Source organism: Streptomyces catenulae (assembly GCF_000718015.1).
Classification (GTDB): domain Bacteria; phylum Actinomycetota; class Actinomycetes; order Streptomycetales; family Streptomycetaceae; genus Streptomyces; species Streptomyces catenulae.
In genome coordinates, this window is the sequence record NZ_JODY01000004.1 from 172,140 (window position 1) to 228,452 (window position 56,313).

Below are 56,313 nucleotides of genomic sequence, written 5' to 3' on the forward strand. Positions count from 1 at the left end.
GCCCCTGGAGCCGTTCGCATTCCGGACGACGGCCGTGCTCCGTCCGGGCGACACCGGCCCGCGGATCGCGGTAGCGTCACAGCCGAACCCTGTGCTGCGCCGTGCCACCGCCGCTCCCCTCGGGAGCGACCGGCGGGACGCCCGGAGCGGCGCAGCGGCCCGCACATCAGCTCAACACGTATCAGCTCAATCCAGCTTGTGCCACCTTGGAGGTGAGGGTGTCCCAGATCGCAGGCGAGCCCGGGACCCAGGACTTCGTGGAAGTCCGGCTGCCCGCTGCGGGTGCCTACCTTTCCGTGCTGCGTACGGCCACCGCCGGACTCGCAGCCCGCTTGGACTTCACCCTCGACGAGATCGAGGACCTGCGCATCGCGGTGGACGAGGCGTGCGCGATCCTGCTCCAGCAGGCCGTCCCCGGCTCCGTGCTGAGCTGCGTCTTCCGTCTCATCGACGACGCGCTGCAGGTGACCGTCTCGGCGCCGACCACCGACGGCCGCGCACCCGAGCGCGACACCTTCGCCTGGACGGTGCTCTCCGCACTGGCCGGCAAGGTCGACTCCACCGTCGCCGAGGACCGTACGGTCACCATCAGCCTCTACAAGGAGCGCGGCGCCGGTCCCGGACCGTCATGACCGAACAGGGGGCCCCGTGAAAGATCTCGAACGCGGCGCGGGGATCGCGCCGGGTGCGACCATCCCGGACCAGCAGGCCCGGCCGCACCCGACGGGCGCGGACGACCCCGGCGGCCGGCCGGACGCAGCGGAGCAGGCAGAGCGGGCGGACCACATGGACGACAGCGAGCAGCAGGGCGCGCGGGCGCAGCACACGCCGCGCCCGTCCCAGGAGACCCCGGAGGAGCCCCAGGGCGCTCCGGAGCCCCCGCACGCCCACGAACCGGCGCACGCCCACGATCCGCACGACCGCAGCGGCGCCCGGGCGATGTTCTACGAGCTGCGCAAGCTCCCCGACGGCTCCCCGGAGCGCGCGGAGCTGCGCAACACCCTGGTGCGGATGCACCTCCCGCTGGTCGAGCACCTGGCCCGCAGATTCCGCAACCGCGGCGAGCCCCTGGACGACCTCACCCAGGTCGCGACCATCGGTCTGATCAAGTCGGTCGACCGCTTCGACCCGGACCGCGGCGTGGAGTTCTCCACGTACGCGACGCCCACCGTCGTCGGCGAGATCAAGCGGCACTTCCGGGACAAGGGCTGGGCGGTCCGGGTGCCGCGCCGCCTCCAGGAGCTGCGGCTGTCGCTGACGACGGCGACCGCAGAGCTGTCCCAGCGGCACGGCCGGGCGCCGACGGTCCACGAGTTGGCGGAGCATCTGTCGCTCTCCGAGGAGGAGGTCCTGGAGGGCCTGGAGTCGGCGAACGCCTACTCCACCCTCTCCCTCGACGTCCCGGACACCGACGACGAGTCCCCCGCGGTGGCCGACACGCTCGGCGCGGAGGACGAGGCGCTGGAGGGCGTGGAGTACCGCGAGTCGCTCAAGCCGCTGCTGGAGGATCTGCCGCCGCGCGAGAAGAAGATCCTGCTGCTGCGGTTCTTCGGCAACATGACCCAGTCGCAGATCGCCCAGGAGGTCGGCATCTCCCAGATGCACGTCTCCCGGCTGCTGGCCCGCACCCTGGCCCAGCTCCGCGACCGTCTCCTCGTGGAGGAGTGAGCGTCGAGGAGTGAGCGTCGAGGAGTGAGCGTCCGGCCGTGACGGCGCAAGGGGCGGGATCCGCGTGGATCCCGCCCCTTGCGCCGTTCCGGTCCGCTACTCCCGCGGCCCGATGCCGAGCGCCACCGTGGCCGTCGGGTTGACCAGCAACGCGAGGACCGCGAAGGCGGCGACCGCCAGCGCGACGCCCGCGGCGATCAGCGCGCCACCGGAGCTGATCAGCGTCCAGGCGACCGGCAGCGCCACGATCTGGGTGATCATCGAGGGGCCGCGGCTCCAGCGGCGGAGCAGCCACAGCCCGCGGGCGGCGGCCAGCGGCAACGCCGCCAGCGCGAGCACGGTCACCGCGCCCGTCACGGCCTGTTGCGGGCTGTCGGGCGAGCCGGTGAGGCCCTCGATCAACAGGGAGATGCCGAGGGCCGCCAGCGCGACGCCCTCGACGGCGGTGAGCACCGCGGCGGCGCTCAGCCGGGCCGGGCGCGGTCCGGGCCGCTCGGGGGCCGCGGGCGCGGCGGCGGCCTGGCGTGCGGACTTCTTCTGCTGCTTACTGCTCACCCCAGCAGGGTAGCGCCGCCCCGCCGTCCACCGGCCGCCCCCGGGCCGCCGTACGGGACCGGCGCCGCGCCCCGGGCGCCGGGGCGCCGTCCGGGGAGGTGCGTCGCAGGGCCGGTACCAGCAGGTAGGTACGCTGGCGGTCATGCGCGCGCTTCTCGTGGTCAATCCCGCTGCCACCACCACCAGTGCCCGCACCCGTGACGTACTGGCCCACGCGCTCGCCAGCGACCTCGATCTGACGGTCGCCGAGACCCGGTACCGCGGCCACGCCCGCGATCTCGCCCGGCAGGCGGCCGAGGACGGCCGGACCGAGCTGGTGGTGGCGCTCGGCGGCGACGGCACGGTCAACGAGGTCGTCAACGGTCTGCTGACGCACGGACCCGATCCGGAGTCCCACCCCCGGCTGGCCGTGGTGCCCGGCGGCTCCACCAACGTCTTCGCCCGCGCCCTCGGCCTGCCGAACGACGTCGTGGAGGCCACCGGCGCCCTGTTGGACGCGCTGCGGGACGGCAGTGAGCGCACGGTCGGTCTGGGGCACGCGGCGGGCACCCGGGGCAGCGAGGACGAGGGCGTCCCGGGGCGCTGGTTCACCTTCTGCGCCGGGTTCGGCTTCGACGCCGGGGTGGTCGGCCGCGTCGAACAGCAGCGCGAGCGCGGTAAGCGTTCGACGCACAGCCTCTACGTCCGGCAGGTCGTCCGGCAGTTCCTGGGCGACCAGAACCGCCGGGAGGGCACCATCACACTGGAGCGCCCGGCCCCCGACGGCGGCGCACCGGAGGTCACCGAGGGGCTGGTGATGTCGATAATCTGCAACACCTCTCCCTGGAGCTACCTGGGCAATCGCCCGCTCTACCCGCTCCCGGACGCCTCCTTCGACACCGCGCTGGACGTCTTCGCACTGAGCCGCCTCTCCCCCGCCGCGGTGACGCGTTACGCGACCCAGTTGCTGACCTCGACGCCCGAGCGCGGACCCCACGGCAAGCACGCACTGTCACTCCATGACCTGACGGCCTTCACCTTGCATTCACAGGCGCCACTGCCCTTTCAGATGGACGGAGACCACCTCGGACTGCGTACGAGTGTGACGTTCACAGGCGTACGCCGTGCACTGCGTGTGATTGTGTGAGCAGTAGAGCCTAAAGTCCTTTCACTCGAACGTTTAGGCTGACTTCCACCCCCTAGAAGTACGGCTGTGACCTAGGCGACACCAAGGAATCAAAAAAAAGTTTCCGGTAGGGGTTGTATCCGTCGCCGAGGTTTGCGAGTCTCTTCATGGCGATCGGGACGGCCACTTCACCGGCCCCCTTGAGAGCCCGAATCCCCTCCTCATTCCACAGGACCGCACCAGTTTGTCGACTGGCATTCGGCCCTTCCCCTGCGGAGGGATTCGTGAAAGCGTTCACATTCACAAGCAACGTTCCCGTTATACGAGGAGATGGAGCAGCCATGGACTGGCGTCACCGCGCCGTTTGCCGCGAAGAAGACCCCGAGCTCTTCTTCCCCATCGGCAACACCGGTCCTGCGCTCCTGCAGATCGAGGAAGCCAAGGCCGTCTGCCGCCGCTGCCCCGTCATGGAGCAGTGCCTGCAGTGGGCGCTCGAGTCCGGCCAGGACTCCGGCGTCTGGGGTGGTCTGAGTGAGGACGAGCGCCGCGCAATGAAGCGCCGTGCAGCTCGCAACCGGGCGCGCAACGCCAGCGCCTGACACAGACTCCCCGTGGCCCCCGAGCCGCAGCGCGCAGTACCCCCGATGCGCAGAAGAACGTGAGCTTTGAGCCCCGGACCATCCGATGGTCCGGGGCTCAGTGCTGTGCGGACCACCGCCGCGCCACTCCCCCGGTGGCCGCGGCGCCCGCCCGGCTCAGCTCTTCTCGGGCCGCACCGGTACGTCGAGGAGCACCCGCGTACCGCCCTCGGCGCCGCGCACCATGTCGAACGCGCCGCCCAACTCCCCCTCCACCAGGGTCCGTACGATCTGGAGCCCCAGATTTCCGGCGCTGTGCGGGTCGAAGCCCTCGGGCAGCCCGCGACCGTTGTCCTGGACGGTGACCAGCAGCCGCGGCTCCGTGCGGCTGCCGCCGCGGACCGCGCCGACCTCGACCGTGCCCTGTTCGCCCTCGTCGAAGGCGTGTTCCAGGGCGTTCTGGAGGATCTCGGTCAGCACCATCGACAGCGGGGTGGCGACCTCGGCGTCGAGGATGCCGAAACGGCCGGTGCGGCGGGTGGTGACCTTGCCGGGGGAGATCTCGGCGACCATCGCGAGGACCCGGTCGGCGATCTCGTCGAACTGGACGCGTTCGTCGAGGTTCTGCGAGAGCGTCTCGTGGACGATGGCGATCGAGCCGACCCGGCGCACCGCCTCGTCCAGTGCCTCGCGGCCCTTGGCGGAGTCCATCCGGCGGGACTGGAGGCGCAGCAGCGCGGCGACGGTCTGGAGGTTGTTCTTCACCCGGTGGTGGATCTCCCGGATGGTGGCGTCCTTGGTGATCAATTCCCGTTCACGGCGGCGGAGTTCGGTGACGTCGCGGAGCAGCACCAGCGAACCGCTGTGGGTGCCCTTGGGCTTGAGCGGGATCGCCCGGAGCTGGATCACCCCCTCCTCGCCCTCCACCTCGAACTCCCTGGGCGCCCAGCCGCTGGCCAGCTTGACCAGCGCCTCGTCGACCGGGCCGCGGGCGGGTGCCAGTTCGGCGGTGGTGCGGCCGAGGTGGTGGCCCACCAGGTCGGCGGCGAGGCCGAGGCGGTGGTAGGCGGAGAGGGCGTTGGGGCTGGCGTACTGGACGACGCCGTCCGCGTCGAGCCTGATCAGACCGTCACCGGCGCGCGGCGAGGCGTCCATGTCGACCTGCTGGGCCGGGAACGGAAACGTTCCGGCGGCGATCATCTGGGCGAGGTCGGAGGCGCTCTGGAGGTAGGTCAGCTCCAGGCGGCTGGGGGTGCGGACGGTGAGGAGGTTGGTGTTGCGGGCGATCACGCCCAGCACCCGGCCCTCGCGGCGTACCGGGATGGACTCGACGCGGACCGGCACCTCCTCGCGCCACTCCGGGTCGCCCTCGCGGACGATCCGGCCCTCGTCCAGCGCGGAGTCGAGCATCGGGCGGCGGCCCCGGGGGACGAGGTGGCCGACCATGTCGTCCTGGTAGGAGGTGGGCCCGGTGTTCGGCCGCATCTGGGCCACCGACACATAGCGGGTGCCGTCGAGGGTGGGCACCCAGAGCACCAGATCGGCGAAGGACAGATCGGACAGCAGCTGCCATTCCGAGACGAGCAGGTGCAGCCACTCGAGGTCGGAGTCGCTCAGAGCGGTGTGCTGGCGTACGAGATCGTTCATGGAGGGCACGTCAGCGAGCCTACCGGCGTACGGTGTCCCTGTTCTTCCCGTGTTCTCCGTACGGAGGCCGTCCCGTGGGGCGGCCGTACCGTGGGCGGCGCGGCGCGGATCTTTTGCCCTGCATGGGCATGGACAGATCAGAATGGTCTAGTCCACAATGTTTTCCGTTACCGACTTCCGCTCTCCCCGCACAGGAGGGCGGATCGAGGCCGGCGCGTTCTCTGCCCTGACTACGCGGCGGTCTCCGATCGACCGGCTCCCCGGCGGGCGCCACCCCTACCGCACTCGGGGTGCCCGACCGCCCCGCGGAACCGGCCGATGTAGCTCCGGGCTGCGGTGCCGGACAGGTTGAGGGTCCTGTCCCGGCGCCGCGGCCCGCGGGTGTTTCCGGGGCCGATGCGTTGTTCGCGGGCCGGGCCGGATCTTGCGTTGATGGCCCGTTGACGGCCAGTTGATTCCGCGCGCCCATGCTGGAAGCGCGCCACCGACCTCCCCGCTCGGCCGCCCGTCCGCTTCCCCCCGGGCGGCCGCCCGGGTGCGTCGCCGGGCCGGCCCGTTCCCCGTCGGGCAGGGTCCGGCGGCGCGCCCCTTTTCCGGGTCCGCGCATTCCCCGCGCCCCTTTTTCCGGCACCGGCCGCCGCTCCCCCATTTCCCTTTCCCCGTAAGGGAATTACGGAATTCCGGGCACCCGGGGCCGAACGGCGGACAAACGGAGCGTGGAAGATTCGGCACGGAGAGTGGAAATGCGGGGGCGGGTGGGAATTCGGGGCCGAATCCGGGTGGGAAGACGGCTTCCGGGAACCGGGCCGGGGGACGTCCACTCTGATAGATTGGTCTATACCACCAGACTCCCATTCTTCAGAACGGCAGGCCACGCGTGGAAGTTGTCATCGTTCCGGACGCCCCCGCAGGCGGCAGGCTCATCGCCGACGCCCTCGCCGCGCTGGTGCGCCGCAAGCCCGACGCGCTGCTCGGCGTCGCCACCGGCTCGACCCCGCTGCCCATCTACGAAGCGCTCGCCGCGCAGGTCGCGTCCGGCGCGGTGGACGCCTCGCGGGTCCGCGTCTGTCAGCTCGACGAGTACGTCGGACTGCCCGCCGGGCACCCCGAGTCGTACCGTTCGGTGGTGCTGCGCCAGGTCGTCGAGCCGCTCGGCATCGACAAGGGGTCCTTCCTGGGGCCCGACGGCGCGGCCGAGGACATCCCGGCGGCCTGTGCGGCGTACGACGAGGCGCTGCGGGCGGCCGGTGGGGTGGACCTCCAGATCCTCGGGATCGGCACGGACGGTCACATCGGTTTCAACGAACCGTGCTCCTCGCTCGCCTCGCGCACCCGTATCAAGACGCTGACGCAGCAGACCCGTGAGGACAACGCGCGGTTCTTCGACAGCCTCGACGAGGTGCCGCACCACGTCATCACGCAGGGCATCGGCACGATCCTGGAGGCCCGGCACCTGGTGCTGCTGGCGACCGGCGCGGGCAAGGCGCGCGCCGTGGCGCAGGCGGTCGAGGGCCCGGTCGCCGCGGTGGTGCCCGCCTCGGCGCTCCAGCTGCACCCGCACGCCACGGTCGTCGTCGACGAGGCCGCCGCGTCGGAGCTGAAGCTCGCGGACTACTTCCGGGCGACGTACGCGGCGAAGCCGGAGTGGCAGGGCCTGTAAGCGGCGCGGACACGGCGACGGCCGGGGCGCTCCCCCCACGCGGGAGCGTCCCGGCCGCCGGTCTGTGGGGGCGCGGTCAGCCGTCGGCCGTGCCCGTCAGTGCCTCGGCGGCGGCGCGGGCGCAGACCCGGGCGGCGCCGTGGGTGGCGAGGTGGAGCGCGCCGCACGGCTCCGCCTGCGGGACGCCCATCTCGACGACGACGGTGTCGGGGCGGGCCGCGACCAGTGCGGTGAGCGCCCCGGCCATCCAGGGGTGACGGTGCGCGTCGCGGACCACGGCGACCACGCGGCGCCGTCCGGCCTCGGTGAGCACCGCGGCGGCCAGCCGGTCGGTGCCCTCGGCGGTGGCCCGCTCGGCGCCGTACGCGGTCGTGGTGGTGCCGGGCAGCAGCCGGGTCAGTTCGGCGGCGACGCCCCAGGGGGTCTCGTCGCCGACCGCGATGTTGGCGACCGGCGTGAACGCGGCGACGTGCACCGGTCCGTCGAGCGGGGTGAACGGCTCCCGGGCGGTGCGGCGCAGGGCGCGGCGGGCGGCGCGCAGCCCGGGTGCGGGTGCGGCCCCCTCCGCCGCGCCCGCACCCGGAGCCGGTGCGGGCGGGGCCGCCGCGCCGCGGGCCCACTCCGCCAGTGCGCGGACCCGGGCGGCGGCGTCCGCCAGCCGCTCCTCGGGGAGGTCGCCGTCGTGGACCGCGCGGACCAGGGCGTCGCGCAGCCGGAGCACGGTGGCCTCGTCGGAGAGTCCGCCGCCCACGCAGAGCGCGTCGGCACCGGCGGCGAGCGCCAGGACGCTGCCGCGTTCGATGCCGTAGGCGGCGGAGATGGCGCGCATCTCGATGCCGTCGGTGACGATCAGCCCGTCGAAGCCGAGGCCGCCCTCGGACGCGGGGGCGCGCAGCAGTCCGTGCAGGGCGGCCGGGCTGAGGGTGGCCGGGCGTTCCGGGTCCAGGGCGGGCAGCAGGATGTGGGCGCTCATGACGGCCCGGGTGCCCGCGGCGACGGCGGCGCGGAACGGCACCAGTTCGCGCTCGCGCAGCGTCGTGAGGTCCACGCCGACGCGGGGCAGGTCGTGGTGGGAGTCGACGGCGGTGTCGCCGTGGCCGGGGAAGTGCTTGGTGCAGGCGGCGACCCCGGCGGACTGGAGGCCGTCGATCCAGGCGGCGGTGTGCCGGGCGACCAGCGCCGGGGTGGCGCCGAAGGAGCGGACGCCGATGACCGGGTTGCCCGGGTCGGAGTTGACGTCCGCGCAGGGCGCCCAGTTGAGGTTGATGCCGCAGGCGGCGAGGCGACCGCCCAGGTCGTGGGCGACGGCGCGGGTGAGGTCCGGGTCGTCGACGGCGCCGAGCGCGAGGTTGCCCGGGTAGGAGGAGCCGGTGCGGACCTCCAGGCGGGTGACGTCGCCGCCCTCCTCGTCCACGGCGACCAGGACGTCGCCGCGTACGGCGCGCAACTGTGCGGTGAGGGCGGCGAGTTGCTCCGGGCTTACGACGTTGCGGCCGAAGACGGCGACGGCGGCGAGGCCCTCGTCGAGGCGGCGCAGCACCCAGTCGGGGGCGGTGGTGCCGCGGAAGCCGGGCTGGAGGACGGCGAGCGCGTCGCGGGTGAGGGCGTCGGTGGCCGGGCGGGTGCGGGTGGTGCTCATGGGGTCCGGGTCATCCCTTCACGGCGCCGGAGGTGAGCCCGCCGACGGCCTTGCGCTGGAGGAAGAGGAAGAGGACCAGGATCGGTACGGCGAAGATCGACGCGGCGGCCATGGTGGCGCCCCAGTCGTCGCCGAACTGGCTCTGGAACTGCGACAGCCACAGCGGCAGGGTCCCCTTGGCCGGTTCCTTGTTGAGCACCAGGACGAGCGGGAACTCGTTCCAGGCGGTGATGAAGCCGAAGAGCGAGGTGGCCATCAGACCGGGGGCGAGCAGCGGGAAGACGACCTTGGTGAACGCCTGGCGGCGCGAGCAGCCGTCGACCATCGCGGACTCCTCCAGCTCCTTGGGCACGGCGGCGACGTAGCCGCGGAGCGTGAGGAGGGTGAAGGGCAGCACCATCAGCATGTAGAAGGCGGTCAGCGGGACGAGGCTGTTCAGCATGTCGGCGTCGCGGACGATCATGTAGATCGAGATGACCATGACCTCCCAGGGCGCCATCTGCGCGACCATGAAGACCAGCAGCGTCGCCTTGCGGCCCTTGAACCGCATCCGGGTCAGCGCGAAGGCGCCGCAGAGCGCGATGAGCAGCGAGAGACCGACGGCGACGGCAGTGACGAGCACGGAGTTGCCCGCCAGCGTCCAGAAGTCGGGGGCGCCGACCGCGGTCGCGAAGTGCTGGAGGGTGCCGTGCAGCGGGAACCACACGGGGACGTCGCTGATGATGTCGCCGGTCGGCTTGAACGCCGTGTTGAACATCCAGTAGACGGGGAAGACGAAGCCGATGGCGAGGACGATCGCCGTCGCGTTGGGCCAGATCCGGCCGGCGAGCGAGCGCTTCACAGCTCGTCCTCCTCTTGCTTGAGCGTCAGTCGCAGGTAGTACGCGGTCACGGCGAGCAGCACGGCGATGGTGAGCAGGGAGATCGCGGCGCCCATGCCGAAGTGGAGGTTGCCGACGCCCTCGGTGAACGCGTAGATCGGCAGGGTCTCGGTGAGCCGGTCCGGGCCGCCCTTGTTGATGGCGAAGATCTGCGGGAACGCCTTGAAGACCCAGATGACCTCCAGGAACGTCGTGGCGAGGAAGAACGGCTTGAGGAAGGGGAAGGTCACGGTGGTGAAGACCTTCCAGGTCCCGGCGCCGTCCATCCGGGCCGCCTCGTACAGCTCCTTGGGGATGGTCGTGGTCGCGGCGTAGAGGTTGAGCGCCACGAACGGCAGGGACTGCCAGACGATCAGCAGGGTGATGACGAAGAAGGTGGAGAGCTGGGTGCCGACCCAGTCGTAGTGGGCCATGGAGTGCCAGCCGAGCTGGTCCAGGACCCAGTTGACGACGCCGTAGCGGGAGTCGAAGAGCCACTGGAAGACGGTGGTGGCGGCGATGACGGGCATCGCCCAGGCCAGCACCAGCGCGACGGAGAGCGCCAGCCGCATCTTCTTGCCGAGGCGGGCGAGGAGCAGGCCGATCAGGACGCCCAGCGTCATGATCAGGGTGACGTTGACGGCGGTGAAGACGAGGGTGCGGAGGGTGACCCGCCAGAACTCCTCGCCGCCCAGGATCTCCCCGAAGTTGCCGGTGCCGTTCCAGACCGTCAGGTGCTGGATCAGCTCCTTCATGTTCAGGGTCTGGAAGGAGAGCAGGATGTTGCGGACCATCGGCCAGCCGAGGAAGACGGCGGTGGCCAGCAGCGCGGGGAGCAGCAGCAGGTAGGGCGTGGCTCTGCCGGTACGGGTCCGCCGGGTGCCGGTGGCGCGGCCGGACGGCGGCGCACCGCCTTTGCCGATGCGCGGCGCCCTCTTGTCCACCGCGTCGTCGAGCTGCACTGCCATGGCCGTTCGCTCCCCTTCGTACCGATTCACGCGCGTTGCGGTGCCTGCGTACGGGCCGGGCGGCCGGGCCGTACGGCGGGACCGGGTGTGCCGTCAACGAAGGGGCGCCCCCTGCCGGGCGGCGCCCCTCCGGCGGCCGGTGCCCTACTTCTGGGCGAGCCGCTTGTTGATCTCCGGCTCGACGGCCTTGGCGGCGTCGTCGGCGGTCTTACCGCTCAGCACGGCGGTCATGTAGTTCTTGATCGGGTTCGGGACGTTCTCGACGGCCGCCCACTCCGGGATGAGCGGGGTGGTGCCGCCGGACTTCGCGGCCGCGGGGGCCGCCGCCTCGGCCGCCGGGTTGCCCTTGGTGGCGCTCGCCAGGTCGGGGGACTTGGGGCTCCAGCCGACCTCCTTGACCATCTGCGCGTCGTTCTTCTTCGACAGCGCGACCTTGAGGAACTCCTTGGCGAGGTCCTGCTTGGTGCTGCCGCCGGCGACCGCGAAGTTGGAGCCGCCGAGGAAGACGCCCTCGGGCTTGTCGGCGGTCTCACCGGGGATGGTGAAGAAGCCGATGTCGTTCTTGATGTCCGGGTTGGCCTTGACGGCGGTGGCCGCCTCGTAGCCCATGGCGATGATGGCGCCGGTCTTGCCCTTGGCGAAGACCTCGGCCTGCTGCGGCGTCGCCTCGTCCTTGTTCTTGGGGGCGTCGCTGAAGGACTGGTAGGTCTTGTAGATGTCCATCGCCTTGGCGACCTTGGGGTCGGCGAGGTTGGAGACCCACTTGCCGCCGCTCTTCTTGACCAGGTCCGCGCCGGTGCCGATGGTCAGACCGTCGAAGAAGTACCAGTTCTGGCCGGGCAGATAGAGCGGTTCGGCGTCGGTCTTCTTCTTGATCGTGTCGAACGCCTTGAACAGCTCGGTGCGCGTCTTCGGCAGATCCTTGATCCCGGCCTTCGCCCAGATCTTCTTGTTGTACATCACGACGCGGTTACCGGCGTACCACGGGAGCGCGTACTGCTTCCCGTCGGCCATCGCCGCCTTGTTGAAGGAGTCGCTCCAGTCGGCGCCGATCTGCTTCTTGAGGTCACCGAGGTCGAGCAGGGCGCCGGCCTTGGCGTAGGCGGCGGTCTGGGTGTTGCCGATCTCGACGACGTCGGGCGGGCTGTCCTCGGACAGCGCGGTGGTCAGCTTCTGCTGGATGCCGTCCCACTGCTGGACCTTGAAGTCGACGGTGGCGCCGGTCTTCTGGTGGAATTCCTTGGAGACCTGGGCCGTCCACTGTGACGGGTTGGACCCCGACATCACCCACACGGTCAGCTTCTGGCCCTTGAAGCCGTCCGCACCGTTACCGCTGCCGTCGCTGGACCCACAGGCAGCGACACTCATCAGCATTCCCGCGACCGCGGTCGCTGCTATGAGTCCACGCTTCATTGCGCTCTCCCCTAGAGGCCGGGTGTGGTCTTTAATGGTTTAGACCAGTGCCCGCAGCTTGGCCTAGACCTTTTGGGGTGTCAAGGGTGTATAAGAGTCGCTGTCGGCTCCGTTACCGGACCGACATCTGCCGGGTGCGGGCCCGCGGAAGGGCCCGGCGACCACGCCCGTGCCACGATGTGAGGCGCAAGGTACGGAGGTGCCGGTGACGGCAGCACGACAGAGGGCGGAAAGGCGGGTCATGCAGACCGACGGGGGCAGCGCGGAGAACGGCACCACGGCCACACGCAGCGCCCGCGTACCCAAGTATTACCGTCTCAAAAGGCACTTGCTGGAGATCACCGAAACCCTCCCGCCGGGCACCCCGGTACCGCCGGAGCGGGCGCTCGCCGCGGAGTTCGACACCTCCCGCACCACGGTCCGCCAGGCGCTCCAGGAGCTGGTGGTCGAGGGGCGGCTGGAGCGCATCCAGGGCAAGGGCACCTTCGTCGCCAAGCCGAAGGTCTCCCAGGCGCTGCAACTGACCTCGTACACCGAGGACATGCGCGCCCAGGGGCTGGAGCCCACCTCGCAGCTGCTGGACATCGGGTACGTCACCGCCGACGACCGACTGGCCGGGCTGCTGGACATCGTCGCCGGGGGCCGGGTGCTGCGCATCGAGCGGCTGCGGCTGGCCAGCGGCGAGCCGATGGCCATCGAGATCACCCACCTCTCCGCCAAGCGCTTCCCCGCGCTGCGCCGCAACCTCGTCAAGTACACCTCGCTCTACACCGCGTTGGCCGAGGTGTACGACGTGCGGCCGGCCGAGGCGGAGGAGACCATCGAGACCTCGCTGGCCACCCCGCGCGAGGCGGGGCTGCTGGGCGCGGACGTCGGTCTGCCCATGCTGATGCTCTCCCGCCATTCGCGCGATGCGCAGGGCCGTCCGGTGGAGTGGGTCCGCTCGGTCTACCGGGGTGACCGCTACAAGTTCGTGGCCCGGTTGAGCCGTCCGGTGGAGTGACGCCCGCGGTGTGACGCACCGGCGCACGGCGGTCTCCCGCACGCCCCCGAGGGGTGTGCCGGTGGCCGCCGTTGCCGTACCGATATGCGGACACCTAGTGACGGCTGACGCGGCCCTGCCATAGATTTCCAGCCCATCGCAGGAGATCGCCAGGGACGGAGCGGCCATGCCGGAGCACGACGGAACACCCCCTTCCAGACAGGTCGTCACACCGACGCGCGTGGTGGCCGGACTCTGCCTGATCGCCCCGTTCGTGGCGATGCTCTGGGTGGGCTCGTACGCGAAGATCGAGCCGACGCTCATCGGCATCCCGTTCTTCTACTGGTACCAGATGCTGTGGGTGCTGATCTCCACGGCGCTGACGATGATCGCGTACAAGCTGGTCCAGCGGGAGAACCGCGCCCGTGAGGGCGGTGCGGCCAAGTGACGCTCCCCTCCTCGGCGCTCGCCGCGTCCGGCACCGACGGTGTCAACGGCGTCGCCCTCACGGTCTTCATCCTCTTCTTCGTCGCCGTCACCGTCATGGGCTTCCTCGCGGCCCGCTGGCGCAAGGCCGAACAGTCGGCCAACCTCGACGAATGGGGGCTGGGCGGCCGCAGCTTCGGCACCTGGGTGACATGGTTCCTGCTCGGCGGCGACCTCTACACCGCGTACACCTTCGTGGCCGTCCCCGCGGCGATCTACGCGGCGGGCGCCTCCGGCTTCTTCGCGGTGCCGTACACGATCCTCGTCTACCCGCTGATCTTCACCTTCCTGCCCCGCCTGTGGTCCGTCTCGCACAGACACGGCTACGTCACCACCTCGGACTTCGTGCGCGGACGGTTCGGCTCGAAGGGTCTGTCGCTGGCCGTCGCGCTGACCGGCATCCTGGCGACGATGCCGTACATCGCCCTGCAACTCGTCGGTATCCAGGCGGTTCTGGACGTGATGGGTGTCGGCGGCGGCGAGAACACCAACTGGTTCGTCAAGGACCTGCCGCTGCTGATCGCGTTCGCGGTGCTCGCCGCGTACACCTACTCCTCGGGGCTGCGCGCCCCGGCGCTGATCGCGTTCGTCAAGGACGGGCTGATCTACCTGGTCATCGCCGTCGCGATCATCTACATCCCGATCAAGCTCGGCGGGTTCGACGCGATCTTCCACGAGGCGGGCAAGGCGTTCGCCGAACCGGGCCCGACCGGCAAACCCCGCGGTGAGCTGGCCAGCGGCCCCACCAACCAGTGGGCGTACGCCACCTTGGCGCTCGGCTCGGCGCTGGCGCTGTTCATGTATCCGCACTCGATCACCGCGACGCTCTCCTCCCGCAGCCGCAACGTGATCCGCCGCAACACCACCATCCTGCCGCTGTACTCGCTGATGCTGGGCTTCCTCGCGCTGCTCGGCTTCATGGCGATCAAGGCGGGCACGGAGACCCACGGCAACGCCCAACTCGCCATCCCGCAGCTCTTCGAGGACATGTTCCCGAGCTGGTTCTCGGGCGTGGCGTTCGCCGCCATCGGCATCGGCGCGCTGGTGCCCGCCGCGATCATGTCCATCGCCGCGGCCAACCTCTTCACCCGCAACGTCTACAAGGACTTCCTGAAGCCCGCCGCCACGCCCGAGCAGGAGCACAAGGTCGCCAAGCTGGTGTCGCTGCTGGTGAAGGTCGGCGCGCTGGTCTTCGTCCTCACCATGGACAAGACCGTGGCGATCAACTTCCAGCTGCTCGGCGGCATCTGGATCCTGCAGACCATGCCCGCGCTGGTCGGCGGCCTGTTCACCCGCTGGTTCCACCGCTGGGCGCTGCTGGCCGGCTGGGCGGTCGGCATGATCTACGGCACGCTCGCCGCCTACGGCGTGGCGAGCCCGACGCAGGCCCACTTCGGCGGCTCCAACGCGGAGATCCCCGGCATCGGCCAGATCGGCTACATCGGCCTGACCGCGTTCGTGCTGAACGTCGTGGTGACGCTCGTCCTCACCGTCGCCCTGCGCGCCCTGAAGGCCCCCGAGGGCGCCGACGAGACCAGCCCCGGCGACTACACCGCGGACGTCGGCGACAAGGGCGTCACACCGGATCTGCCGCCCGCCACGGCGGACGTCCCGGCGGGCCACTGACCCCCCGGACACGCCCGGCCCCCGACAGGCCGCCGCTTCCCACGAGGGAGGCGGCGGCCCGTCGGTTCGAGGCAGGCCGGGTCAGCTCACCCAGTCCTTGAGCGGCTCGGTCTCCAGCGTGATGTTCACCGGATCCGGCAGCCGGAGCGCCTTACCGAACGGGACGGTGTGAACGTCTTCGTAGCGGGAGCCGTCCGGCTCGCTGAAGAGGGTCACCTCGCAGGTCTCGCGGTCGATCAGCAGGCAGAGGGGGATACCGGACTCGGCATAGGCCCGGGGCTTCTCCACCCGGTCACGGCGGTCGGTGTCGGAGTCGTGGGAGGTGACCTCGACGACCATCAGCACGGACTCGGGGTCGGCCCACTCGCCCTGTCCCACGAACGCCTCGCTGGCTGCGAGGGAACCGTCCGGGCGGGCGCGCCCGCTGCGGTACGTCTCCACCTTCAGGCCCTGATCCGGGTTGAGCCACAGCTCCGGCCGATGCTGCATGCAGATGCGTGTCAGCCACTGGATGATCCGTCCGTGGTCCCCATCCGGCACGGCCTTGCTCCTGATCTTCCCGCTGATGAGTTCCAGCCGTGCGCCTTCTTCCGCCCTGTCGATTATCCGGGCGGCTTCCTCGAAGTAGTCGGTGAGCGTGCCGTGCGGCCGGTCGATGAGCGCGGTCACGGGAACCTCCTCGTGCGTCGCCAAGCCCTGCGGGGACTGCGATACCGACGATATCCGAGACCACTGACAGCCACCGACCGCTCACCACGCCGCACTAGATATGGGGGTGCACGCGAGAGCCCACCACCACATGTATGCTCGTCCTCGCTGTCGCCGCAGGGGAATCCGGTGTGAGTCCGGAACTGTCCCGCAACGGTGTACGAGGGCGCAGATATCCACAGATATCGCCTGACCGGCGTGCGCCTCGTGAGTCCGAAGACCTGCCGATGGTACGTCCGCGCCGCCCTGGTCCGGACGTCGAGATGTCCGGGCCCCGAGGGATGGGTCGGTGGACGCCGCGCGGGCCGCCGCGCGCCCGAGCGCCCTGTGCCGCCGGGCGCCGCCGCCCGCCGCCGCGTCCGTCGCGCCTCCCTCCGGCCCCCGCCGAGTGAGGGAGAGCACCACGTGACCACCGCGCCACCGCAGTCCGCGACCGACGCCGAGGCCGCAGCGCTTGAGACGGCCACGTTCCCCGCCGGCGTCCCCGGCCAGGACCCGCCCGGCACCGCCCTGCTGCGCACCCTGACCGAGCTGACCGCCGACCTGACCGCCACCGACCCGGGCAAGGTCGCCGCCGCCGCGCTCCGCGGCCGCCACCCCGGCTCCGACGAGGCCGGGCTGCGGGAGCTGGCGATCGACGCCGCCGCCGGTCTGATCGGCGACGAGCCGCAGTACTCCAAGCTCGCCGCCCGGCTGCTCACCCTCGCCATCGCCGAGGAGGCCGCGGGCGAGGGCGCCACATCGTTCTCCGCGTCGGTCGCCACCGGTCACCGCGAGGGCCTGATCGCCGACTCCACCGCCGCGTTCGTCGCCACCCACGCCGCGGAGCTGGACGCCCTCGTCACCCGGGCGCTGGCCGACGGCGCCGACGACCGGTTCGGCTACTTCGGGCTGCGCACCGTGCACTCCCGCTACCTGCTGCGCCACCCCACCACCCGGCAGGTCATCGAGACCCCGCAGCACTTCCTGCTCCGGGTCGCCTGCGGTCTGGCCGAGGACGACTCGGCGCGGGCGCTGGCCGACGTCGCCGAGCTGTACCGCCTGACCAGCTCGCTGTCGTACCTGCCCTCCTCCCCCACGCTCTTCAACTCCGGCACCCGCCACCCGCAGATGTCCTCCTGCTATCTGCTGGACTCGCCGCTGGACGAGCTGGACTCGATCTACGACCGCTACCACCAGGTCGCCCGGCTCTCCAAGCACGCCGGTGGCATCGGCCTCTCGTACTCCCGTATCCGGGCCCGCGGTTCGCTGATCCGCGGCACCAACGGGCACTCCAACGGCATCGTGCCGTTCCTGCGGACGCTGGACGCCTCCGTCGCCGCGGTCAACCAGGGCGGTCGGCGCAAGGGCGCCGCCTGTGTCTACCTGGAGACCTGGCACGCGGACATCGAGGAGTTCCTGGAGCTGCGCGACAACACCGGCGAGGAGGCGCGGCGTACCCACAACCTGAACATCGCGCACTGGATCCCCGACGAGTTCATGCGCCGCGTCGAGGCGGACGCCGACTGGTCGCTGTTCTCCCCCGCGGACGCGCCGCAGCTGGTCGACCTGTGGGGCGACGAGTTCGACGCCGCGTACCGCAAGGCGGAGGCCGAGGGCCGGGCCGTCAAGCAGGTCCCGGCGCGGGTGCTGTACTCCCGGATGATGCGGACGCTGGCGCAGACCGGCAACGGCTGGATGACCTTCAAGGACCACGCCAACCGCACCGCCAACCAGACCGCCGAGCCCGGCAAGGTCGTCCACTCCTCCAACCTCTGCACGGAGATCCTGGAGGTCACCGACGACGGCGAGACCGCGGTCTGCAACCTCGGTTCGGTCAACCTCGCGGCCCACCTCGGCGACACCGCCACCGGCTGGGAGGACGCGATGGACTGGGAGCGGCTGGACGCCACCGTGCGCACCGCCGTCACCTTCCTCGACCGCGTGGTGGACATCAACTTCTACCCGACCGAGCAGGCGGCGGCCTCCAACTCCCGCTGGCGCCCGGTGGGCCTGGGCCTGATGGGTCTCCAGGACGTCTTCTTCCGGCTGCGGCTGCCGTTCGACTCGCCCGAGGCGCGCGCGCTCTCCACCCGGATCTCCGAGCGGATCATGCTCGCCGCGTACGAGGCGTCCGCGGACCTCGCCGAGCGGCACGGCCCGCACCAGGCGTGGTCGGCGACCCGTACCGCCCGCGGGGTGCTCCACCCCGACCACTACCCGGACGCCGAGCCGCGGTGGGCGGACCGCTGGGCCGCGCTGCGCGCCCGTGTCGCCGAGACCGGTATGCGCAACTCGCTGCTGCTGGCGATCGCCCCGACCGCGACGATCGCCTCCATCGCGGGCGTCTACGAATGCATCGAGCCGCAGGTCTCCAACCTCTTCAAGCGCGAGACCCTCTCGGGCGAGTTCCTCCAGGTCAACGCGTACCTGATCGAGGAGTTGAAGGAGCTGGGGCTGTGGGACGCCCGCACCCGTGACGCGCTGCGCGAGGCCAACGGCTCCATCCAGGACGTCGCGTGGATCCCCGAGGAGACCCGTGCGCTGTACCGCACCGCCTGGGAGATTCCGCAGCGTTCGCTGATCGACATGGCCGCGGCCCGTACGCCCTACCTCGACCAGAGCCAGTCGCTGAACCTCTTCATGGCGTCGCCGACCATCGGCAAGCTCAGCTCGATGTACGCCTACGCCTGGAAGCGCGGCATCAAGACCACGTACTACCTGCGCTCGCGTCCGGCGACCCGGATCGCGCAGTCCGCCCGCGCGGCCGTCCCCGCGCAGCTGCCGGTGGCCGACTCCGAAGCGGTCGCCTGCTCCCTGGAAAACCCCGAGTCCTGCGAGGCCTGCCAGTAATGTCCACCGTCCCCGAAACCAACGCCGCCGCGGCCCACACCGCCACCACCGGCGCGAAGAACCTCCTCGACCCGGGCTTCGAGCTGACCCTGCGGCCCATGCGGTACCCGGACTTCTACGACCGCTACCGCGACGCGATCAAGAACACCTGGACCGTCGAGGAGGTCGACCTCCACTCGGACGTCGCCGACCTCGCCAAGATGTCCCCGGGTGAGCAGCACCTGATCGGCCGTCTGGTGGCGTTCTTCGCCACCGGTGACTCGATCGTCGCCAACAACCTGGTGCTGACGCTCTACAAGCACATCAACTCCCCCGAGGCGCGGCTCTACCTGAGCCGTCAGCTCTTCGAGGAGGCCGTGCACGTCCAGTTCTATCTGACGCTGCTCGACACCTACCTGCCCGACCCGGACGACCGCGCCGCCGCGTTCGCCGCCGTCGAGAACATCCCGTCCATCCGGGAGAAGGCGGAGTTCTGCTTCAAGTGGATGGACTCCGTCGAGTCCATCGACCGCCTGGAGACCAAGGCCGACCGCCGCCGGTTCCTCCTCAACCTCATCTGCTTCGCCGCCTGCATCGAGGGCCTGTTCTTCTACGGCGCGTTCGCCTACGTGTACTGGTTCCGCTCCCGCGGCCTGCTGCACGGCCTGGCGACCGGCACCAACTGGGTGTTCCGCGACGAGACGATGCACATGGACTTCGCGTTCTCGGTCGTCGACACCGTCCGCAACGAGGAGCCGGAGCTCTTCGACGCGGAGCTGGAGCAGCAGGTCACCGCGATGCTGAAGGAGGCCGTCGAGGCCGAGCTGCAGTTCGCGCACGACCTGTGCGGTGACGGCCTGCCGGGCATGAACACCGCGTCGATGCGCGAGTACCTCCAGTGCGTCGCCGACCAGCGCCTCCAGCGGCTGGGCTTCGCCCCGGTCTTCGGCTCGGAGAATCCGTTCTCCTTCATGGAGCTGCAGAACGTCCAGGAGCTGACGAACTTCTTCGAGCGCCGGGCGTCGGCCTACCAGGTCGCCGTCGAGGGTTCGGTCTCGTTCGACGACGACTTCTGATCCGGTAGCGGATATACGGCGAGCGGCCCGTGGACGGGGATTTCCGTCCACGGGCCGCTCGTCGTACGGGGGCGGTGCGCCCGTCAGTCGTTGGCGACGACGGGGTAGCGCGGCTCCTGCTCGGCCATCTGCTTCAGCGCGCCCTTCCGCTCCCGCTTGGAGAGGCGGTCGATGTAGAGGTAGCCGTAGAGGTGGTCGGTCTCGTGCTGGAGGCAGCGCGCGAAGTAGCCGGTGCCCTCGACGGAGATCGGGTTGCCCTGCGCGTCCCGGCCGCGGACGACGGCGTAGTCGGGGCGGGCCAGCTCGGCGTAGGCGCCGGGCACCGACAGGCAGCCCTCGTTGGAGTCGTCCAGCACCCGGCGGGCGGCCGGGAGTTCGTCGAGGACGGGGTTGCAGACCGCGCCGACGTGGCGGACGCCGTTGTCGTCCGGGCAGTCGTAGACGAAGACCTTGAGGTCCACACCGATCTGGTTGGCGGCCAGGCCCACGCCCTCGGCGGTGCGCTGGCTGGCGAACATGTCGTCGATCAGCTGCGCCAGTTCGTCGCCGAACTCCGTGACGTCCTGGCACTCCTTGTGGAGCACGGGGTTGCCGACAACCGTGATCGGCCGGGACGTGCCCCGCTCACGGTGGGCGCGCTCCCGCTCCGCCGCGTCCGTCGTGTCGTCGACGAACTCGTCCACGCGCTGCTCACCGTCTTGATCAAACACAGGCTGCTGGGCCATCTCCGCCGTACGCCTTCCTTGGAACCCTGATTAGTCGGCCTCCAGCCTAATCCGCCGACAGCGGGATCCGGGCGCCGTGGCCGTCCGGGTGCCTCCGCTGCCGCCACAGACCGGCGAGGGCCACGGCCACGGTGAGCGCCAGCGCCAGCACGGCGTCGGTACGGGATTCCGGCAGGACGATCATCACCGCGTACAGCGCGAGGAGGGCGAGGAGCGTCGCCCAGGTGAGCGCCGGGAAGAGCCAGACGGCGGTGCCGGGGAGCGGGCGGCGCCCCTCGGCGCGGTCGTGGCGGCCGAGGACCAGATGTGCCGCGGCGATGCCGATCCAGGTGACGTAGACGGTGTCGCCGGTGACGTCGACGAGCCGGCCGAAGGCGGTCGTGGGGTGGAAGACCTGGAGGAGCAGGCAGAGCGCGGCGAGCGAGGCGGTGAACAGGATGGCGGTGTGCGGGGCGCCGCGCCGGGAGATACGGGCGAAGAGGGACGGGGCGTCGCGGTCCCTGGCCAGCGCGAAGAGCATCCGGGAGCTGGCGTAGACCTGGGAGTTCATGGTGGAGAGCATCGCGGCGAAGAGCACGATGTTCAGCACGGTGGACGCGTGGTGCAGTCCGAGGTGGGTGAGGGTGGCGGCGAACGGGCTCTGCCCCACGGCCGCGTCGTCCCAGGGCAGGAGCAGGACGACCACGGCCAGCGAGCCGAGGTAGAAGACGGTGACCCGCCACAGGATGGTGCGGGTGCTCTTGCGGATCGCGGCGGCGGCGTCCTGGGCCTCACCGGCGGCGATGGTGACGATCTCGGTGCCGGAGAAGGAGAACATGGCGCTCGACGTGGCGATGACGACACCGCCGAGCCCCATGGGCAGGAGACCGCCGTGGCCCAGGAGGTTCCCGGTACCGGGCGCGGGGGTGCCCGGCAGCAGCCCGGCGACCGCGACGATGCCGACGCCGATGAAGAGCGCGATCACCGCGACCTTGACCCACACGACCCAGAACTCCATCTCGCCGTAGGCGCGTACGGAGGCGAGGTTGACCGCGACCACCACGCCGACCAGCACCAGGGCCACCGGCCAGACCGGGAGCGCCGGGAGCCAGCCGTGCACGACCTGCGCGGCGGCGATGGCGTCGATGCACAGCCCCAGGGGCCAGCCGACCCAGTAGATCCAGCCGCTCGTGAACCCGGCCCAGCGGCCGAAGGCCAACCGGCCGTAGACGGCGAAGGCGCCGGTGTCGGGGCGGGTCACGGACATCTCGGCGAGCATCCGCATGATGAGGATGACGATCCCGGCCGTGAGGGCGTACGCGATCAGCACGCCCGGTCCGGCCTGCCGGATGCTCACCCCCGAGCCGACGAAGAGGCCCGCGCCCACTGCGCCGCCGATGCTGATCATGGTCATATGGCGGCTGAGGAGGCCCTGTGCCAGCCGCGCGGTCGGCTCGCCCGCCGCGGGGTCCGCGTCCGCGACCGGACCGGCCGCGTCCCCGCCGCCCCGCGGGGTGCCGTTCCCCGCTCTCGTGTCGGTGCCGCTCACGGCCGCGACCCGGCTTCCCGCTCGGCGTGCACCCGGTCCAGCAGCGCGCGGAACAGCGGCAACCGCAGCTCGTCGGCGGGGACGAACGCCTCGGGGTGCCACTGGACGCCGACGGTCCAGGCCGCACCGGCGGGCGACTCGACGGCTTCGACGCATCCGTCGTCGGCGCGGGCGGTCACCCGCAGCCCGTCGCCCACCCGGTCCACCGCCTGGTGGTGACCGGACGCCACCGGTATCCGATCGCGTCCGAACACCTCGGCCAGCGCGCCGTCCGCGGAGAGCGCGACCTCGTGGACGCCCCACTCCTCGCCGGGCGCCGCGTCGTGTGCGACGGCGGTCCTCGGCAGGTCGAGGTGGAGGGTTCCGCCGCACAGGATGTTGAGCAGCTGCATACCGCGGCAGATGCCGAGCAGCGGCCGACCCTGCGCCAGGGCGTACCGGAGGACGGAGGCGTCCAGCCGGTCCTGTGCGGGGTTGACGTCGTACAGCGCCGGGTGGGCCGGATCGGCACCGTACAGGGCCGGGTCGACGTCGCCGCCGCCGGGGACCACGAAGCCGCGGCAGTCGGCGAGCGGTGCCTCCGGTGCGCCGCCGTCGGAGTCCGGCCGCAGCAGGACGGGTTCGGCCCCGGCCGCCCGGATCAGGTCGACGACATCGTCGAAGATACGGTTCGCCTCACCGATGCGGTGGTCCGCGCCCGGCGCACCGGCATCGCTGAGACGGACGGGTATCCCGATGCGGGGTGCCGGGTGCGGGGTGGGGCTCATGTTTTCTCCTGCCATCGCGGCTTGCGGATGAGATGCGAAATCTAGAAGATAGATTTCATGGATGACAAGGGTTGGACGCATCACATCTCGCCGGTGCGGTCGGCCGGAGCCGCGGAGGCCATCGCCCGTCGGCTCGGCGAGCTGATCGGCGCCCGGATCCTCGTCGGCGGCGACCGCCTGCCCCCGGAGAAGCGCCTCGCCGAGCTGTTCGGGGTCGCCGTCATGACCGTCCGTCACTCGGTGGCGGTGCTCCGGGAGGACGGCCTGATCGAGACCCGGCGCGGCCGCGGGGCCGGCACCTACGTCGTCGCCGACGTCCTCTCCCGGATCGGCGAGCTGACCGCCCTGCATCCGTACACCCTCGCCGACGTCGAGGAGTTGACGGCCTGGCGGATCGCGGTGTCCGGCGAGGCGTCCGCCCGAGCCGCCGACCGGGCCTCCGAGGCGGGGCTGGCCAGGATGCGCGAGCTGGAGTCCGCCGCCGACGCGGCGGTCGCCGAACCGGAGGAGTACCGCACGGCGGACGCCGGGCTCCACCTCCACATCGCCGAACTCTCCGGCTCCCGCAGGCTGCTCGAGGCCGAGCAGGGCATCCAGCACGAACTGACCCGGCTGTTGGCCGGGCACCCCGGCGGCACCGGGGCCCGGAGCATGCCCGACCAGCTGCACCGCGCCCTCGCGGCGGCGATCGAGGGCGGTGATCCGGCGCTGGCCCGCGCGCAGTTCACGGTCCACGCCGAGGCCACGGCGGACCTGCTGCTCCCCTTCGTCCAGCAGCCGACCGGGACCGCCGCCTCACACTGAGGCCGCCCAACGCACCGCGGCGGGCCGACCGCCCGGGCTCCGCGGGGTCACACGGCGGTCAGCAGACCTCTTCCAGATCGCGCCACTCACGGGTGTCCGGGCTGTCCGCGACCCAGCCGTCCAGCAGCCCGCGCACCAGGGCGGCGGGCGCCGCTATGCCGCACTCCCGCTCGGGCACCCAGAGCGATCCGGAGCCCGCGGTGCGGTGGCCGAGCGGCCCGGGGTGGCCGGGCTCGCTGTGGTCGTGCGGATCGAGGTGCTCACCGTCGCCCTCGTCGCTGGGCATGCTCGACTCCGAGCACGTACGGCACAGCAGCCGCACCGACGACGACCAGTCCTCGGCGGCGAACCCGGCGTCCGCCGCCAGCCGCTCCAGCGCGTCCCGGTCCGCCTCGGTGGCCGCCTCCAGCAGCACCACCCAGGTGGGCACCGGCGAGGGCGCCCACAGCTCGATCTCGTCGAAGACCGGGTACGAGGGCCCGGCGGCGGTGGTCCGCTCGCCGTGCGGGACGCCGTCGTGCAACACCACCTCGCCCCAGCGCCGCCCGGAGGACGGCAGCGGGATGGAGAGCACCTCGATCCGCGCCGGGTCGAGCCGACGGCCCCAAACGACCTCCGCCTCCCCCTCGGGCGACAGCCGCACGGCGGCGCTGCCCAGCGCCATCCCGGACGGCTCGCTCTGGGTGGCGCCGCTGCCGGGGACCTTCAGGCCGTACGCCTGCCAGGCGCGGCGGGCCAGCGGCCAGTCCTGGAGGGCGGTGGCGGCGATGCCGACGTTCCACCAGTCGGGCGCGCCCGGAGAGCGGTCGAGCAGGGCCACCGCGCGCAGCCCCGCGGCCCTGGCCTGCTCCCAGTCGTGCCGGAATTTGTGCAGCAGGGCGAGGTTGAACCAGGACTCCGAGAGCCAGGGCTCCATGTCGGCGGCGCGCGTCAGGAGCGCGCCCGCGTCGTCGTAACGGCCGTCGCCGATCAGCGTGAAAGCCCGGTCGGTCGCCTGCCGCCACGAGGCGGAGGGCCGGTGCCGTACCTTGCCGAAGATCCTCACGATTCCCGCCTGCTGGTTGCTCGATGACGCTGGAGGTGGTGTCCCGAGCGGCGCCCGGTGCCACCCGGGGGCCCACTGGCAACCTGCCACGGAACGCCGTCCGCCTCAGCGGAGGTGCCGGGGCCCCTGCGGCTCCCTTGCTCTGCGTGCTCCCCCTGAATCCCCTCGACGGGGCTTCCTTCGCATCCAACCATGCCCATCTCGGCGGGCGCTCATTACCCATGGGTTCCCCCCTGCGTTCACCAGGGGCGGAACTCTGGGGAAGGCTGGGGCGCGGGCCTCACCCGGTGCGGCCACCGCGGGCCAGGACCCGCGCCAGCGCCGCCACGACCTCCGGCGCGAACTCCCGCCCGCCCGCCAGCCGCTCCAGCACCCACGGCGCCCCGCCCGGGACGCCCGCCCGCCCCGCCCAGTCGTCGTAGGCGTTGACGGTCCGCACGATGCGCGCGGTGACCGGCTGTTCACGGTACGGGTCGGCCTGCCGCTCGACGATCACGGCGACCTCGGCGGGGACGCCGGTCTGCCGGACGACGGCGCCGCCGAGCCGGGCGATCCGGCGCTGCTCGGCGGGCGGCAACGGCGCGGTCGCGCCCGACGGCACCGGGTCGACGAGCGAGAGCTGCCCGATGTCGTGCATCAGCGCCGCGTACTCCAGGAGGTCCAGCTCCGGCTCGCGCAGCCCCAGCTCCCCGCCGACCGCCCGGCTGAGGGCGGCGACCCGGCGGGCGTGGCCGGGCGGGGTGTACCCGGCGATCTCGGTGGCGCGGGCCAGGGAGGCGATGGTCTGGCGGCGGGTGGCCCGGACCGCGGCGAAGCGGCGCAGCGCGCACTGGGTCAGCAGCAGCGGCAGCGCGAACACCGGCAGCGCCCACAGCCCGGCGACCGCCGTGGCCAGCGCGGTGACCACGCCGGTGGCGCCGACCGCCGCCCCGATCCCGCCGGACGCCCGCACCTCACGGCGGAGCAGCGTCCCGTACGGGCGTCCGGTGCGGGCCCGGTCGAACGCGGCGGTGAGGGCCGCGTCGCCCAGCGCGGTGAGCGCCAGCAGCCCGAGCAGTACCAGGAGCGGTACGTGGCCCCGGCCCGCCCAGGAGGCGAGCGGCCCGGCGGCGTACAGGGGCTGGACGCAGAGCGCGGCGCAGCCGCAGGTCAGCAGGTGCCGCGCCAGCCGATCGGCGGCCGGTCCACGGCCCGGCCCCGACACCGTCCCCACCAGGCCCGCGACGCCGACCACCACGACGGTCTGCGCCGGGCCGTGCGGGGCGGGCACCCCGGCGACCTCGCCGAGCAGGGCGTACGCCAGCGCGCCCGCCGCCGCCAGGGGCGCGCGGTCGTGCTCCCCGGGCGCCCCGGCGGGCCGCTGCCGGGCCAGCTCCCCCACGGCGATCAGCGTCCCGAAGGCCAGCGCGACCCCGGGCTGTGCGATCCCGGACCGCAGGGTGTGGACGAGCGCCCACAGGGCCAGGGCACCCGCCGCACCCCGGATCGCCACGGCGAGGGCTGCGCCCGGGGCGGGCCGGTCCGTTCGCCCCGGGGTGTCCTCGGGGTGTGCCTCCCCCGGGGACGGCAGGGTGTCCGGACCGGCCGCCGGGCCGCTCACACGTCACCGGGCCGGGCGGAGTGGTGCCGGGCGCGGCCGCCGCGCGGTGCGGCGTGACGGCCGCGCGGGGCGCCCGGACCGCCGCGGCGCGCACCGGGCGCGGGCAGTTGCGGGCCCGGGGGCGGGCCGCCCGAGGGGCACGGCAGATCGGGGGCGGTCCCGGGCGGCGGGGTCGGTTCCGGGTGCCAGCCGTGCCGTTCCAGGGCGGCGGCCAGCGCCCGCACCATCTGCGGGTCGAACTGCTTCCCGGCGCATTTGCGCAGCTCGGCGACTGCGGCCGGAACGGGGCGGGCGCGGCGGTAGGAGCGGGTGGAGGTCATCGCGTCGAAGGCGTCGGCGACGGCCACCACCCGGGCGCACTCGGGGATCTGCGCGCCCTTGAGGCCGTGCGGGTAGCCGCGGCCGTCGAGCCGCTCGTGGTGGTGGAGGATCGCGTCCCGCGCCTCCCCGAGGAAGCCGATGCCGCGGACGATCTCGTGGCCGTACTCGGGGTGGAGTTCGATCAGGGAGCGTTCCTGAGGGGTGAGCGGGCCCTCCTTGCGGAGCAGCCGGGTGGGGACGCCGAGCTTGCCGACGTCGTGCAGGGTCCCGGCGATCCGCAGCACCTCCGTACGGTCCTCGGGCAGCCCCAGCTCCCGGGCGATCATCATCGAGGCGCGGCCGACGCGTTCGCCGTGGCCGCGGGTGTAGCGGTCCTTGAGGTCGACGGCCTGGACCAGCGCGCGGACGGTGGCCCGGTGGGCGGCGCGCTCCCGGTGGTACTGGGCGAAGACCCAGCACGAGAGGTACATCGGCGGCAGCACCAGCAGCGCCGCCGACGGGCCGTACGCGCTGCGCCAGAGCACCGCCGTCATCAGTCCGGCCGGGCCGTGCACCAGATACGGGCCGAGGGAGCCGCGCAGCAGACCGCGCCAGGCGGTGCGCGGCGGCGCGCCCTCGGCGGTGACCCGCACCGCGCCGTCGAGGGCGGCGAGAACGGCGCAGAGGAGGGTCGCGGCGGCGAGGGCGGGCAGCAGCACCCAGGGCAGGTGCGGGGCGGTCAGCGGCCGGGGCCCGGCGGCGGTGTCGAAGAGGAGGGCGGCGGCCCAGCAGGCGAGGGCGAGTCCGGCGGCGTGCCAGAGGCGGCGGGCGGTGCGCGCGGGCTCCTCGGCCGGGGCGAGCAGCGCGCCCGGGACGGCGGTCAGCGCGGCCAGCGGCGGCGGCAGCAGGAACACCCCGGCGAGCAGGACGGGCAGTGCGGTGAGGAACGGTGCGGTGCCGGGCGGGACCCGGATGCCCGGCAGCGGGCGGTGGCGCACGGTCTCGCAGCCCGCGTGGAGGACGGCGAGGGCGGCGGCATCCGCCCAGGGGGCGCCGGGTCCGAGCCGGGCGGCCGGGGCGGCGCAGACCACCGCGGCCAGGACGGTCCCTGTGATGCAGCCGCGCGCGGCCGGTGGCAGTGCCCGCATCGCGCCCTCCTCCCCGAATCCACGGCCCGGCTCCGCGCAGCGTCGTACGCGGTGTGGGGGGTGCGGCGAGGATAGAGGGGGCCGGGCGGACACGTCGGCGCATCAGGGGCCGAGGGCGGAGAAAAGCCCCGCCACTCATCCCTTCGGGTGATACGCGGCGTTAGTCGGCGCGCGCGGCCTCGGTACGTGCATCGGCGGATTCCGCCGCTTCGGCGGGGGACGCGGCGGCGTCGGTGCCGTCCGCGTCCCGGGCGCCGGTGGAGTCGTCGTTCCGGGCCGCGTCGTGACGGGCCTGGTCGAGCACGCTGACCTCGGGGACGGTCTCCCCGGCCCGGATCAGATCGATCCGGCCCATGACCTTGGAGCGCAGATCGCTGGGGACGTCGTCATGGCCGCAGCAGCGCTTGACGAGCTTCTTGACGGCCTGCTCCAGGCCGTACTTCTCCAGGCACGGCGAGCACTCGTCGATGTGCACCTGGAACTTCTCGCACTCCCCCTCCGGCATCTCACGGTCGAGATACTCGTAGAGGTGGTCGAGCACCTCGGAGCATTCCTTGTCGTGCGGCTCTCCGCAGCTCATGATCCCGAGCCTTTCCGGTCGTGCGGCTGCGGTGCCTGCGTGGCAGCCCCTGCCCCGGCCGGGACCAGCCCGCGCTCCCGGGCGTAGTCCTCCAGCATGCCGCGCAGTTGGCGCCGGCCGCGGTGCAGACGGGACATCACCGTGCCGATGGGTGTCCCCATGATGTCCGCGATCTCCTTGTACGCAAAGCCCTCCACGTCCGCGAGATAGACCGCGATGCGGAATTCCTCCGGAATGGCCTGGAGTGCGGCCTTCACATCGGAGTCGGGGAGGTGGTCGAGCGCCTGCGACTCGGCGGAGCGCAGTCCGGTGGACATGTGCGACTCGGCGCGCGCCAGCTGCCAGTCCTCGATCTCCTCCGCCGCGCTGCGCTGCGGCTCACGCTGCTTCTTGCGGTAGGAGTTGATGAAGGTGTTGGTCAGGATGCGGTAGAGCCACGCCTTGAGGTTGGTGCCTTCCCGGAACTGATGGAAGGACGCGTACGCCTTGGCATACGTCTCCTGCACCAGGTCCTCCGCGTCGGCCGGATTGCGCGTCATGCGCAGCGCGGCGGAGTACATCTGGTCCAGGAAGGTGAGGGCGTCGCGCTCGAAGCGTGCGTTGCGCTCGGCGGGGCTCTCCTTCCGGTCCGCGGAGTGCTCCTGTGCCGCGCCGTCGGTCCCTGCGTCGGTACCGGTGACCGGACCCACCTCCTCCAACACCGTGACGGACCCGGATGCGGATCCACTCGATTCGGAGAATAGACGACGATCCCGGACCGCCGCCGCTCCAGCGGGAGCGGCCTGCGGTGCCTGCGTCTGGGGCCATCGCAGGTCGGCGGCGGGACGGGCGGGGCAGGCGATTCCCATGCGGCGGGCTCCCATTCCTCGTGCTGCGCGAGCGGTGTACGGACGTCCTACGGCATGGTCAACAGCGGTGCCCCGCGGCGCATTCCCGGCCCCCGGCACCAGTTCGCGGCGGCCCGCCCGACGGCACGGTTGACAAAACACGTTGCCGCTTCGGCAATAGGGGCATGACGGATGACGCGTACGAACGGGTGCTCGGCGAGGTCGGGCCGCGGCTGCGGCGGCTGCGGCAGGAGCGCTCGGTGACCCTCGCCGCCCTCTCGGAGGTGACCGGCATCTCGGTCAGCACCCTCTCCCGCCTGGAGTCCGGGCGCCGCCGCGCCACCCTGGAGCTGCTGCTCCCGCTGGCCCGCGCCCACCAGGTCCCGCTGGACGAACTGGTCGGCGCCCCCGAGGTGGGCGACCCCCGGGTGCGGGCGGTGCCGCAGCGCCGGGCGCACATGACGTTCGTACCGCTGACCCGGCAGCCGGGCGCCCTCCAGGCGTTCAAGCTCGTCGTCGACCCGGTCCCGGGCCCGCCCGAGCAGCGCACACACGAGGGCTACGAGTGGCTGTACGTCCTGTCGGGACGGCTGCGGCTGCTGCTCGCCGACCGGGATGTGGAGCTGAGGGCGGGCGAGGCGGCGGAGTTCGACACCCGGTTGCCGCACTGGTTCGGACCCGCGGACGACAAGCCGGTGGAGCTGCTCAGCCTCTTCGGCCGCCAGGGCGAACGGATGCATGTCCGCGCCCGGCCCCGGGGGCGCACGGAGTGAGACGGCGCGCCGGGGGCGCGGCGGGCCGGGCTCCCAAGGGGCCGCGGGTCCGCGCGCCCCGGGTCAGCCGAAGAGCCCGTCGAGCCACTCCGCCACCGCGTCCGCCAGCGCCGTCATCGTCCCCTCCTCGGTGACCGCGGCCCGCTTGGGCACCGCGAAACCGTGGTCCCCGTGGGGCACCTCGCGCAGCTCCGTACCGGTCGGGAACTCCTCGGGGCGCCCGAAGGGGTCCCGGTCGCCCTGGACGACGAGGGTCGGCACCCCGGCGCCGGTCAGCTCCTCGGCGCGGGACTTCTCCGGGCGGCCCGGCGGGTGCAGCGGGAAGCTGAGGGCGAGGACGGCGTGCGCGCCCAGTTCGCGCGCGGTGCGGCAGGCCACCCGCGCCCCCGCGCTCCGGCCGCCCGCGACGACCGGCAGACCGGGCTTCTCCAGGGCGGGCCACAGCGCCGTCCACCCGGCGTCCAGGGACTTGGGGGCGGGCGCCACCTTCTTCCCGGCGACCCGCCACGGCTGCTCCACGAGCGCGACGGTGTAGCCGCGGCCGGGCAGCGCGGCGGCCAGCGCCCGCAGGTCACGCGCCTCGATGCCGCCCCCGGCGCCATGGCCGACCGCCAGCACCGCCCGGGCCGGTACCGGCGCCCGGAACCAGGTGATCCGCGCCTCGCCCGCGGGCGTGGCGACCGTCTCGCTCTCGTGCACACCGGAAGTCATACGCCCATCCTGCCGCCCCGCGGACGCCCCGGCCGCACGGCCCGCCCCGGGAGCGGCGCCCGGCCGCCCCCGGGGCGCGCACCTCAGAACAGGGTGCCGACCTCGGGCCCGTCGAGTTCGGTGAGCAGTTCGGGGCCGTTGTTGCGGACGTTGCTGACGGCCGTCGGCACCGGGTAGGCGCGCATCAGCCCGGCCGGGGGCGGGGCGAGCAGGGTCTGCAGCCCTTCGGGGTCGGTGTGGGACGGGTCGAGCCAGGCGTCCCAGCGGTCGGGCGTCATCACCAGCGGCATCCGGGGGTGGATGTCGGCCAGCGCCTGCGGCCCCTCACCGCCGTCCGCCCCGGCCAGCGGCGTCGTCTCCGCCTCCGTGGTGAGGACCGTGCACGTCACCCACCAGGCCCGCGGATGGTCGGCGGGGAGCGTGGCATCGCGCCAGAACTCGTACAGCCCGGCCATCGCCATCACGGACCCGTCGGCGGGCGTCACGAAGTACGGCTGCTTCCGGGGGCGCTTCTTCACCCCGCGCTCCTCCAGCTCCCGTTCCTCGGGGGCGGTCACCCACTCGTAATAGCCGTCCCCGGGGAGCAGACAGCGGCGGGCGGCGAACGCCTGGCGGAACGAGGGCTTCTCGTGGACCGTCTCGGCCCGTGCGTTGATCATCCGCGCGGCGCCGTCCGGCGAGTTCGACCACGACGGCACCAGCCCCCAGGTCAGCGTCCGCAGCTGCCGCACCGGCACCCCCGGGGGGAACGCCTGCGCCGCGGCGCCCTTGAGAGGGCGCTCCAGGACCGCCTGCACGGGGACGGTCGGGGCGATGTTGTAGTCCGGGGCGAGCGTTTCCTCGGGCACCAGGTGCCCGATCCCGAAGGTCTCCGTCAGCTCCTCGGGCCCACGACTCGCTGCATACCTGCCACACACGGCAATCCACCCCTTTGACCTGCTGACCCACCAGGGTAGGCGGCTCCGCCGGACACCGGGGCCCCGGTCGGCGGGGCCCGGCGCACGCCCCGCCGGACGCGCCCCCGCTCCCCCTCCGCACCCCGGGGCGCACGGCCCGCCGCGTACCGTCGGGCAGCCGTGCCACACTGCCAGGCCATACGAAGGGACGACAGGGACACCATGGACACCGATCGCCTCACCGACATAGGCAGCCGCGTCTTCGGGACCCAGCCCGACCCGCCGGTCTGGCTGGTGGTCGCGACGGGGGTGCTGGCGCTCGCGGCCGTCCTGCCGCACCCGGCCTGGCGGCTGTCCCGGAACGCGGTGACCATCGCCCACGAGGGCGGCCACGGCCTGCTGGCGCTGCTCACCGGCCGCCGCCTGGAGGGCATCCGGCTGCACTCCGACACCTCGGGTCTGACCGTCTCGCGCGGCAAACCGACCGGTCTCGGCATGATCCTGACCGCGGCCGCCGGGTACATCACCCCGTCCCTGCTGGGTCTTGCGGGCGCCGCGCTGCTGGCGGCCGGTCACATCACGGCGCTGCTGTGGGGCGCGACGCTGCTCCTCCTCGTCATGCTGGTGATGATCCGCAACGCCTACGGGGTGCTCACCGTCGTCCTGACCGGCGCCGCCTTCCTCCTCGTCTCCTGGCTGACGCCCGCCGACGTCCAGGCGGGTTTCGCGTACGCGGCGGTGTGGTTCCTGCTGCTCGGCGGCGTCCGGCCGGTCTTCGAGCTGCAGCGCAAGCGCCGCCGCGGCCCGGTGCTGCGCCCGGGCTCGCCCGGCGGCGCGCCGGACTCCGACCCCGACCAGCTGGCCCGGCTCACCCACGCCCCGGCGTTCGTCTGGATCGGGCTGTTCCACGTGGTGACGCTCTGCTCGCTGTTCGGCGGCGGCCGCTGGATGCTCGGCCTCTGACCCGCCGCGGACGCGGCCGTCCGGCCCGGACGGCCGCGGAAACCGGCCCTCCCCGGGTGCGTATCCCTCGATCGTGCGCATCGCGGACGCCGCGGGCGGCGGCGCGGCGGGTCGGTTGCCTGATCAGCGCGGTGTGCGACGCAGGTACGTCACAGTCGCACCGTTTTTGATCAGGATGGGCACCCTTGCCCAGCGATTAAAGTGAGGGCATGACCGAGAGCACCGCACTCCCCGCACTCTGGCCCGCCCCCGTCGCTTCGGGGGCGGTCGATGCGACCGTCACCGTGCCCGGCTCGAAATCGGTCACCAACCGCGGTCTGGTGCTCGCCTCGCTCGCCGCCGAGCCCGGCTGGCTGCGCCGCCCGCTCCGCTCCCGCGACACCCTCCTGATGGCCGAGGCGCTGCGCACCCTGGGCGTCGGCATCGAGGAGACCGCCTCCTCCAGCTCCGCCGAGCCCGGCGGCGGCGAGGCGTGGCGCATCATCCCGGCCGGTCTGCGCGGCCCGGCCACCGTCGACGTCGGCAACGCCGGTACGGTCATGCGCTTCCTGCCGCCGGTCGCCGCGCTCGCCGACGGCCCGGTCCGCTTCGACGGCGACCCGCGCTCGTACGAGCGTCCGCTGGGCGGCGTCATCGAGGCGCTGCGCGCCCTCGGCGCCCGGATCGACGACGACGGCCGCGGCGCGCTCCCCATGACGGTGCACGGCACCGGCACCCTCGACGGCGGCCCGGTCGCCATCGACGCCTCCTCCTCGTCCCAGTTCGTCAGCGCGCTGCTGCTCTCCGCGCCCCGCTTCAACCAGGGCGTGGAGGTGCGGCACACCGGCGCCGCGCTGCCGTCCATGCCGCACATCCGGATGACGGTCGACATGCTGCGCGCCGCCGGTGCCCAGGTCGACACCCCGGAGGCGGGCGGCGAGCCGAACGTCTGGCGGGTCACCCCGGGCGCCCTGCTGGGCCGGGATCTCGTCGTCGAGCCGGATCTCTCCAACGCCCAGCCGTTCCTGGCCGCGGCGCTGGTCACCGGCGGCCGTGTCACCGTCCCGGACTGGCCGACCCACACCACACAGCCCGGTGACGCGCTGCGCGAGATCTTCACCGCGATGGGCGGCTCCTGCGAGCTGACCGAGGCGGGCCTGACGTTCACCGGCGGCGGCGCGATCCACGGCATCGACGTCGATCTCGGCGAGGTCGGCGAGCTGACCCCCGGCATCGCCGCCGTCGCGGCCCTCGCCGACTCCCCGTCCACGCTCCGCGGCGTCGCCCATCTGCGGCTCCACGAGACGGACCGGCTGGCCGCGCTCACCAAGGAGCTGAACAACCTCGGCGGTGACGTCACCGAGACCGCCGACGGCCTGCACATCCGCCCGCGCCCGCTGCACGGCGGCGTCTTCCACACCTACGAGGACCACCGCCTGGCGACCGCCGCGGCCCTCATCGGCCTCGTCGTCGAGGGGGTGGAGGTGGAGAACGTCGCGACGACCGCGAAGACCCTCCCGGACTTCCCCGCCCTGTGGAACGCCATGCTCGACCCGGCCGCACCGGCCGCCCGGAGAGGCTGAGGGTTCCACCGCCATGCGCCGCTACGGCAAGAACCCCGATGAGGACGACGTCCGGGTCCGCCCCAACCGCAAGGGCAACCGCCCGCGTACCAACATCCGCCCCAAGCACGAGGACGCCAGCGAGGGCCTGGTCCTGACCGTCGACCGGGGGCGGCTGACGGTCCTCATCGACGACCGCACGATCACCGCGATGAAGGCCCGTGAGCTGGGGCGGAAGAGCGCCGTCGTCGGCGACCGGGTCGCGGTGGTCGGCGACCTCAGCGGCGCCAAGGACACCCTGGCCCGCATCGTGCGCGTCGAGCCGCGCACCTCCACGCTGCGCCGGACGGCCGACGACGACGACCCGTACGAGCGCGTCGTCGTCGCCAACGCCGATCAGCTCGCCATCGTCACCGCCCTCGCCGACCCGGAGCCGCGCCCCCGGCTGATCGACCGCTGCCTGGTGGCGGCGTACGACGCCGGGCTCGATCCGCTGCTGGTGCTCACCAAGTCCGACCTCGCCCCGGCCGACACCCTCCTCGCGTCGTACGGCGCGCTCGGCGTCCCCTATCTCGTCACCAACCGCGACGAGCTGGCCGACGGTTCCGCCGCCGACCGGGTCCGCGAGCGGCTGGCCGGGCGGATGACCGCCTTCGTCGGTCACTCCGGTGTCGGCAAGACGACGCTGGTCAACGCCCTGGTGCCGGAGCGTCGCCGGGCCACCGGCCATGTCAACGCGCACACCGGACGCGGCCGTCACACCACCACCTCGGCGCTGGCGCTGCCGCTGCCCGGCGACACCGGCTGGGTGATCGACACGCCGGGCGTGCGCTCGTTCGGACTGCACCACGTCGATCCCGCGCGGGTGGTGCTGGCCTTCCCCGATCTGGTGCCGGGCACCGAGGGCTGTCCGCGCGCCTGCAGCCACGACGAGCCGGACTGCGCGCTGGACGAGTGGGTCGCCGAGGGCCACGCCGATCCCGCGCGGCTCTACTCACTGCGCCGGTTGCTCGCGACCCGTGAGCGACGCGAGGGCGACTGAGCGGAGGCAAATGCCCTGCCCACCGTCCGGGGGAACTGCATAATCACACCCGGGCGGACGTAGCGGTCACCGACAGACGGAGGCATGGGACATGGCTTGGCTGCTCGTCGTGGTGGCGGGACTGCTGGAGACCGGCTTCGCGGTCTGCCTCAAGCTGTCGCACGGCTTCACCCGCCTCTGGCCGACGATCGCGTTCGCCGCGTTCGCGCTCGGCAGCTTCGGTCTGCTGACGCTGTCGCTGCGGAAGCTGGACGTCGGCCCGGCGTACGCGGTGTGGACGGGCATCGGCGCCGCCGGTACCGCCATCTACGGCATGGTCTTCCTCGGCGATCTGACCTCCACGCTGAAGATCGTCTCCATCGGTCTGGTCATCGCTGGTGTCATCGGCCTCCAGCTCTCCGGCTCGGTGCACTGACCCACGGCGCACCCCCTCCCCGGCCGTCCACGCAGGTCAGCCGCCCGTCTCCGGGTACCCCGGCCGCCCGCTCCGCCCCGGCACCCGGGCGAACGCCCCGCGCACCAGCCGCGCCACCGCCTCGCTCTCCGCGTCCCGGCCCGCCGCACCCGTACGGGCACCGGCCCCGGGCGGCTCCGGTCGGTCGGGCGCGACCACACAGGAGAGGGTGAGCCGGGCGGCCGCCTCACACGCGGTGTCCAGCGCGGGCAGTTCCTCGTCCGGCCAGTGCGGCGCCAGCGCGGCCACCGCGCGCTCCCGGAACCGGCCGACAAGATCGGCGGGCCCGGGCGGCGGCCCCTCCCCCGCGCCCTGCCGCTGCGCCGGGACGGACCGCCGGACGCCGCGCGGCCGTGGCGGCGGTCCGGCCGCCCACCGGGGTGGCAGCCGCTCGCCCCAGCACCCCGTCAACGCGGCCCTGACCAGCGGATTGGCCCGGGCGGCGCGCAATGTCCAGGCGGCGGCCGCGGCGACCCGCGCCGCCGCGTCACCGGCCGGGGCGGGCGGAGCCCCGGACCGGCCGGGCGGCGCCCCGGCCCGTACGGGTGGCCCGCCCGGCTCCCCCTGACGCCCGGTCAGCGCCCGTTCGACGCCCGCCAGATAGGCGTCCACCTCCCGGCGCACCAGCGCGCGGGCCAGCCCGGACTTGCTGCCGAACTCGTTGTAGAGGGTCTGCCGGGAGACCCGGGCGGCGGCCGCCACATCGACCATCCGGACCGCCGACCAGGGGTGATCCGCGAGCGCCGCGTAGGCGGCGTCGAGCAGGGCTTCCCGCGCTGTCGGCATCGTCGCCTCCCGCCTGACCGGTCCCATATGACCGGTGTGCGCACAGAATTGAGGCGCCGCCAGGGACTGTCAAGGGGCGCCGCGTGCCGCCGTCCGGGGCCTATCCGCCCGGCGGGGCCCGATCATGTGGCTGTCCGTGCATACCAGTAGATACTGTTCGTACATGCCCGACTATCACGATGATCTCCGTCTCGGACACGTCCTCGCGGACGCCGCGGACGCCGCCACCATGGAGCGGTTCAAGGCGCTCGACCTCAAGGTGGAGACCAAACCGGATATGACGCCGGTCAGCGAGGCGGACAAGGCCGCCGAGGAGTTGATCCGCGGTCATCTCCAGCGGGCCCGGCCGCGCGACTCCGTCCTCGGCGAGGAGTTCGGCTCCACCGAGGGCACCGGCCCGCGCCGCTGGATCATCGACCCGATCGACGGCACCAAGAACTACGTCCGCGGCGTCCCGGTCTGGGCCACCCTGATCGCGCTGATGGAGCGGGGCGAGGGCGGCGACCGCCCGGTCGTCGGCATCGTCTCCGCCCCGGCGCTGGGCCGCCGCTGGTGGGCGGCCGAGGGGCTGGGCGCCTTCACCGGCCGCAGCCTGACCTCCGCCAGCCGACTGCGGGTCTCCGAGGTCGGCAGCATCCGGGACGCCTCGTTCGCGTACTCCTCGCTGACCGGCTGGGAGGAGCGCGACAAGCTCCCCGGCTTCCTCGACCTGAGCCGCGACTGCTGGCGGACGCGCGCCTACGGCGACTTCTGGCCGTACATGATGGTCGCCGAGGGCGCGGTGGACATCTGCGCGGAGCCGGAGCTGTCGCTGTGGGACATGGCGGCGTGCGCCGTCGTGGTGCAGGAGGCCGGTGGCCGCTTCACCTCTCTCGACGGCGTCCCGGGCCCGCACGGCGGCAACGCCGCGGCCTCCAACGGTCTGCTCCACGACGATCTGCTGTCGTACGTGGGCGACGCCCGCAGCTGACACCGCACCCGCCGCACCCCGCGCGAAGAGGCCGGAGCCCCATGGCATCCGGCCTCTTCGGCTGGTACGGCAAGCGGGTGGCCGCCCGCCCACCGGGCCGCTCCGGGGGAGACGGTCCGGTGCGCGGGGTGGCCGGTCAGCCGCGCAGGGCCTGGACCGCGGCGTCGAGCCGCTTGCCGTAGTCCGCGTCCGCCTTGCGGAAGTTGTCGATCGCGCGCTGGGCGATGTCGTCGCGGGACACCTTGGCGATGAAGCCCGCGAGGTTGTTCACCAGCCGCTCCTTCTCGTCCTCCGACATCAGGCGGTAGAGGTTGCCCGCCTGGACGAAGTCGTCGTCCTCGGCATGCGAGGGGGCCGCGCTCTCCCCGGTGGCGCCGGAGAGCTGGAAGGGCTCCCACAGCGCCCGGCCGGTCTGGACGGGACCGCCGAAGCTGTTCGGCTCGTAGTTCTTCGCCCCCGCGTGACGGCCGTCGTACATGACGCCGTCCCGGCCGTGGGTGCGCGCCTCGGTGGCGTGCGGGCGGTTGACCGGCAGGTGGTCGGCGTTGATGCCGACGCGGTAGCGGTGGGCGTCGCCGTACGCGAAGAGGCGGCCCTGGAGCATCTTGTCGGGCGAGGGGCCGATGCCCGGCACGAAGTGGTGCGGGGAGAAGACCGACTGCTCGACCTCGGCGAAGATGTTCTGCGGGTTGCGGTTCAGCTCCAGCTTGCCGATCTCGATGACCGGGTAGTCCGCGTGCGGCCAGATCTTGGTGAGGTCGAACGGGTTGAAGCGGTAGTTCGCGGCCTCGGCGGCGGGCATGATCTGCACGCCGACCGTCCAGCTCGGGAAGTCGCCGCGCTCGATGGACTCCCGCAGGTCACGCTGGTGGCTGTCGGGGTCCTCACCGGCGACCTTGGCGGCCTCCTCGCTGGTGAGGTTCTTGATCCCCTGGTCGGTCTTGAAGTGGTACTTGACCCAGAAGACCTCGCCCGCCTCGTTGCTCCACTGGAAGGTGTGCGAGCCGAAGCCGTCCATGTGGCGGTAGGACGCGGGGATGCCGCGGTCACCGAAGAGCCAGGTCACCTGGTGCGTCGCCTCGGGCGACAGACCCCAGAAGTCCCAGACGTTGTCCGCCTCCTGCGAGCCGGTGTACGGGTCGCGCTTCTGGGTGTGGATGAAGTCGGGGAACTTGATGGCGTCCTTGATGAAGAACACCGGGGTGTTGTTCCCGACGAGGTCGTAGTTGCCGTCCTCGGTGTAGAACTTCAGCGCGAAGCCGCGCGGGTCACGCACCGCATCGGCCGCACCGAGGTTGCCCGCGACGGTCGAGAAGCGCAGGAACGTCTCGGTCTGCTTACCGACCTCGGAGAGGAACTTGGCGCGGGTGTACTCGGTGACATCCGCGGTGACGGTGAAGGTGCCGTACGCACCGGCGCCCCGGGCGTGGACGATGCGCTCCGGGATCCGCTCGCGGTTGAAGTGGGCGAGCTTCTCGATCAGGAGCTGGTCCTGGATCAGTCCGGGTCCGCCCAGGCCGGCCGTCTCGCTGTTCTGGTTGTCCGCAACCGGAGCTCCGGACTCCGTCGTCAGCGGTCCCGTGGTGCTCTCTACCGACACGTGCGCCTCCTGAAGTCTGCTACCTGCCCTTGGCTTGCGCCGCTGCCGATCCTACATTGGACATTGTCTAAGTCAAGAAGACCCCGAAAGTCGTACCTGATCCGGTGATGGACGGCGCACTGTTACCCTGGGCGTATCTGACTGATAGGTGAATGGCATGAGTGACCTGCTGGAACGGCTTCGGGAACGCGGCTGGCGACTGACCGCACAGCGGCGCGTGGTCGCCGAGGTGCTGGACGGCGACCACGTCCACTACACCGCCGACGAGGTGCACGCCCGCGCGACCGAACGGCTCCCCGAGATCTCCCGCGCCACCGTCTACAACACCCTCGGCGAGCTGGTCTCGCTCGGCGAGGTGCTGGAGGTCAGCACGGACGGCCGCGCCAAGCGCTACGACCCCAACGCCCACCACGACCACCAGCACCTGGTGTGCTCGCGCTGCGGCACCATCCGGGACGTCCACCTCCACGGCGACCCGCTCTCCGCACTCCCCGAGCCCGAGCGGTTCGGCTTCCAGGTCTCCGAGGTGACGGTGACCTACCGGGGCCTGTGCCCCACCTGCGCCGCCACCTCCTGAAGCCGCGGGCGCGCCCCCGTCCGGGCCGCCCCGCCACCTTGATCGGCTCGCACCCCACCGGGTGCGGGCCCGTTGCCGCGCCCGCGTCCGGCCCCCAGCAGTGTCCGCGCATACGACGAAGGCCCGGATTCTCGAAAGAATCCGGGCCTTCGTCTTCAGTAGCGGGGACAGGATTTGAACCTGCGACCTCTGGGTTATGAGCCCAGCGAGCTACCGAGCTGCTCCACCCCGCGCCGTTGTGCTGTTTACTTTAGACCCACGCCGACGACCAGCGCAAATCCGTTCCCCGGGAGCGGTACCGGACCGCTCCCGGGGACACGCCGTCAGGCGCTCAGCTCCTCCTGGAGCGCCTCCTGCAACCGGGCCGCCCGCTCGGCGACCTCCGGCGGACCCAGCTCCACCGCACGCGCGCACCACGACCCGGCCTCCGCCAGGGCACCGCGCCGCGCGGCCAGCAGCGCCAGCCGGAGCGCGGCCCGGCCGTGACCGTCCCGGGCCGCCCGCTGCCACCACAGGGCGGCCTCGGGCAGGCTGCCCTCGCGGGCCAGGAGCAGCCCGAGGTTGAAGGCGCCGTTACGGCTCCCGGCCTCGGCGGCCGCGCGGTACCAGCGGGCCGCCTCGACCGTCTCGCCCCGGGCCGCCGCGAACATCCCGACCCGGACCTGCGCCCGGCGGTGCCCCTGGGCGGCCGCCTTCTCGTACCAGCGGGTGGACTCGGCGTCCGGCTTCCGCGCCTGACCCGTGGGCCAGGGGTCGTCGGCCTTCGTGACCTCCGCGGAGCGGCGGTCCAGCAGATCGGCGAGGCGGAACGCCGCCTCCGCGCTGCCGCCCTCCGCCGCGCAGCGCAGATGCGGCTCCGCCTCCTCGTCCGCGCCCTCGCGCTGCTGGGCGATGGCGACCTGGAGCGCCGCCTCGGTGTGCCCGGCCGCCGCCGCCCGCTCGTACCAGATCCGGGCGGCGCGCTCGCTGCCCCGTCCGGCGAACAGGATGCCGAGGTTGAACGCCGCGTCCACGCTGCCGGCCTCGGCCGCCTTGGAGAACCACGGCTCGGCACCGGCCGCGTCGCCGCGCTGGAGCAGCAGGATGGCCAGCGCGTTGGCGGCCTCCCGGTGCCCGGCGTACGCGGCGCGGCGGTACCACTGCTCACCGCGCCCGGCCCGGCCCTGCTCGGCGCAGAGCAGGCCGAGGTTGTAGGCGCCGTTGACATCGCCCGCGTCGAGCGCCGCGCGGTACCAGCGCTCCGCGGTCTGCAGTTCCCCGCGGTCGGCGTGGAGCGCGCCCAGCGCGTTGGCGGCGTTGCCGTCGCCCTCCTGGGCGGCGCGCCGCCACCACTCGGCGGCGCTCTCGGTGTCCCCGGCGTCGCGCAGCAGGAAGGCCAGCGCGCAGGCGGCCTTCGGCTCGCTGTCCTTGGCGGCGGAGAGGTACCAGCGCCCCGCCTCCTGGACGTCGCCGCGCTCCTCCAGCAACGTGCCGAGCTGGAGCGCGGCGCGCCGGTGGCCGCGCGCGGCGGCCTGGCGGTACCACTGCTCGGCCTCGGCCTCCCGGCTCAGCTCGCCGTAGGCGGGCGCCGTGCGGCGGTCGGCGCCGCGCCCCTCCTCGATGAGCCGGGCGAGGCGGTAGGCCGCCTCCCGGTGCCCGCGCTCGGCCGCGGTGCGGAACCACCGCTCGGCACCGATGTCCCCCCGGTGTTCGAGCAGGTCGGCGAGGGCGTACGCGCCCAGGCAGTGGCCCGATTCCGCGGACTGGCGCAGCCAGTACTCGGCGGCGGGCTCGTCCCCGCGCTCGCGGTGGTGGCGCCCGAGGGCGTGTGCGGCGGCGGCGGACCCGGCGACCGCGGCGATCCGCCACCAGCCCGCCGCCTCGTCCACATAGCCCCGCTGATGCAGCAGTACGCCGAGATTGTTCGCCGCCGCGCGGTCACCCGCGACGGTCGCGGAGCGCAGGTACGGCTCGGCGCCGTCGAGATCCCCGCGGCGCAGCAGCAGTGCGCCCAGTGCGCTCATGGCCGCGGTGTCGCCGGCCTCCGCGGCGCGGCGGTGACCGGATTCGGTCACCGCCTCCGACGCCTCGGCCGCCTCCGCGGCGTCCATTTCGTCCATCGGCAACTCGGATGTGCGCCCTTCGTCGGGCGCATGCACAAACCGGTCCGTCTCCAACAACCTTGCCTTGTCCCCCATAAGAGCCATCGTCGCACCACCCGTAACCCTCGTACACCTGGTATACAGCACCCGGCGAGGTCACTTCAGCGGTTTGTCGACTTCCCGACACAACGACTTGCCAAACTCAAGCACACAGGTTCCCCACATCGGCTGTTCGACGTGGCTGTACGCAGGAAGAACGCGACCGACCGGTCGGGTACCCGGTATGGACGCGCTCATGACGAAGGCCCGGATTCTCGAAGAATCCGGGCCCTCGTCGTCAGTAGCGGGGACAGGATTTGAACCTGCGACCTCTGGGTTATGAGCCCAGCGAGCTACCGAGCTGCTCCACCCCGCGTCGTTGTGTCCTCAACCTACCACGGCGCGGGGCGGGGTCCGTGCGGGCCCCGCCCCGCCCCGGCTCACGGTGCCCGGTGGCCGCCGGGGAGTCCGGCGGCCACCGCGGGCGGTCCGGGCGGTCAGCCGCCCGAGCCGCCGCCCTTCTTGTCCGCCTTCTTCTCGGCGGCGGCGGCGCGGTCCAGCGCCTCCTTGAGCTTCTTCTGGGCGTCGCCGTACGCACTCCAGTCGCCGTCGACCCGGGCCTTCTCGCCCGCCTCGTACGCCTTCTGTGCGTCGTTCAGCGCCTCCTGGACCGACTGGTCCGACGGCGGCTGGGTCGTCTCCCCGCCGGTCGGCGGTTCCTCGCCCGGTGTCGTACCGCTCGGTGCCTTCTTGCCGAAGACGACGTCCAGCGCGTCCTTGAGGGAGTTCTCCAGGACGGGCTTGTTGTCGCCGTAGCTCACCAGCACCTTCTTCAGGAGCGGGTAGTTGGTGTTGGCGCCGCGCAGATAGACCGGCTCGACGTAGAGCAGACCGCCGTCGAGCGGCACGGTCAGCAGGTTGCCGTACTCGATCTCCGAGTCACCGAACTTCTTGAGGATGTTCAGTTCGTTGGCGATCTGCGGATCGGAGTTGAACTTCGACTGCACCAGCTGCGGACCCGGCACCGGTGTCTCCGACGGCAGCTTCAGGATTCTGATCTTGCCGTAGTCACCGCTGGTGGCGTTCGCGTCGACGGCCATGAACGCCCCGAGGTTGTCCCTCTTGTTGGGCGTGAACGTCGTCGTCAGCGAGAACGTCTGATCCTTCTGGTCCGGCATCTTCATGCTCAGGTAGTACGGCGGCACGGAGTTGCCCGATTTGTTGGTCGGATCGTTGGGGATCTGCCAGCGCTCGGAGCCGGTGTAGAAGGTGCCCGGGTCCGTGACGTGGTAGGTCGTCAGCAGCTGCCGCTGGACCTTGAAGAGGTCCTGCGGGTAGCGCAGGTGCTCCATCAGCTGCGGGCTGATGCTGTCGCGCGGCTCGACCGTGCCGGGGAAGGACTTCATCCAGGTCTTGAGGACCGGGTCCGCCTTGTCCCACTGGTAGAGCTTGACGCTGCCGTCGTACGCGTCGACCGTCGCCTTCACGGAGTTGCGGATGTAGTTGACCTGGTTCTGCTGGGCCATCACCGCCCGCTGTCCGTTGGTGAGCGAGTCGGCGGTGGTGTCACCGAGCGTGGTCCGCGAGGCGTACGGATAGCCGTTGCTCGTGGTGTACGCGTCGACGATCCACTGGACGCGGCCGTTGATGACTGCCGGGTAGGCGTCGCCGTCGATGGTCAGCCACGGCGCGACCGCCTCGACGCGCTCCTTGGGCGTGCGGTTGTAGAGGATCTTCGAACCGTCGCCGATCGCCCCGGAGTAGAGGATCTGCGGCTCGCCGAACGCCACCGCGTAGGCGGCGCGGTTGATCGGGTTGGCGAGGCTGACACCGCTCTTGCCCTGGTAGGTGTAGCTCTTCTCGCCGCTGTCGTCGGAGTAGTCCAGCTCCTTCTGCGGACCGCCGACGATGGAGTACTGCGTGGTCTTCTCGCCGTAGTAGATCCGCTGCTCGTACTTGGGCAGCTTCCCCTTGGACGGCAGGTCGGACTCGGTGTACTTCGGGCCGCCGCCCTCCGTGGTCTCGGTGCCCTTCGCCGCCACCGCGCCGTAGCCGTGGGTGTACTTGAAGTGGTCGTTGATCCAGTTGCGCTCGGGGATACCGGCGATGTTCAGCTCACGCAGACCGATGACGGTGTCCTGCTCGACGCCGTCCTTGTCCTTGTAGCGGTCCACATCCAGGGTGGAGGGGAACTGGTAGTAGCCGCGCACCTGCTGCTGTTGCTGGAACGCCGGGGAGACGACGTTCGGGTCGAGCAGCCGCATGCTGGCGGTGGTGTCGGCGTTGTCCCGGAGCTTCTGGCTCTCGGCCTTGCTGCCGGGCTGGTAGTCGCCCTTGTAGCCGGTGACCTTCGAGTCCTGGATGTCGTACGCGTCCCGCGTCGCCTTGATGTTCTGCTTGATGTACGGCGCTTCCTTGGCCTGCTCGTTCGGCTGGACCTGGAACTTCTGCACGATCGCCGGGTAGAGCCCGCCGATCAGCACCGCCGAGAGGACCATCAGGCCGAAGCCGATGACCGGCAGCTGCCAGGTGCGGCGCCACAGGGTCGCGAAGAACAGCACCGCGCAGATCGCCGCGATGAAGAACAGGATCGTTTTCGCCGGGAGGTAGGCATTGGCGTCGACGTACCGCAGGCCCGTCCAGCCGTCGGCGGAGCGCAGCCCGCTCGACTTCACGGCGAGACCGTAGCGGTCGAGCCAGTACGCGATGGCCTTGAGCGAGACGAAGATGCCGAGCAGCACCGACAGATGGCCGGTGGCCGCGGCGGTCGCCCGCGAGCCGGGGCTGGTGAGCCGCAGCCCGCCGTAGAGGTAGTGGGTGAGCGCGGCGGCGACCAGGCAGAGCACCGCGGCGGCGAAGCCGAAGCTCAGCAGGAAGCGGTACCAGGGCAGGTCGAAGGCGTAGAACGCGACGTCCTTGCCGAACTGCGGGTCCTTCTGGCCGAACGGCACGCCGTTGATCCACTGGAGCCAGGTGCGCCACTCACCGGACGCGGAGGCTCCGGCGACCAGCCCGACGACCGTGGAGATCGCCAGCAGCACCCACTTCTTGAAGGGCGCCAGGCTCATGCGGTAGCGGTCCAGGCTCTGCTGCTCCATGGACATCGCGCTGAGCGGTGGCCGCAGGCGGTGGGCCAGCCAGATGTTCACGCCGACGACCACGGCCATCAGGGCGCCGAAGACGGCGAAGAGGCCGATCTTCGTCCACAGTGTGGTGGTGAAGACGGAGGCGTACTTCACCGAGCGGTACCAGAGCCAGTCGGTCCAGAACCCGGAGAACATCACAAAGAGCATGGCCAGGACGGCCAGTACGCCCACCGTCATGAAAAGGGTCCGGGCCCGCCGCGACGGCCGGCCGACTCTCATCCGTGGCCCGGAGGGGCCTCCGCCGCGGTCCGGCATCTGGAAAGCCAAGGTGCGCACCTCGAAGATCGCTGTCGTGTGGAACAGGCCCGGGAGATAGTAGGACCCACTCCACCAACTTACGAAGGCTTTACCCGGTTCCCGATTTCCGGGGTTCACAGGGCACGATGTGAAACATGACGAACAACCCCGTGGACGGCACCCCGCTCGCCGCCTCTCCGCTGACCCGCGCGGTACTCGAGATCGACGAGTACAGCGCCGGACTGGGCTGGGACCAGCCCGCCCGACTCTTCGCCCTCGTGGACTCCGCCAAGCTGCGGGAACAGGAGCCCGCACTCGCCGCCCAGCTGGGCATCGACGACGACGCGGCCGCGTCGCTGACCCCCGTCGAGCAGGACGAGATCCCCGCCGGGACCGCGCTCGACGAATTCCTCGCCACCATCGCCTGGCCCGACGCGGTCGCCGGGTGCGCGCTGACCGTGGAGCGGCTGATGCTCCCGCCGTCGGCCGAGGACTCGGTGCCCGACGGGCTGGACGAGAAGCAGCTCGCCGCGTGGGTGGCCGAGCACCCGGACCGTCAGGAGGTCCGGATGACCGTGGCGGTGCTGCGGGACGGCTCCCGCGAGTCGGCGCTGCGGCTGCGTGAGAAGGACGCGACGTCCGAGGTGCTCACGGGCGCCTCGCTGGTGCCGGGCCTGGCGGACGCGCTGGCGGCGACGTTCGAGGCGTGACCGGCGGCGGGCGGCGTACGGGGCGGCTCCCCGTACGCCGGACGCGGCCCCGGGGGCGTCGGCGCCCCACGGTGGCCGGACCGGCGCCGCGCTAGTGGGATATGGAGCAGCTGGGCAGGCCCTCGGTGTGCCCGCTGCTGATCTTCTTCAGCGCCTGGACGGCGTCGCCTATGGTGTCGACCTTCACGAGGGTGAGGCCCTCGGGGGTGTCCTTCGCCGCGGAGGCGCAGTTGTCCTTCGGCGTGAGGAAGTACCGGGCGCCCTTGGCCCGGGCGCCGACCGTCTTCATCGAGATGCCGCCGATCGGGCCGACCTTGCCCTGGTCGTCGATGGTGCCGGTACCGGCGATGAACTTGCCGCCGGTGAGGCTGTGCGGGCTGAGCTTGTCGACGATGCCGAGGGCGAACATCAGCCCGGCGCTGGGACCGCCGACGTCGGCGAGCTTCACATCGATGGTGAACGGGAAGATGTGGTCGACGCCCGCCTGGATACCGACCAGCGCGCGGCCGCCGTCGGCCTTCACCGTGGGCACCGTGACGTCCTTGCGGCCGCTCTCGGGCCGCTGCCCCTTCTTCTCGGCCGCCGCCGCGTTCTTGGCGGGGATGACGGTGAAGACGACCTTCTCCCCCGGCTTGTGACGGGTGACAAGCTTGGTGACGTCGTCCTTCGCCTTCACCGGTGTGCCGTCCACCGCCTTGATCACATCGCCGGCGTGCAGCAGTCCGTCGGCCGGCTTGCCCTTGAGCACGGAGGCGACGACGGTCTGCGTGGCGACGGGGATGTGGAGCTGTTCGAGTGCCGCGACCTTGGCGCTCTCCTGGGACTGGGAGAACTCCTCGGCGTTCTCCTGGTCGGCCTGCTCGGCGGTCTGTCCCTCGGGGTAGAGCGTCTTGTGCGGGACGACGGCGCTGTCGGGGTCGAGCCAGCCGTAGACCGCCTCCAGGAGATTCATGGAGTAGTCGGGGCCGGTGACGCGGACGGTGGTCATGTTGAGGTGACCGTCGGTCGGATACGTCTTGCGGCCGGAGATCTGCAGCACCGGCTTGCCCTCGTGCTCGCCGAGGGTGTTCACGGTGGGGCCCGGTGACATCTCGGAGTACGGCACGGGAAGGAGTACCCCGGCGCAGAGCAGCGCGATCAGCATCAGTGTCGAGGCGAGCAGCGTCGCGGTGCGGCGTGGCATGGAACGACAGTACGGGACGGGTATGACAACCGGCTCGCGGGGCCGTCCGTACGAGGCGATCGGCCGGTCCGGCGTCCGCCCGCCGCCCGGTGTGTTCCGGTTCGGCGGGCGGACGCCGGGTCAGACCAGATCGGATCCGGAGTGCTCGCGCTCCATCGCGGTCCGGAAACGTTCGTATCCGGCGAGCTCCGCGATGTCGCCGCCGCCTCTGCGGTTGCGTTGTGCCCAGGTGCTCCACAGCATGGCGGCGAGCGCGGCGAGGACCGGAATCAACAGCCAGAGGAGCGCACCCATAGTGGCCTCCCGAAAGTGTCCCACCGCTATCGACGAATAAGCAGATTAACCATCTGCCACGTCAACGCTCATGCCCGGGGGCAGGTTACGCAACCGGAACCCACCCACCCGGTTGGCTCCGTGGCCGGGGGCCGACCGGGCGGCGCGGCGGGACCGGGCGGGTGAGCGGACGGCGTGTCGTCAGGCGCCGACCCACTCCTCGGTGCCGTCGGAGAAGGTCTGGTGCTTCCAGATCGGGACGGTCGCCTTGAGGTCGTCGATCAGCCGACGGCAGGCGGCGAACGCCTCGGCGCGGTGCGGACAGGAGACCGCCACGACCACGGCGAGGTCGCCGACGACCAGATCGCCGACGCGGTGGACGGCGGCCAGCGCGCGGACCGGGAAGTCGGCGGCGACCTTCTCGGCGACCTGCCGCAGCTCCGCCTCGGCCGTCGGGTGCGCGGAGTAGCCCAGCCCGTCGACGTCGGTGCCGCCGTCGTGCGAGCGGACCGTGCCGACGAACAGCGCGGTGCCGCCCGCCGCGGCGTCGCCGACGGCCGCGAACACCTCGTCGACGGAGAGCGGCGTCTCGCGGACCGCCAGCAGCCGGACGGGGTCGGCCGCGCCCCGCTCTCCGGGGTGGTCACGGCCTGGGGTCGGAGTGACGTGCGTGCCAGACATGCCGCCATCGTGCCCCACCGCACCCCGGAAGGGGAATGGCCGTTTCCCCCGGGCGCGGGGCGCCCCGCCTGGAGATTCCTCCGGGCGCGGCCCCGCCCGCCGCGCCCGGTGGTCCGCGTCAGATGCGGCGGCGGGCCTTGCGGGCGCGGCGGACCAGGGCGGCGGTGCCCAGGAGGGCGACGGTCGCACCGGCCGCGCCCGCGGCGGTGGCGTCCTTGCGGCCCAGGCGGCGTCCGGCGACGGTGTGCCGTCCGGCGACCTCCTCCAGCAGTTCGGCGAGGACCTCCTCGTTGCTCCACCGGGGCCGCCAGCCCGCCTCGTGCAACCGGCTGCCGCTGACCACCCAGGGGTGCATGGTGTAGGCGAGGTCCCCGGCGGGTGAGGGGGTCAGTCCGATGCGGTGCAGCCGGGCCGCGGCGCCCAGGGCGACGGAGGACGGCAGCTCCATGCGCCGGATACCGGACAGCTCCTCGACCTCTTCCTGGTCCAGCCAGCCGTCGCAGCCGACCGCCAGCTCGCCCTCGACCTTCTCCAGGGCGGCGTACTCCAGGGCGCTGACCAGGTCCTCGACGTGGCAGAACTGCCAGGCGGGGCGGGAGCCCGCGACGACCAGGAGGCGCGGCGACTCGAAGTACCGGGTGAGCGCGGTGTCGGTGCCGCCCACGAGGACGGCGGGCCGGACGACCGTGCAGTTCAGGCCGGGGTGGGCGCGGGGCGCCCGCTGGGCGAGGCGTTCGATCTCCAGGAGGTCGCCGACCCCGGTGGCGTCGGCGGTGGCCCGTAGCTCGGCGTCCTCGGCGAGCGGGATGTCGTTGTCGGGCAGCGCGCCGTAGACCATCGCGGAGGTGCAGAGCACGACGCGGTGCACCCCCGCGGCGGCCGCGGCGGTGAGGACGGTCTGGGTGCCGCGGACGTTGTAGGCGGTGCGGGCGGCGTCGTCGGACTCCAGGTCGAGGTCGAGCGCGAGGTGGACGACGACGTCGGCGCCGTGCAGTTTCTCGGCGATGGCCGGGTCCCGGATGTCCAGGACGTGCCAGTGCGCCTCGGGGACGTCGCCGCGCCGCTCGTCGATGGCGATGACCCGCTTGACCTCGTCGGATGCGGCGAGGGCGCGGGTCAGCAGCGCGCCGACGCCGGTGGCGGCTCCGGTGACGGCGATGACGGGGCGGCGGCCGGGCCGCGGGGCCGGTTCTTCGGTACCGCGTCCGGTCTGCGGGGTCGGGGCGTCAGCGTTTCGCGCTGCGCGAACGGTCGGATCTGGGGAACTCACCGGGCGTCTCCAGCGGTTGTCTTCAGTACGTATGCGTACCGGCGCGTACGTACAGGTGGCGTCCATCCTGCCGCAGGCGTCCCGACAGCGGAGCACCGAGCCCCGATGCTCGGAGGGTGTCTACGCTGGAGGGTGATGTCGGGCAGCCGCCGTCGGCCGAGGGCCGGCGGCCCTACGAGCCGAGGAAACCCGTGAGTGACACCCCATTCGGATTCGGCCTTCCGCCGGAGGAGCCGGAGGACGGCGACAACGGCAAGAAGAAGGGCGGCCAGGGAGGTAGCCAGGGCCCCGCGGACCCGTTCGGGTTCGGCAGCGGGAGCGGTGGCGCGGACAACCCGTTCGCGGCGCTCTTCGGCGGCATGGGCGGCCCGGAGGGCCAGATGAGCCCCGGCGACCTCGGCGCCGCCTTCCAGAAGCTGGGCCAGATGCTCTCGTACGAGGGCGGGCCGGTGAACTGGGAGATGGCCAAGGACATCGCGCGGCAGACGGTCGCGCAGGGCACCGAGGCCGGTGGCAAGGACGAGTCCGTCTCGCCCGGTGAGCGCACCGCGGTCGAGGAGGCGGTCCGCCTGGCCGACCTGTGGCTGGACGGCGTGACGTCGCTGCCGTCGGGTGCCGGGACGGTCGTGGCGTGGAGTCGGGCGGAGTGGGTCGAGGAGACCCTGCCGGTCTGGAAGGACCTGGTGAATCCGCTCGCGGAGCGCGTCGGGTCGGCGATGGGCGATGTGCTGCCCGGTGAGATGCAGGCGATGGCCGGTCCGCTGCTCGGCATGATGCGCTCCATGGGCGGCGCGATGTTCGGCACCCAGATCGGGCAGGCGCTGGGCGTCCTGGCGGGCGAGGTCGTCGGTTCGACGGACGTGGGTCTGCCGCTGGGCCCGGCCGGGAAGGCGGCGCTGCTGCCGAAGAACATCGCGACGTTCGGCTCCGGTCTGGGCGTGCCCGAGGAGGAGGTGCGGCTCTACCTGGCGCTGCGGGAGGCCGCCCACCAGCGGCTGTTCGCGCATGTGCCGTGGCTGCGCTCGCATCTGTTCGGCGCCGTGGAGGGGTACGCCCGCGGGATCAAGGTCGACACCTCGAAGCTGGAGGACGTCGTCGGCCAGATCGACCCGCAGCACCCCGAGGAGCTGCAGAACGCGCTGCAGTCCGGCATGTTCCAGCCGGAGGACACTCCGGAGCAGAAGGCCGCGCTGGCGCGGCTGGAGACGGCGTTGGCGCTGGTCGAGGGCTGGGTGGACGCGGTCGTGCACGCCGCCGCGGCGCCGCATCTGCCGTCGGCGGACGCGCTGCGGGAGACGCTGCGGCGGCGCCGGGCGACCGGTGGCCCGGCGGAGCAGACGTTCTCCACGCTGATCGGGTTGCAGCTGCGGCCGCGGCGGCTGCGGGACGCCTCCCGGCTGTGGGCGTCGCTGACGGACGCGCGGGGTCTGGAGGGCCGCGACGGTCTCTGGGCGCACCCGGACATGCTGCCGACCGCCGCCGATCTCGACGATCCGGACGGCTTCGTGCACCACGAGCAGATGGACTTCTCCGAGCTGGACAAGATGCTGGGCGATGCGGCGAGCGGCGGCAAGGGCCCGCAGAAGCCGCAGACGGACGGCGGTTCCGGTGCGGACGGCGAGGACGACGCGAAGGGCGAAGGCGGCCGGTGAGCCTGCACGACGAGGCGGCGCGGGCGCTCAAGGAGTGGCCCGCGCCGTCGCCTGCCCAGGAAGAGCTGCGGCTCTCGTATCTGGAGCATCTGGCCGCGCATCCCGACGGCATGTGGAAGCCCTGCGCCGCGGGCCATCTCACGGCGAGTGCGCTGGTGATCGATCCGGTGGGCGGGCGGGTGCTGTTGACGCTCCACCGCAAGCTGGAGATGTGGCTGCAGATGGGCGGCCACTGCGAGCCGGAGGACGCCACGCCGGCGGACGCGGCGCTGCGTGAAGCGCGTGAGGAGTCCGGTATCGCGCGGGGGCTGGAGCTGCTGCCCGGCGGTCCGGTGCGGCTGGATCGCCATCACACGCCGTGCGCCTGGCACCTGGATGTGCAGTTCGCGGCCGTGGCGCCGGAGGACGCGGTGGCGCGGATCAGCGACGAGTCGCTGGATCTGCGGTGGTTCCGGTACGACGAGGTCGCCTCCGTGGCCGACGAGTCGGTGGTGCGGCTGGTCGAGGGCGCACGGGCGCTGGTGTAGCCGTCGGCGGCGGGGCCGGGTCCGGGTGGTTCTCCGCCCGGGCCCGGCCCCGCGCCGTCAGTTGGTGAAGATGTTGCCCTGGTTGTAGCCGCGGGCGCCCTGCTGGCCCATGCCGAACTGTGCGGCGAGGCCGGAGCCGATGTCGGCGTTCTGCGGCGGGAGCAGTTCGCTGGGCTGGACCAGGGCGTATCCCTGGCCGAGGAAGCTCAGCTCCCAGCCCTCGCCGGTGTGGCCGCGGCGCCGCCAGACGCCGGAGGAGTGCGTCTGGGCCTGCATCTGGACGCGCAGCGACGCGGACCAGGCGACGACCGCGTCGGCGTCGGCGTTGACGTAGGTCTCGGGGGTGACCGGCAGCATCAGCGGCTGGCCGGAGGTCATCAGGACGACCCTGCCCTGACCTGCGATGTTGAGCTGGTACTTGCCGGTGCCGGAGATGCCGTACCGGCTGTCGACGGAGACGGCGTCCCAGTGGAGCCCGGAGTCGAGCGCCAGGACGTAGCTGCTGTCGACGGTGAGGCCCTGGTGGTCGACGTCCAGGATGTGGACGTACTGGGCGAGGTTGGCGAGGTAGACGGTGCCCTGGCCGGAGATGCGCATCAGGTCCAGGCCCTCGCCGGTGACGGCGCGGGCGTAGTGCTGGCCCTGGGTCTGGTAGTCCCCCTCGAATTCGAGGAGTCCTTGGTAGGCGACCATGGAGCCCTTGCGGGCGAGGAGGTCCTCGTGTCCGTCGAGGGTGACGCGCAGCAGTTGGGAGTTCTGCAGGGCGTAGCGGTCCTGGGTCTGTGTCTCGGTGTGGGCGAAAAGCGGGCTCTGCATGTTCCTCGGTCCCCCTTCAGCCCCGGGCCCGGAGCCGGTCGGTGCTGTCCTCGCTGGGCTGGACGACGACGAAGCCCTGGCCGGAGAAGCCGAGTTGGTACGCCTCGCCGCTGCCGCGTCCGATCATCGAGGACGCCTTGAAGCTGCGCCTGCCCTTCATCTTCAGGTTGGTCGACCAGGCGACGAGGGCGTCGGGGTCGACGTATGTCTCGTCCTCACCGCGTCCGCAGTCGACGACGATGGGGGTGCCGCGGGAGGTGAGGGCGACCCAGCCGGTGCCGGATATGCCGACGTTGAACAGTCCCTGACCGGCGAACTTGGCCATGCCCTTGACGCGTTGGACGCCCCACTGGAGCTGGGCGTCGAGGGCGAGGAGGTTGGTGCCGCTGACGGACAGCGCCTCGCCGTCGAGGTGGATGCAGACGACGTCGGCGCCGTAGTCGGCGAGGTAGAGGACGCCGTCGCCGCTGCACTTCATCAGCGGGGCGCCCTCGCCGGTGATCCACTGGGAGGCCATCTGGCGGACGGCGGGCGGATTGGGCTCGTACTGGATGAAGCCCTCGTAGGCGATCATCGATCCGGTGCGGGCGAAGATGTCGTGGCCGCTCTGCATGGCGATCTTGACCATGGCGCTGCCGTGGTTCTCCATGCGGGCGGCGGGTGGGGTCGGGGCGTAGCCCGACAGCTGCTGCTGGGTCATGGTGGCGGGCTCCCTCAGACCTCGTAGGGCTGGACGACGATGAAGTTGCCGGGCGCGCCGCGGAACTGGAGGTTCACGGACTCGCCGGAGTGGCCGGGGTAGGCGTGGCGGCGCATGCTCACCTGGCTGGAGACGATCACCTGCGCGGCGGCGGACCAGGCCACGACGGCGTTGGCGTCGGCGAAGGTGGTGGGGGTGACGGGCAACACGACGGGCGTGCCGTGGGTCTTGATGACGACGGTGCCGGTGCCCTGGAACTGCAGGGTGAACAGGGCGCCCCCGGGTATGCCGTGGCCTTCGACGCGGCGGACCTCGTGCTGGAGCGACTCGTCGAAGGCGAGGACGCTGTCGGCGGAGACGCACAGCGCGTCGCCCTGGAGCTCGACGGGGTGGATGTGGGTGCTGTCCTCGGCGAAGAAGACCTGGCCCTGGCCGGTGCAGCGCATCAGCTGCATCTCCTGGCCGGTGGCGTTGCCGACGAGGCGGCCACGGAGGCCCGCGCCCTTGTAGTTGAAGTCGACCTTGCCCTGGTAGAGCACCATGCTGCCCTGGCGGGCGAGGACCGGTTGGCCGTCGATGCCGAGGTCGACGCGGACCAGTTTGCTGTTCTGGAGCGTCCACCGCTGCCCGGTGGGGGCTTCCTTGTACTTCTCCAGCACGACGCCGAGCCCGGGCCCGCCGTCCTGGGGCACGACCGGCGCCTGACCGGGGTGGGGCATTCCGGGGGCCTGCCCGTACGGCGCGGCCTGCGGCGGGAACTGCCCGGGCGGCGGTCCCTGGGGTACGCCGTGGCCGGGCGCGCCGCCGTAGGGGGCCTGGCCCGGGGCGCCGTAGGGGGCGTGGCCGGGCGCCGGGTGTCCGTACGGGGCCGGGTGTCCGCCGCCGGGGATGCCGGGGGCGGAGGGCGGCGGTACGGGGGCCGCGGGCGGGGTCATCGGGGTGCCGGGCGGGACGAGGGGCGCGGCCATGGTGGGTGCGCTGTGGATCTGGGCCGCGGCGGGCTGCGGCTGCTGGGGCGAGCCGAAGCCGGGGTCGGGCTGCTGCGGGGGCGCGGGCTGCTGCGGGGCGGGCGCCGGGGCCTGCGGGGCGGCGGGTGCGGCAGGGGGGGGGGGGGGGGGGGGGGGCGGGGGGGGGGGGGGGGACGTCCTTGAGGTAGAAGTCACCGAGCATCACAGCGCGTTCGGTGCTGAACTCGGAGCCGTTGAAGGAGTAGCGGGCGACTTCTTCGCCACCGGCGACGATGCGGAGGTAGCCGGGGCCGATCCGGGAGACCTGACCGGCGCCGTCGAGGGCGGCGGTGAAGGACAGCTTCCGGATGTGTGACGGGATGCGGTCGAGCGTGACCCGGAACGACTGGGTGTCACCGGCCTGTTCGCCGAGTTGCTGGATGGCCTGCTCGGGCGAGGCGGGCTGGTTGAAGAAGACGAAGTACCGGTCGTCGGCGAGCCGTTCGTCGGCGTCCAGGCCGAAACAGCTGATGTCGAAGGTGAGCCCCGGGCCGCCGATCTGCACTCCGACATACAGGTCGGTCCCTGCCGTCAGGTCGCCGATCCTGGCCTTGTGGCCCCGCTGGAATTCCCTGGCCATAGGTAACGCCTGTCCCCCGCTCCGGCTGTGAGTTGGTACCGCTCGTCAGGCTATCCGCTGCCACCGACAGCGCGTGCTGCCGGGGCGTGAGCTGCGTCGGCCGGGGTCAGTCGGCCGGTTCGGACGGGTGCGGCAGCCGCTCGGCTGCGGCGACGCCTTCGAGGTAGCCCCGGGCCCGTTCGGTGCGCGGGTAGGCGTCGAGCAGCTGCCAGAACCGCGGGCCGTGCCCGGGCACCAGGAGGTGGGCGAGTTCGTGCAGCAGGACGTAGTCGACGACGTATTCGGGCATGCCCCGGAGGCGGTGGGAGAGGCGGATGGTGCCCTCGGCGGGGGTGCACGAGCCCCAGCGGCTGTTCTGGTTGGTGACCCAGCGCACCGACGCGGGCCGCGCCTCGCCGCCGAGGTACCGGGCCGACAGTTCGGCGGCCCGCTCGGTCAGCTCGGCGTCGCCGGGGCGCCGCCTGCCGTCCTTCGCGGCGAGCCGCTCCAGCATCACGGCGACCCAGCGCTCCTCCTCCGCGCGGGACATCCGGTCCGGTATGAGGACGACGGTGCGGTCGCCCTCCCGGCGGGCGGAGACGGTGGTGCGCCGACGCGCGCTGCGCCGCACCTCGACGGGGCTGGGCGCGGTGGCGGGGGTGGAGCCGCGGGTGGCGGGGGTGGCGGGTCGCAGGGGGTGCTCCTTCTCCGCGGTGGACGGGTGGGCGGGGCCGGTGGGCCGCGCCCGAGGCTACTCGCGGCCACCGACATCCGGCCCCGGCCTGTCCACAGCCCGCCGCATTCGTACGACTGCGGGGTCCGGGCCTGTGGACAACTCGGGGGGTGTGGCGGCCGTCGGCGCATGCTGGTCCCCACACCGCGGAGAACCGCGGACGGACCGGGGAACGGGGGCGGATGCGATGCGTCCGATGATCAAGCCGTCGCTGCGGCGCGGCTGGCGGGACAGGGAGAAGGTGCAGTACGGCGTGGCTCCGGCGCATGCGGTGGTGGTGGGGCCCGTCGACATCGCGACGGGCTACTTCCTCGACATGATCGACGGCACCCGCACCATGGACGAGCTGCTCGCCCAGGCCCCTGCGCTGGACCTGCCGCCCGCCCGCGCCCGGCGTGTGGTGGAGCGGCTGGGCGCCGCGGGGCTGCTGGAGGTGGCGTCCGGCGGCGGTCCCGGGGCCGATGCGGTCCGGGCGGACGGCGCGGCCTGTGCCCGGCTCCGGCCGGATCTGGCGTCGCTGTCGGTGCGGTATCCGGAGGCCACCGGCGCGTGGGGGCGGATGGGGGCGCGGCGGGCGGTCCGCGCGCGGGTGCGGGGCACGGGGCGGGTGGGGGCGGCCGTCGCGGCGTTGCTGTCCGCGTCGGGCATCGGCCGGGTGGAGGTGCTGGACGGCGGGAAGGTCGAGCCGTGGGACGTGCTGCCCGGCGGGTTCCGCGCGGATCAGATCGGTGAGCGGCGGGACGTGGCCGCGCGGCGGCTGGTGCGGGAGGCGTCGCCGTGGGGGCGCGTCCCGCGGCCGGTGGTCCCGGTGAGCGAGTCGGGTGAGCCGGGCCTGTCGCTGGTGGTCCTCACCCCGCGGGACGGCCTGGGCGCGTACACCCCCGATCCGCTGCTGTCCGAGCCGCTGCTGACGGCCGGTGTCCCCCATCTGTACGCGGGGGTGGTCGAGGGCACGGGTGTGGTGGGGCCGCTGGTGGTGCCGGGACTGTCCGCGTGCGCGGGCTGCGATGAGCTGCGGCGTACGGAGGCGGAGCCGGCGTGGCCGAGGCTGCTGGCCCAGTGGCGGTCGGCCCGGGGCTCCGCCGCGGTCCCGGCGTGTGACGCGTCGCTGGCGACGATGGTCGCGGGGCAGGCGGCGGCGCAGGCGTTGACGTTCCTCGACGGGACGTTGCCACCGTGCACGGGCGCCCGGTGGGAGTTCGCCCTACCGGGTGCGGGCATGCGCACCTCATCGATCGCGCCGCATCCGGAGTGCGGGTGCGGGGCCGCGCGGTCGGCGGC

Annotated in this window: 50 protein-coding genes, 2 tRNA genes, 1 pseudogene and 1 riboswitch (1 of these 54 cut by a window edge); of the genes and pseudogenes, 22 read left to right on the forward strand and 31 right to left on the reverse strand. The window is 72.4% G+C overall.

The window, feature by feature from the left end; translation table 11 throughout:
• Positions 1–218: 218 nt before the first annotated feature.
• The gene (locus IF23_RS0106790) at positions 219–632 is read left to right on the forward strand and encodes an ATP-binding protein (RefSeq protein ID WP_003985353.1); all 414 of its coding nucleotides are present in this window, start codon (positions 219–221) and stop codon (positions 630–632) included.
• A gap of 43 nt (positions 633–675) precedes the next feature.
• Complete coding sequence (locus IF23_RS0106795; RefSeq protein ID WP_030280860.1) at positions 676–1,668, forward strand: RNA polymerase sigma factor SigF; 993 nt, start codon at positions 676–678, stop codon at positions 1,666–1,668.
• 96 nt (positions 1,669–1,764) lie between these two features.
• On the opposite strand, the gene IF23_RS0106800 is transcribed toward IF23_RS0106795, so the two are convergent.
• The gene (locus IF23_RS0106800) at positions 1,765–2,223 is read right to left on the reverse strand and encodes a hypothetical protein (RefSeq protein ID WP_030280861.1); all 459 of its coding nucleotides are present in this window, start codon (positions 2,221–2,223) and stop codon (positions 1,765–1,767) included.
• Positions 2,224–2,365: 142 nt separating this feature from the next.
• Here IF23_RS0106800 and IF23_RS0106805 point away from each other — a divergent pair, with 142 nt between their 5' ends.
• Together IF23_RS0106805 and IF23_RS0106810 are read left to right on the forward strand one after the other, a co-directional pair.
• Positions 2,366–3,349 carry a diacylglycerol/lipid kinase family protein gene (locus IF23_RS0106805; protein WP_030280862.1) on the forward strand — a complete coding sequence of 328 codons (984 nt, stop codon included), beginning with the start codon at positions 2,366–2,368 and terminating at the stop codon, positions 3,347–3,349.
• 320 nt (positions 3,350–3,669) lie between these two features.
• On the forward strand, positions 3,670–3,927 hold the full coding sequence (locus IF23_RS0106810) for a WhiB family transcriptional regulator (RefSeq protein WP_003983230.1): 258 nt from the start codon (positions 3,670–3,672) through the stop codon (positions 3,925–3,927).
• Positions 3,928–4,083: 156 nt separating this feature from the next.
• Here IF23_RS0106810 and IF23_RS0106815 read toward each other — a convergent pair whose 3' ends face one another.
• Complete coding sequence (locus IF23_RS0106815) at positions 4,084–5,553, reverse strand: sensor histidine kinase (protein WP_030280863.1); 1,470 nt, start codon at positions 5,551–5,553, stop codon at positions 4,084–4,086.
• A gap of 877 nt (positions 5,554–6,430) precedes the next feature.
• Between IF23_RS0106815 and nagB the strand changes: the two genes are divergently transcribed.
• The gene (nagB, locus tag IF23_RS0106820; protein WP_030280864.1) at positions 6,431–7,213 is read left to right on the forward strand and encodes a glucosamine-6-phosphate deaminase; all 783 of its coding nucleotides are present in this window, start codon (positions 6,431–6,433) and stop codon (positions 7,211–7,213) included.
• A gap of 76 nt (positions 7,214–7,289) precedes the next feature.
• Here nagB and IF23_RS0106825 read toward each other — a convergent pair whose 3' ends face one another.
• The 4 genes from IF23_RS0106825 to IF23_RS0106840 form a co-directional block, all read right to left on the reverse strand.
• Entirely contained in the window at positions 7,290–8,852 is a 1,563-nt protein-coding gene (locus IF23_RS0106825) for a glycoside hydrolase family 3 protein (RefSeq protein WP_030280866.1), read from the reverse strand.
• Between the two features lie 10 nt (positions 8,853–8,862).
• The gene (locus IF23_RS0106830; protein WP_030280868.1) at positions 8,863–9,693 is read right to left on the reverse strand and encodes a carbohydrate ABC transporter permease; all 831 of its coding nucleotides are present in this window, start codon (positions 9,691–9,693) and stop codon (positions 8,863–8,865) included.
• A complete protein-coding gene (locus tag IF23_RS0106835) occupies positions 9,690–10,679 on the reverse strand; it encodes a carbohydrate ABC transporter permease (RefSeq protein ID WP_030280870.1) in 990 nt (329 codons plus the stop codon). The genes IF23_RS0106830 and IF23_RS0106835 overlap by 4 nt, the downstream gene beginning before the upstream one ends.
• Positions 10,680–10,823: 144 nt before the next feature.
• Positions 10,824–12,092, reverse strand: coding sequence for an extracellular solute-binding protein (locus tag IF23_RS0106840; protein WP_037677546.1), 1,269 nt, complete (start codon positions 12,090–12,092; stop codon positions 10,824–10,826).
• A 241-nt stretch (positions 12,093–12,333) separates the two neighbouring features.
• On the opposite strand from IF23_RS0106840, the gene IF23_RS0106845 reads away from it, so the two are divergent.
• The 3 genes from IF23_RS0106845 (at position 12,334) to mctP (ending at position 15,186) form a co-directional block, all read left to right on the forward strand.
• Positions 12,334–13,095, forward strand: coding sequence for a GntR family transcriptional regulator (locus IF23_RS0106845; RefSeq protein ID WP_030280874.1), 762 nt, complete (start codon positions 12,334–12,336; stop codon positions 13,093–13,095).
• Between the two features lie 166 nt (positions 13,096–13,261).
• Positions 13,262–13,522, forward strand: coding sequence for a DUF3311 domain-containing protein (locus tag IF23_RS0106850; protein WP_030280876.1), 261 nt, complete (start codon positions 13,262–13,264; stop codon positions 13,520–13,522).
• On the forward strand, positions 13,519–15,186 hold the full coding sequence (gene mctP / locus IF23_RS0106855) for a monocarboxylate uptake permease MctP (RefSeq protein WP_030280878.1): 1,668 nt from the start codon (positions 13,519–13,521) through the stop codon (positions 15,184–15,186). The genes IF23_RS0106850 and mctP overlap by 4 nt, the downstream gene beginning before the upstream one ends.
• Positions 15,187–15,267: 81 nt before the next feature.
• On the opposite strand, the gene IF23_RS0106860 is transcribed toward mctP, so the two are convergent.
• Complete coding sequence (locus IF23_RS0106860; RefSeq protein WP_030280880.1) at positions 15,268–15,855, reverse strand: Uma2 family endonuclease; 588 nt, start codon at positions 15,853–15,855, stop codon at positions 15,268–15,270.
• A gap of 130 nt (positions 15,856–15,985) precedes the next feature.
• Positions 15,986–16,137, forward strand: a riboswitch (cobalamin riboswitch).
• Between the two features lie 162 nt (positions 16,138–16,299).
• Here IF23_RS0106860 and IF23_RS0106865 point away from each other — a divergent pair.
• Positions 16,300–18,726 carry a ribonucleoside-diphosphate reductase subunit alpha gene (locus IF23_RS0106865; protein ID WP_030280882.1) on the forward strand — a complete coding sequence of 809 codons (2,427 nt, stop codon included), beginning with the start codon at positions 16,300–16,302 and terminating at the stop codon, positions 18,724–18,726.
• Positions 18,726–19,781: a ribonucleotide-diphosphate reductase subunit beta gene (locus IF23_RS0106870; protein ID WP_030280884.1), complete on the forward strand. Its 1,056-nt coding sequence runs from the start codon at positions 18,726–18,728 to the stop codon at positions 19,779–19,781. Before IF23_RS0106865 ends, IF23_RS0106870 begins: the two co-directional genes overlap by 1 nt.
• A gap of 83 nt (positions 19,782–19,864) precedes the next feature.
• Here the strand turns inward: IF23_RS0106870 and def are convergent, their stop codons facing one another.
• Genes def through IF23_RS0106885 form a run of 3 tightly spaced genes read right to left on the reverse strand, consistent with a single transcriptional unit; the run spans position 19,865 to position 22,801 of the window.
• Positions 19,865–20,506: a peptide deformylase gene (gene def, locus IF23_RS0106875; protein ID WP_030280886.1), complete on the reverse strand. Its 642-nt coding sequence runs from the start codon at positions 20,504–20,506 to the stop codon at positions 19,865–19,867.
• 46 nt (positions 20,507–20,552) lie between these two features.
• On the reverse strand, positions 20,553–22,034 hold the full coding sequence (locus tag IF23_RS0106880; RefSeq protein WP_078653830.1) for an amino acid permease: 1,482 nt from the start codon (positions 22,032–22,034) through the stop codon (positions 20,553–20,555).
• On the reverse strand, positions 22,031–22,801 hold the full coding sequence (locus IF23_RS0106885; RefSeq protein WP_030280890.1) for a gamma-glutamyl-gamma-aminobutyrate hydrolase family protein: 771 nt from the start codon (positions 22,799–22,801) through the stop codon (positions 22,031–22,033). Before IF23_RS0106885 ends, IF23_RS0106880 begins: the two co-directional genes overlap by 4 nt.
• 57 nt (positions 22,802–22,858) lie before the next feature.
• Here IF23_RS0106885 and IF23_RS0106890 point away from each other — a divergent pair, with 57 nt between their 5' ends.
• On the forward strand, positions 22,859–23,605 hold the full coding sequence (locus IF23_RS0106890) for a FadR/GntR family transcriptional regulator (protein ID WP_051739316.1): 747 nt from the start codon (positions 22,859–22,861) through the stop codon (positions 23,603–23,605).
• A gap of 58 nt (positions 23,606–23,663) precedes the next feature.
• Here IF23_RS0106890 and IF23_RS0106895 read toward each other — a convergent pair whose 3' ends face one another.
• From IF23_RS0106895 to IF23_RS0106915, 5 genes are all read right to left on the reverse strand, one after another.
• Complete coding sequence (locus tag IF23_RS0106895; protein ID WP_030280894.1) at positions 23,664–24,650, reverse strand: tetratricopeptide repeat protein; 987 nt, start codon at positions 24,648–24,650, stop codon at positions 23,664–23,666.
• Between the two features lie 280 nt (positions 24,651–24,930).
• Positions 24,931–26,136, reverse strand: a complete 1,206-nt coding sequence (locus IF23_RS0106900; RefSeq protein WP_030280896.1) for an HD-GYP domain-containing protein — start codon at positions 26,134–26,136, stop codon at positions 24,931–24,933.
• A 110-nt stretch (positions 26,137–26,246) separates the two neighbouring features.
• On the reverse strand, positions 26,247–27,698 hold the full coding sequence (locus IF23_RS0106905) for an HD-GYP domain-containing protein (protein WP_078653831.1): 1,452 nt from the start codon (positions 27,696–27,698) through the stop codon (positions 26,247–26,249).
• A gap of 160 nt (positions 27,699–27,858) precedes the next feature.
• Entirely contained in the window at positions 27,859–28,278 is a 420-nt protein-coding gene (rsrA, locus tag IF23_RS0106910; RefSeq protein WP_030280900.1) for a mycothiol system anti-sigma-R factor, read from the reverse strand.
• Positions 28,275–28,967 carry a sigma-70 family RNA polymerase sigma factor gene (locus tag IF23_RS0106915; protein ID WP_030280902.1) on the reverse strand — a complete coding sequence of 231 codons (693 nt, stop codon included), beginning with the start codon at positions 28,965–28,967 and terminating at the stop codon, positions 28,275–28,277. Before IF23_RS0106915 ends, rsrA begins: the two co-directional genes overlap by 4 nt.
• Before the next feature lie 323 nt (positions 28,968–29,290).
• Here IF23_RS0106915 and IF23_RS0106920 point away from each other — a divergent pair, with 323 nt between their 5' ends.
• Positions 29,291–29,878: a helix-turn-helix domain-containing protein gene (locus tag IF23_RS0106920; protein WP_030280904.1), complete on the forward strand. Its 588-nt coding sequence runs from the start codon at positions 29,291–29,293 to the stop codon at positions 29,876–29,878.
• A gap of 63 nt (positions 29,879–29,941) precedes the next feature.
• Here IF23_RS0106920 and IF23_RS0106925 read toward each other — a convergent pair whose 3' ends face one another.
• Together IF23_RS0106925 and IF23_RS0106930 are read right to left on the reverse strand one after the other, a co-directional pair.
• On the reverse strand, positions 29,942–30,589 hold the full coding sequence (locus IF23_RS0106925) for an alpha/beta hydrolase family protein (RefSeq protein WP_030280906.1): 648 nt from the start codon (positions 30,587–30,589) through the stop codon (positions 29,942–29,944).
• A gap of 83 nt (positions 30,590–30,672) precedes the next feature.
• A complete protein-coding gene (locus IF23_RS0106930; RefSeq protein WP_030280908.1) occupies positions 30,673–31,506 on the reverse strand; it encodes an SOS response-associated peptidase in 834 nt (277 codons plus the stop codon).
• A 201-nt stretch (positions 31,507–31,707) separates the two neighbouring features.
• On the opposite strand from IF23_RS0106930, the gene IF23_RS0106935 reads away from it, so the two are divergent.
• From IF23_RS0106935 to IF23_RS0106950, 4 genes are all read left to right on the forward strand, one after another.
• Entirely contained in the window at positions 31,708–32,448 is a 741-nt protein-coding gene (locus tag IF23_RS0106935; RefSeq protein ID WP_030280909.1) for a M50 family metallopeptidase, read from the forward strand.
• Positions 32,449–32,657: 209 nt separating this feature from the next.
• Complete coding sequence (gene aroA / locus IF23_RS0106940; protein ID WP_030280911.1) at positions 32,658–34,010, forward strand: 3-phosphoshikimate 1-carboxyvinyltransferase; 1,353 nt, start codon at positions 32,658–32,660, stop codon at positions 34,008–34,010.
• A gap of 13 nt (positions 34,011–34,023) precedes the next feature.
• Complete coding sequence (rsgA, locus tag IF23_RS0106945) at positions 34,024–35,031, forward strand: ribosome small subunit-dependent GTPase A (protein ID WP_030280913.1); 1,008 nt, start codon at positions 34,024–34,026, stop codon at positions 35,029–35,031.
• A 91-nt stretch (positions 35,032–35,122) separates the two neighbouring features.
• On the forward strand, positions 35,123–35,446 hold the full coding sequence (locus tag IF23_RS0106950; RefSeq protein WP_030280915.1) for a DMT family transporter: 324 nt from the start codon (positions 35,123–35,125) through the stop codon (positions 35,444–35,446).
• Positions 35,447–35,482: 36 nt separating this feature from the next.
• Here the strand turns inward: IF23_RS0106950 and IF23_RS0106955 are convergent, their stop codons facing one another.
• On the reverse strand, positions 35,483–36,271 hold the full coding sequence (locus IF23_RS0106955) for a TetR/AcrR family transcriptional regulator (RefSeq protein ID WP_030280917.1): 789 nt from the start codon (positions 36,269–36,271) through the stop codon (positions 35,483–35,485).
• A 163-nt stretch (positions 36,272–36,434) separates the two neighbouring features.
• Between IF23_RS0106955 and hisN the strand changes: the two genes are divergently transcribed.
• Positions 36,435–37,241 carry a histidinol-phosphatase gene (gene hisN, locus IF23_RS0106960; protein ID WP_030280919.1) on the forward strand — a complete coding sequence of 269 codons (807 nt, stop codon included), beginning with the start codon at positions 36,435–36,437 and terminating at the stop codon, positions 37,239–37,241.
• A gap of 136 nt (positions 37,242–37,377) precedes the next feature.
• Here the strand turns inward: hisN and IF23_RS0106965 are convergent, their stop codons facing one another.
• On the reverse strand, positions 37,378–38,841 hold the full coding sequence (locus IF23_RS0106965; RefSeq protein WP_030280921.1) for a catalase: 1,464 nt from the start codon (positions 38,839–38,841) through the stop codon (positions 37,378–37,380).
• Between the two features lie 157 nt (positions 38,842–38,998).
• Between IF23_RS0106965 and IF23_RS0106970 the strand changes: the two genes are divergently transcribed.
• Entirely contained in the window at positions 38,999–39,418 is a 420-nt protein-coding gene (locus tag IF23_RS0106970) for a Fur family transcriptional regulator (RefSeq protein ID WP_030280923.1), read from the forward strand.
• A gap of 159 nt (positions 39,419–39,577) precedes the next feature.
• Here IF23_RS0106970 and IF23_RS0106975 read toward each other — a convergent pair.
• From IF23_RS0106975 to IF23_RS0106990, 4 genes are all read right to left on the reverse strand, one after another.
• Positions 39,578–39,651, reverse strand: a tRNA-Met gene (locus tag IF23_RS0106975).
• Between the two features lie 90 nt (positions 39,652–39,741).
• Positions 39,742–41,604 (reverse strand): tetratricopeptide repeat protein, encoded by a 1,863-nt coding sequence (locus IF23_RS0106980; protein WP_211266125.1) that lies wholly within the window; start codon positions 41,602–41,604, stop codon positions 39,742–39,744.
• A 236-nt stretch (positions 41,605–41,840) separates the two neighbouring features.
• A tRNA-Met gene (locus IF23_RS0106985) sits at positions 41,841–41,914 on the reverse strand.
• 121 nt (positions 41,915–42,035) lie between these two features.
• The gene (locus tag IF23_RS0106990; RefSeq protein ID WP_030280927.1) at positions 42,036–44,861 is read right to left on the reverse strand and encodes a UPF0182 family membrane protein; all 2,826 of its coding nucleotides are present in this window, start codon (positions 44,859–44,861) and stop codon (positions 42,036–42,038) included.
• Between the two features lie 215 nt (positions 44,862–45,076).
• Between IF23_RS0106990 and IF23_RS0106995 the strand changes: the two genes are divergently transcribed.
• A complete protein-coding gene (locus IF23_RS0106995) occupies positions 45,077–45,631 on the forward strand; it encodes a PPA1309 family protein (protein ID WP_030280930.1) in 555 nt (184 codons plus the stop codon).
• A 91-nt stretch (positions 45,632–45,722) separates the two neighbouring features.
• Here IF23_RS0106995 and IF23_RS0107000 read toward each other — a convergent pair whose 3' ends face one another.
• From IF23_RS0107000 to IF23_RS0107015, 4 genes are all read right to left on the reverse strand, one after another.
• Positions 45,723–46,814, reverse strand: coding sequence for a YlbL family protein (locus tag IF23_RS0107000; RefSeq protein WP_030280933.1), 1,092 nt, complete (start codon positions 46,812–46,814; stop codon positions 45,723–45,725).
• 120 nt (positions 46,815–46,934) lie between these two features.
• On the reverse strand, positions 46,935–47,108 hold the full coding sequence (locus tag IF23_RS34340; protein ID WP_169749987.1) for a hypothetical protein: 174 nt from the start codon (positions 47,106–47,108) through the stop codon (positions 46,935–46,937).
• 180 nt (positions 47,109–47,288) lie between these two features.
• Entirely contained in the window at positions 47,289–47,768 is a 480-nt protein-coding gene (locus tag IF23_RS0107010) for a molybdenum cofactor biosynthesis protein MoaE (protein ID WP_030280935.1), read from the reverse strand.
• Positions 47,769–47,886: 118 nt separating this feature from the next.
• Positions 47,887–49,038 carry an SDR family oxidoreductase gene (locus IF23_RS0107015; protein WP_030280942.1) on the reverse strand — a complete coding sequence of 384 codons (1,152 nt, stop codon included), beginning with the start codon at positions 49,036–49,038 and terminating at the stop codon, positions 47,887–47,889.
• A 191-nt stretch (positions 49,039–49,229) separates the two neighbouring features.
• On the opposite strand from IF23_RS0107015, the gene IF23_RS0107020 reads away from it, so the two are divergent.
• Together IF23_RS0107020 and IF23_RS0107025 are read left to right on the forward strand one after the other, a co-directional pair.
• Positions 49,230–50,690 carry a zinc-dependent metalloprotease gene (locus tag IF23_RS0107020; protein WP_030280944.1) on the forward strand — a complete coding sequence of 487 codons (1,461 nt, stop codon included), beginning with the start codon at positions 49,230–49,232 and terminating at the stop codon, positions 50,688–50,690.
• Positions 50,687–51,217 (forward strand): NUDIX hydrolase, encoded by a 531-nt coding sequence (locus IF23_RS0107025; protein WP_030280946.1) that lies wholly within the window; start codon positions 50,687–50,689, stop codon positions 51,215–51,217. The genes IF23_RS0107020 and IF23_RS0107025 overlap by 4 nt, the downstream gene beginning before the upstream one ends.
• A gap of 57 nt (positions 51,218–51,274) precedes the next feature.
• Here the strand turns inward: IF23_RS0107025 and IF23_RS0107030 are convergent, their stop codons facing one another.
• The 4 genes and pseudogenes from IF23_RS0107030 to IF23_RS0107045 all read right to left on the reverse strand — a co-directional run bounded on the left by IF23_RS0107030 (position 51,275) and on the right by IF23_RS0107045 (position 54,993).
• The gene (locus IF23_RS0107030; RefSeq protein WP_030280948.1) at positions 51,275–52,033 is read right to left on the reverse strand and encodes an AIM24 family protein; all 759 of its coding nucleotides are present in this window, start codon (positions 52,031–52,033) and stop codon (positions 51,275–51,277) included.
• A 16-nt stretch (positions 52,034–52,049) separates the two neighbouring features.
• Positions 52,050–52,733 carry an AIM24 family protein gene (locus IF23_RS0107035; protein ID WP_030280949.1) on the reverse strand — a complete coding sequence of 228 codons (684 nt, stop codon included), beginning with the start codon at positions 52,731–52,733 and terminating at the stop codon, positions 52,050–52,052.
• A gap of 14 nt (positions 52,734–52,747) precedes the next feature.
• Positions 52,748–54,320: pseudogene (locus tag IF23_RS35345) on the reverse strand (AIM24 family protein).
• Positions 54,321–54,426: 106 nt separating this feature from the next.
• Positions 54,427–54,993, reverse strand: coding sequence for a M48 metallopeptidase family protein (locus IF23_RS0107045; RefSeq protein ID WP_078653833.1), 567 nt, complete (start codon positions 54,991–54,993; stop codon positions 54,427–54,429).
• Between the two features lie 235 nt (positions 54,994–55,228).
• Between IF23_RS0107045 and IF23_RS0107050 the strand changes: the two genes are divergently transcribed.
• On the forward strand, positions 55,229–56,313 hold the 5' portion of the coding sequence (locus IF23_RS0107050; RefSeq protein ID WP_051739319.1) for a ThiF family adenylyltransferase. Its footprint extends 52 nt past the window's final position; the window shows 1,085 of its 1,137 coding nt (coding positions 1–1,085); the start codon lies at positions 55,229–55,231; the stop codon falls past the right edge of the window.

Bases quoted from the DNA above. Each gene is read 5' to 3' on its own strand.
- IF23_RS0106805 (WP_030280862.1), top strand. From the start codon at position 2,366: ATGCGCGCGCTTCTCGTGGTCAATCCCGCTGCCACCACCACCAGTGCC.
- IF23_RS0106810 (WP_003983230.1), top strand. From the start codon at position 3,670: ATGGACTGGCGTCACCGCGCCGTTTGCCGCGAAGAAGACCCCGAGCTC.
- IF23_RS0106815 (WP_030280863.1), bottom strand. From the start codon at position 5,553: ATGAACGATCTCGTACGCCAGCACACCGCTCTGAGCGACTCCGACCTC.
- IF23_RS0106825 (WP_030280866.1), bottom strand. From the start codon at position 8,852: ATGAGCACCACCCGCACCCGCCCGGCCACCGACGCCCTCACCCGCGAC.
- IF23_RS0106835 (WP_030280870.1), bottom strand. From the start codon at position 10,679: ATGGCAGTGCAGCTCGACGACGCGGTGGACAAGAGGGCGCCGCGCATC.
- IF23_RS0106840 (WP_037677546.1), bottom strand. From the start codon at position 12,092: ATGAAGCGTGGACTCATAGCAGCGACCGCGGTCGCGGGAATGCTGATG.
- IF23_RS0106845 (WP_030280874.1), top strand. From the start codon at position 12,334: ATGCAGACCGACGGGGGCAGCGCGGAGAACGGCACCACGGCCACACGC.
- IF23_RS0106850 (WP_030280876.1), top strand. From the start codon at position 13,262: ATGCCGGAGCACGACGGAACACCCCCTTCCAGACAGGTCGTCACACCG.
- IF23_RS0106870 (WP_030280884.1), top strand. From the start codon at position 18,726: ATGTCCACCGTCCCCGAAACCAACGCCGCCGCGGCCCACACCGCCACC.
- def (WP_030280886.1), bottom strand. From the start codon at position 20,506: ATGGCCCAGCAGCCTGTGTTTGATCAAGACGGTGAGCAGCGCGTGGAC.
- IF23_RS0106885 (WP_030280890.1), bottom strand. From the start codon at position 22,801: ATGAGCCCCACCCCGCACCCGGCACCCCGCATCGGGATACCCGTCCGT.
- IF23_RS0106890 (WP_051739316.1), top strand. From the start codon at position 22,859: ATGGATGACAAGGGTTGGACGCATCACATCTCGCCGGTGCGGTCGGCC.
- IF23_RS0106905 (WP_078653831.1), bottom strand. From the start codon at position 27,698: ATGCGGGCACTGCCACCGGCCGCGCGCGGCTGCATCACAGGGACCGTC.
- rsrA (WP_030280900.1), bottom strand. From the start codon at position 28,278: ATGAGCTGCGGAGAGCCGCACGACAAGGAATGCTCCGAGGTGCTCGAC.
- IF23_RS0106920 (WP_030280904.1), top strand. From the start codon at position 29,291: ATGACGGATGACGCGTACGAACGGGTGCTCGGCGAGGTCGGGCCGCGG.
- IF23_RS0106925 (WP_030280906.1), bottom strand. From the start codon at position 30,589: ATGACTTCCGGTGTGCACGAGAGCGAGACGGTCGCCACGCCCGCGGGC.
- IF23_RS0106935 (WP_030280909.1), top strand. From the start codon at position 31,708: ATGGACACCGATCGCCTCACCGACATAGGCAGCCGCGTCTTCGGGACC.
- aroA (WP_030280911.1), top strand. From the start codon at position 32,658: ATGACCGAGAGCACCGCACTCCCCGCACTCTGGCCCGCCCCCGTCGCT.
- rsgA (WP_030280913.1), top strand. From the start codon at position 34,024: ATGCGCCGCTACGGCAAGAACCCCGATGAGGACGACGTCCGGGTCCGC.
- IF23_RS0106950 (WP_030280915.1), top strand. From the start codon at position 35,123: ATGGCTTGGCTGCTCGTCGTGGTGGCGGGACTGCTGGAGACCGGCTTC.
- IF23_RS0106955 (WP_030280917.1), bottom strand. From the start codon at position 36,271: ATGCCGACAGCGCGGGAAGCCCTGCTCGACGCCGCCTACGCGGCGCTC.
- hisN (WP_030280919.1), top strand. From the start codon at position 36,435: ATGCCCGACTATCACGATGATCTCCGTCTCGGACACGTCCTCGCGGAC.
- IF23_RS0106970 (WP_030280923.1), top strand. From the start codon at position 38,999: ATGAGTGACCTGCTGGAACGGCTTCGGGAACGCGGCTGGCGACTGACC.
- IF23_RS0106980 (WP_211266125.1), bottom strand. From the start codon at position 41,604: ATGGCTCTTATGGGGGACAAGGCAAGGTTGTTGGAGACGGACCGGTTT.
- IF23_RS0106990 (WP_030280927.1), bottom strand. From the start codon at position 44,861: ATGACGGTGGGCGTACTGGCCGTCCTGGCCATGCTCTTTGTGATGTTC.
- IF23_RS0106995 (WP_030280930.1), top strand. From the start codon at position 45,077: ATGACGAACAACCCCGTGGACGGCACCCCGCTCGCCGCCTCTCCGCTG.
- IF23_RS0107000 (WP_030280933.1), bottom strand. From the start codon at position 46,814: ATGCCACGCCGCACCGCGACGCTGCTCGCCTCGACACTGATGCTGATC.
- IF23_RS34340 (WP_169749987.1), bottom strand. From the start codon at position 47,108: ATGGGTGCGCTCCTCTGGCTGTTGATTCCGGTCCTCGCCGCGCTCGCC.
- IF23_RS0107010 (WP_030280935.1), bottom strand. From the start codon at position 47,768: ATGTCTGGCACGCACGTCACTCCGACCCCAGGCCGTGACCACCCCGGA.
- IF23_RS0107030 (WP_030280948.1), bottom strand. From the start codon at position 52,033: ATGCAGAGCCCGCTTTTCGCCCACACCGAGACACAGACCCAGGACCGC.
- IF23_RS0107035 (WP_030280949.1), bottom strand. From the start codon at position 52,733: ATGACCCAGCAGCAGCTGTCGGGCTACGCCCCGACCCCACCCGCCGCC.